The following is a 57,671-nucleotide window of genomic DNA, read 5'->3' as shown; positions in this document are numbered from 1 at the left end:
TGACCTTCTTCTATTATTCCGGGCATGGGCTGGAACGCCTCGGCAGACCGTTGATCACGCTGGCCGATTTCACCGATCCGGCCGCCGGCGGCGTGTTGCAGCGCTCATGCGAGGTCGCCGCCAATTTCATGCTCGGCATGGCCCCCTCGGCGAACAGGCCCGATATCGCCCGAACCCAGTTTTACTTCGTCGACGCCTGCCGCGAGACGGTCACGGACTTTCCCGGCCTGGCGAACCCGCCCGGTACGGTGTGGGATACACTGCCGGGCGTCGACGACCGCGCGACGCCGATGTTCATGGCTTCCTATCCGGGTTCCATAGCGATGACGATCGCCGGCAGGAAAACGGACTTTTGCGAGGCGCTGATCAAGTGCCTGGACAATGGTGCGGAGATAAACGACCTGAACGATCCGCAACAGCGCTGGCCGGTCAGCAGCTTCACCCTCAACACGGCGCTCAACAACCATTTCATGCAGAAGAAAACCGGTCAGTACGCGCCGGCGACCGGCACCACATTTAAGAATGTGACGCTGCGCTGGCTAAGCTCGCCGCCTCAGGTCGAGTTCCGTCTGATCATCCGCCCCGACGCGGCTGTCGGCGTCACCGGGCTTGCCTTGCAGCGGATGGGCGGCGGCTTCCAAAAGGATATTCCGCCCTCGGCGGCGGATCATCCCTACGCCGTCACCTCACAGGCCGGAATATTCCAGTTGACGGCCAAGGCCGGCGCCGGGTTCGCTGACGTCACCGAGATCCAGCTCATCAACCAGCAGAGGCCGAACTGGCCGATAAGCATGGCCGCAATCGTTCCGGCACCGGCAGCGCCCGCAGGTCCGCCGGCAGCCCCTCCAGCCGGTGGCGGGGCGGGAGGTTGAGATGAGTGGCAAGTTGACACTGTCCATACCCGAGAGCCTCGGCATCTCCGACGCCCGGGTTTCGATCCTGGACCACGATCTGAAGATTGTGGGAGAGACCACGCTCGCGCAACCCGCCGGGGGTATCGACCTCTCCCCTGGTTTCTATGCAGCCCGCGCGCTGCTGCCCGATGGTACATTCCTCGAAACGGCATTCCAGATGCCGGCCTCGGGCGACGACACCTCGGTCGTGCTTGCACAGGCCAGGGCTGGCTCGTACCCACCCATGGGCAGCAACAGCGCCTTCGCGCGCCTGAATGTGCCAGGCTACGAATCCGATGCAAACCTGCTGGAAAGCGTTGGGCTGGAAAGCGTTGGGCTCGAAAACATGGGGCTCGAAAGCCTCGAAAGCGCGCAGGAATCCACCCCGCGCGAGTTCGCGCTGATATCTGTCGACTTTGAGGGGCGGACTTTGGCCGAAGGGCAGAAGCTTGCGGTTGATGCCTCCGGCTGGGTCACGATCCCTGGCAGTTTCCAGCCCGGTTTTGTGCGGACGGCGGGCGACGACGGCCGTTACTTCTATCTGGCGGCTCCCGTTTCCGGTTCGGAAGGGGCGCAGATTTCCATCCCTGCCACGGCGCCACGCAATTTTGCGGTGAAGCTGCAGGACCCGGACGCCGATCTGTTCATCCGCTATCTCGAAGGCCGTCAGCTCGAGCAGCTTTCGCTGATTTCGGATTATTGGCGCAAGGCGAGAGATCTGCTCGCCGACAAGCATGAATTTCCGATCGCCGCCGCCGTCGGCGCCTATGTCATGATGCTGGTAGGTCCATCCAACGCGTACGAAACCGAAAACACGTCAAGCGGCAGCTGGCTTGATCGCTGGACTGAGACGCTTTATCGCGACGCAGGCTGGCTAGCCGACGGGCTGTGCATCAGGGCCGAGATGCTGGCGCGCTGGGGCAGGCATCGCGAAGCGCTCGACCTTCTCTATGAATTGCCGTCGCGCGGCCTGCCGTTATTCACGCCGGGATTGCGTTTTGCCCTCGACCGCCTCAGCGGCTACCGCAACGCCTCGGGAAAACATTTCGATCCGGCCGACGGCGAAAAGACAGGCGCGCTTCTCGACCGGCTCTACCGAACCGCAAGCAACGCGAATTTCGACCGGCCGGTTCTGAATTTCCGCGAGCCGGCCGAGGCTTGGGCAGGCAGGAAGTCGGCAATGCCGAAATAGGTTCAAACACATCGAAAGCGAGGGATGCCGTGGGTAAGCTTGAGGACCAACTGGCGCGGTTGCGCCGCTTCAACGCGTCGGTAAGGGCGGGCGACCCCAAGCTTGCCGAAGAGAGTGCCGATCTCGGGGTCGAGAACGAAGCATTGGAGATAGCGCGCGCCCCCGAGGACCTCGACCAGGCCGTCGAACTGGAAAGCATCGTCATGCGGCGCGAGCGGCCGGTTCTGGCAATCCACAACAATGTCACCAAGCTGGTCTTCATCGACAAGGCCGACAGCGAAATCTGGGAGGCGCGGCTGAAGAAGGCCAAGCCGCTGCTCGACAAAGCCATTCGCGCCGTCGGCCGGATCAATGTTCTGGGCGCGCCGTTCGAATGGGTGGGCACGGGATGGCTGGTGGCCGAGAATATTCTCGTTACCAATCGCCATGTCGCTCGAGAATTCGCCGTACGGAAGGGCGCGGGCTTTACGTTCAAACCGGGGGTCAGCGCTCCCATGGAGGCGACCACCGACTTTCTGGAAGAGATCGACAATCCTGACCAGCTCCTCTTCAAGCTCGTCAGGCCGCTCCATATCGAGGATGCGCCAGGCGTTGACGTCGCCTTCTTCGAGATTGAGGTAGCCTCCGGAAAGACCAGGCTTGCAAGCCCTATCGATCTGGCCACCAACATCCGGCAAACCGAGAATGTCGCGACCATCGGCTATCCCGCCTATGACAGCCGCATTCCCGAACCGGAGCTGATGGAGCGCATCTACGGCAAGACATACAACAAAAAGCGGCTCGCACCAGGCGGCGTGACCCGGGTGGAGCCGACGCGCATCTGGCATAATTGCACGACGCTCGGCGGCAATTCCGGTTCGCTGGTCTTCGATCTCGACGAGGGAAATGCGATCGGGCTGCATTTCAGCGGCAGCTTCCTCTCGACGAACTACGCGGTGCGCGCCGATGTGGTGAAAAGACTGCTGGACGACGTGCGGGCCGGCCGCGCGCCGCGACGCACAGAGGCGCCGTCTCGCGCCGTGACCCCGTCGCCCGCGCCGCAGCGCCGTTCTTCGACGGTCCTGCGCCAGAGCATCGGCGGCGGCAGCCTGTCCATCCCGCTGACACTGCGCATATCGGTGGAGCTCGATCAGGGCGGTTCGGTCGTGCCTGCGGTGGTCCGGGGCCTAGTGGCGGATAGCGGAGCCGACGACTCATACATAATCGACGACGGCACGGAATCGGTCGCCGACTATCGCGACCGCGGCGGCTACGACCCTGCTTTCCTCGGCGAGGAAAATAGCGTCGATATGCCGACAGTGATACGCGGCGCCGACGACATTCTCGATTTCCAGGAGGATGGCGTTTCCAAGACGGAGCTTCGCTACGAGCACTACTCCGTCATCATGAGCCGCAGCCGCCGCATGTGCTTTCTGAGCGCCTGCAACATCGACGGCAATCAGTCGAAGAAGAGCGCCCGCGTCGGCTGGAAATGGGATCCGCGCATTCCCAAAGAGCAGCAGATCATGAAGGAATGCTACGGCAACCCACCGAGGTTCAGCCGGGGGCATATGACACGGCGGGAAGATCCAGGCTGGGGTTCGCCGGAAATCGCCAAGCGCGGCAACGAAGATTCCATGCACGTCACCAATGTGACGCCGCAGATGCAGGCCTTCAACGCCCCGATATGGCTGGCGCTTGAGGACTATGCGCTGCAGCATGCCCGCGAAGACGCGATGAAGATTTCCGTCTTCACCGGAGCCTATTTCGCGAAGGCCGATCCGGTGATGTATGGCGTGCGCATTCCGCTTGCCTTCTGGAAGGTCATCGCCTTCATCCACGACGACACCCGCAAACTCTGCGCAACCGGCTACGAGATGGACCAGCAGCAAAGCCTGCAGCCGGAAGAGGAATTCGTTTTCGGGGCGTTCACGTCGCCCCAACTAGGCACGGCGACGCAGGTTTCCATTCGCACAATCGAGGCTCGCAGCGGCATCAACTTTGGCAAACTCGCTGCCGTGGATCCTTTGGCCGGCGATGAGGAAAGCGTATCTGCAGGCGGCGCGGCGTTGCCACTTCTTGCCATGGAGCAAATCCGGTTCCTTCGTTGACAGACGGCGACCATGGAAGAACTTGACTGACGCGTATTCTGCGGACCAGGCCAGGTCCGTAGATGCGTGCGCTAACGCCGATGGCGGTTCCTGGCGTGGAAGACATCGCCAGGAACTGGCCTCTCAAACCCGCCGTCTCGGCGCCATCAGAAACACCACCAGCACACAGCACAGCAGGCCGAGCGACGCCGGCAGTCCCTGATGTCCGGTCAGCTGCATTGCCAGCCCTGCGACGGGCGAGCCGACGATGCCGCCTATGCCCCACACGAATCCGAAGGCGGCATTGCCGGCGATCAAGGCCTGGCCGGTGAAACGCTCGCCGAGCTGGATCAGCGACAGCGTGTAGATGCCGAACGAGACCCCGCCCCAGACGAAGAAAAGCGGCCAGATCAGCCAATTGTTGAAGAGCAACGGCAACAGCAGGCAACCGGCCAGGCATGCCAGGACGCAGAACAGCATCATCCGCGTCGAGCCAAACCGTTCGGCCGCGCGCCCAAGCACGATCTGCAGCACGGCATTGCCGGCGATGAAACAGGTGATGAGCGACGCGATGTGCTCTTCGGCGCTGCCCAGTGCGGCGCCATAGACGGCGAACAGGGACAGCAGGACCTGCTCGAACGCGGCAGCGGTGAAAACCGCGAACAGAAGCAGCGGCGCCAGGGCGAAGAAGCCGCCGACTGATACCGCCTCGCCCTCACGCGGCATATCGGGCAGGCGCGGCGCCACCGCAAGCACGATCAGGCCGCAGACCAGGAAGGCCGCGCTGCCGATGATGAAGGGCGGCCACCCCTGCGTGCCGACCAGGCCGAGCGATAGCGGGCCAAGGCCGAAGCCTGCCGAAACGATCGATGAGTATAGGCCCATAATGCGGCCCCGGCGTGCGGCGGGCGTGATCGAGACCAGCCAGGTTTCACTGATCACGTAAAGCGGGTTGGCAAAGAAGCCGAGCAGGAAGCGCAGCGGCATCCAGGCCCAGACATCCTGCGTCCAGGCAATCGCGATCAGGGCGGCTGCTGCCAGGATCGAACACAGGACCGCGAAGCGCGCCGCCCCCACGCGCCGGACCAGCGCCGGCGTGAAAAGCGACGAGACAATGAAACCCAGTGGGGTCATCGCTGCCGAGATGCCGATCAAGCCCGGTGTCGTCCCTTGCCGTTCGAGGATGAAGCTGAGCAGCGGATAGGTCAGCCCCTGCGCCACGGCGAACACCGTGACGGTCGCGATGATGGCGGCCATCGCGGCCCAAGGGATGCGGCTCTCGCCCGGTGACGTCGCGTCTTCGGCGCTCATGCAACCTTCGAAGCAGGATCGGCAAACTTCGACAAGTGCAAATGCCGGCGAGGCGTCGTGGCACGCGCAAACGGGCGAGCCGGTATCATCCGCGGCATTCGGCTTACACCTGCCAGAAGCGTTTGACGATCTCTGCCTCGACCTGGCGTCTGGTCAGACCGATATCGTCGATCAGATGCGGATTGGCCTCCGCCATCTGCTTCAGGTCCCAGCGAAAGCGGATTCGTTCGCGCCAGGCCGCAATCATGCTACGCGGGCTCGTCAGGTGCCGGCGCGATGACCCCGCGGGTTTTCCCGGCCAGGCTGCCGGAGCAGATGCAAGGGTATCGTTCATGGCAACCTCCATTCGGTTCGAGGGGTCAAGAACCCTCGGTAGGAGGCTGAACTGTGCAGCATGTGGACGGCGCCGTAATTAAGCGCGGCCAAATAGTTCTCAAAAGTTCCAAACCGGTTATAGATGCGCGACTATGCAAGGATCGCGCTTTGCCTTTGGTCCGTTCGTGCTTGATCCGGGTGCGGGAACGCTCCTTCGGGACGATGTCCCCGTTGCCGCCGGTCATCGCGGACTGCAGCTGCTGGCGGCGCTGGTCGCCCGGCCCGGCGAGATTCTGGCCAAGGCCGAGTTGATGGATGCGGCATGGCCAGGCACGGCCGTCGAGGAAGGCAACCTCACGGTCCAGATCGCGCAGTTGCGCAAGCTGCTGGGTCCGGCTGCGAATGGCGGTGAATGGATATCGACGGTTCCGCGCGTCGGCTATCGCTTCACCGGCGCCATCGAACAGCTCGGCGATTCGAAGCGACAGGCTTTGCCGCTGCCCGCCAAACCATCGATAGCCGTGCTGCCCTTCGCCAATTTCAGCAACGACCCCGAGCAGGAAGCCTTCGCCGACGGGTTGACCGAAGACCTGATCACCGACCTGTCCCGGATCGGTGGCCTGTTCGTCATCGCGCGCAACTCGACCTTTGCCTACAAGGGCAAGGCGGCGGATGTGCGCGCAATCGCCGAAGACCTCGGCGTGCGCTATCTCTTGGAGGGCAGCGCCAGACGTGCCGCCGGACGCGTGCGCATCAACGCCCAGCTGGTCGACGCGCTGAGCGGCGAGCATCTGTGGGCGGACCGCTTCGATCGCGGCCTGGAAGATATCTTTGCCGTACAGGACGAGGTGACGGCCAAGATCGTCGAGGCGCTGCTCGGCCGGCTACGCACCCCGCTGCCGCGCAATCGGCCGAGAAACCTCGAGGCCTACGATCTGTGCGTGCGGGCGCGAAAGCTGATCGACGATTCACCGCAGACGGCGCGCGAAGCGCATCTGATGCTGACGCGCGCGGTTGCGCTCGATCCGGACTATGCCGAAGCCTATCGCTGGCTTGCGATGAACCACTGGATGGGATGGGTGCATTGGGGCGAACCCATCGAGCCTGCCCGCGGCCTCGCCCTGGACCTGGCGCGCAAGGCCGTGGCGATCGATCCCAACGATGCCGGCTGTCACTGGGTGCTGGGCAACCTGCTTGCCTATGAGCGCAGGTTCGACGAGGCGGACGCGGAATTTGCCAAGGCGTTCGAGCTCGACCCGAACGACGCCGACGCCTGGGCGACATTATCCGACATCACGACCCTGGCCGGGCAGGTGGAGGAGGGCCTCGAGCAGATCCGCAAAGCGTTCCGCCTGAACCCGTATCCGGCAAGCTGGTACTATCTGACGCTCGGCCAGGCGCAATATGCGGCGCGCGACTACGAAGCCGCGGTCGAGACGCTGCGCCGGGACGAGACCTATCGCACAAGCTCACGCCGCTTCCTGGCGGCAAGCCTTGCCCAGCTCGGCCAGTTCGACGAGGCGCGCGCCGAGGTCGCAATGTTCCTCGTTGCCAATCCGCATTTCACGACCCGCCACTGGGTCGAGACCGAGCCATTCCGCGACACTGCCACGCTCGAGCATTTCGTCGATGGCTTCCGCAAGGCCGGCCTTCCGGAGTGACGGACCGGCCCGCGCTCGATCGATGACGCTGCGCCCGGGATGATGCCCGGCACGGTCGGCTCAATCCTGGCCAATGTTTGCAAGTCGCGAAGTCGCTCGACCGATGTTGCTGTGATTGAGCGAAAGGCCTGGCGGCCAGGGGTGTTGTCTTTGCCGGAATTGGGGTTGCGGAAGAGGGCTGCGAACGCCGTGGCCGACGATGTATATTAGCGAGAACAAACGAAAGACGCGGTAGTCCTCAGAGACCTTGGTTGCTTGTAAACTTGTTAAAAATAGACCGATTTTAGGGCGAATCGACAATTAGCCGTATAAACGGGCCGCCAAACTCGCTCGTACAGTGTTTTTGGAAGTAAATTTGATTTTGACAACTTAGCAATCTGGACAGACTTCCTGATCTGTCGCACTATGCTTTCCGGACGCAATCTAGAACCAAGTGGCGGAGGACCCCCATGTTGTGTGGTGGATGGATGGCGCGTGCGCGGATTTTCGCGTGTGTTTTCGGCGGCAGCCTCGGTTCGATCGCGGCGCTGCCCGCGGCAGCCGAGATCCTCAATCCGCCTGTGTTGCAGGATGAACGCGCGGCAGTTGCCAAGCCTATCCTGACCGAGGAAGCCCCCGCGCCACTGCCCGGCAACACGGCGCCGGCGCGTGGCGACCGCCTGCTCGATCTCAAGATCCAGTATATCGACAACCAGATCTACAATCCGTCCACCGGCGGCTACGACAAGGTGCATCTGCGCGGCTACACCGGCAACGGCGTCGATCCCAGCGCGCCCTATGTCTCGCCGACGATCGAGGCGGTGCCTGGCGACACGGTGCGCATCACCCTCTTACCAGCTGCCGGCGGGGCCGCAGCCCGGCGATCCCGGCTGCATGCCCGGCGGTCAGATGCCCGACATTCCGCACTGCTTCAACGGCACCAATCTGCACACGCACGGGCTGTGGGTAAGCCCGACCGGCAACAGCGACAAYGTGCTGCTGTCGATCAATCCGCAGACCAAGTTCACCTACGAGTACAACATCCCGTCGGACCACCCCTCGGGCACCTTCTGGTATCACACGCACCGCCACGGCTCGACAGCGCTGCAGGTGTCCAGTGGCATGGCCGGCGCGCTGATCATTCGCGGCAACCGCTTCCCGACGCCAACGGCGCATGGCGATATCGACACGCTGATCCCGACCTCGGCAATCCCCGAACGCGTGCTGGTGATGCAGCAGATCCAGTATGCCTGCCGCGGACCTGCTGCCAAGCCCGGCGAACTCGGTCCGATCAAGCAGGATATCAACGGCCGCTATATCTGCGACCCCGGCGATGTCGGCGGCATCGAGGCCTACGACCAGTTCGGCCCCGGCACCTGGCCGGCTTCGGGACGCTACACCTCGCTCAATGGCAAGGTGTTCAATCCCAACGATGCGATGAAGGCGACACAGGGCCAGGTCGAGCGCTGGCGCATGATCCATGCCGGCGTGCGCGACACGATCAGCCTGCAGTTCTTCAAGGTGCTGGACGGCAAGCTGAAGCCGGGGGTGAAGACGCTGCTCAGGGCCGACACCACGGCGGCCTTCATCAAGGACACCTGCGATACCAAGCCCGTGCCTTATGAGCTGGTAGCGGCCGACGGGCTGACAATGGCGGCCGCGCATCCGACCAAGCTTGTGACACTCCAGCCCGGCTATCGCTTCGATGCACTGGTCGTCTTCCCGGAAGCCGGACGCTACTGCGTGATCGATTCCTCGGCGCCCAAATCGGGCGTGGTCAACGCGCTCGATGTCGGGCCGCAACTGCTCGGCCTGGTCGACGTCGCGCCAGGCAAGCCGGTCGACAATGTCGAGACCTACATCAACCAGAAGCTGATTGCGCTGGCCGAGGCCAATATGCCGGCTGACATCAAGGCGACGGTGATCGCCGATCTCAAGGACGGTACGAAGTTCACCAGCTTCACGCCGCATCCCGACGTTACCGACGAGGAAGTGAAGGGTAACGGCACGCAGGAGCTGACCTTCTTCATCGACACATCAGGGCCGGACGTGAAGTTCGAGGTTGGCAACACGCTCAACACGGCCGATGTGAAGCCTTACGACCCGACCCGCATCGATCGCTCGCTGCCGCTCGGCAAGGCGCAGGTGTGGACGCTGCAATCGCATTTCGTCAGCCATCCGTTCCATATCCACGTCAATCCGTTCCAGATCGTCTCGATCATCGATCCCAACGGCAAGGATGTCAGCGCGCCGGGTGCGATCGACGATGCTGGCGGCGCGCCTTACGATCCGCAATATCCCGGGCTGAAGGGCGTCTGGAAGGACACGCTGTGGATCAAGAGCCTGATCCCGCAATCGCTGCCCGCCGGCTTCTCCGGCATCTACACGATCACGCTGCGCACCCGCTACGAGCGCTATATCGGCGAGTACGTGCTCCACTGCCACATCCTCGACCATGAGGACCAGGGCATGATGCAGAACGTCGCCGTGGTGCTGCCCGATCAGGTGGGCGACACCACGCAGGACACCACGCAGAGCGGCGCCATGCAGATGCAGGGGATGAACGACCAGATGGAAGTGGGTAGTCACGATGCCCACAAGTAAGGCACAGACAATGCCTGAGGCGCCGTTCACCTGGATCGACGTGGAGGCGATCCTCACCGCAGCCGGAGGCAATGAGGGGCCAGGCAGCCTGACGGGACTGACGCTGCCGGACTTCCTGACGCTGCAGCTGCAAGGCATGCCGCTGATCGCGCCGCTCACCACGACGTGCTGCGGCACCAGCGACGCCAAAGGCCGCGGCGCGCGCTCGGCGCTGGTCCGCGGTCTGCGCGGACTGCCGCCTTTCGACGGCAAGCAGTTCCCTCGCCTGCCCTGGGGCGGCAAAGCGGTCGCCGATGACGACATCGACCGTATCGAAACCTGGATCGAGGAAGGCTGTCCTGGCGAGCTGATCGAAACGGTTGCGCTCGCGGGCGAAGTCAGCGTGGACACAGAAGCCCGCGTCGAAGTGAAGGGGCTTCCCGGTCCCGTCTTCGGCCCGGCGTCCGATCCGGCGGCGTGGCGCTACGCCAAAGGCGAATTGCGCCAACGCATGGATGTCGACGTGTTGAGCGATCCGCAAAAGGAGCGGCTGCGCTATGCCTTTCGCGAGCTCTACAAGCTCAACAAATGGGTCGGCGACAAGCGCAGCTACAACAATCTGGCGCTGATCCACCAGAACCACTGCCAGCATGGCTGGGAGCGCTTCCTGCCCTGGCACCGCGTCTATCTGTATGAGTTCGAACAGGCGCTGCAGGATTTCTGCCCCGATGTGACCATGCCGTGGTGGGATTTCCCGGCGTCCCGCTACACGCCGGAAGATCCGAAGAACGGCGCGATCCTTCCCGATGCCTTCAAAGGCTTTCTCACCGAGGGCTCCGCGCGCTTCCTGCGCGACAAGGGTTTCCCGGCCAAGATCGACACGCTGGTCGGGCAGCTCTGGGCCAACCCGACGCAAATCTACGACGCGGTCAGCAAGGCGTGCGGCAAGGACTATGTGGCGGGCGAAAATCGCAAGCGGCTGATCGATGCACTGCTCGACGCCAATTCGCTGTGGTATCCGCTGCGCTATTCCGGCCAGTTCGGCAAAGGCACGATCAACAGCGTCATCCACTACCACTACCCGGCGCAGGAGGACATTGACGAGATCCTGTCGCTGCGCACCTTCCGCGATTTCGGCGGCGGCAGCCTCTATGTCGACAGCTTCGGCTTCCTCGACCAGAACCCGCACAACACCATGCATATCTGGACCGGGGGCATGAACCCAGCCTTCAAGACCGACGCGCCAACCGACCGCAACAGCGCGGTGCGCGTTGCCGGCCGCAAGTTCCACCAGCGCGACGATCTCTATTCCGAGCCGCAGTTCGGCGACATGTTCTCGAACCTGACGGCGTCTTACGACCCGATCTTCTGGCCGGTGCATGCTAATATCGACCGGCTGTGGTGGCGCTGGCAGCAGGAGCATCCCGATGGCCTGCCGGCCGATCTCGATTCGGCGCTGACGCCGTGGAGCTACGCGGTGCGCGATACGCTCGACATGAACCGCTTCGGCTATGAATATGTGCGCGGCGGATGCCTGATGCCGGTCGGGCTGACCAGCCCGGTCGGACGCTTTGTCTCGGCGCCGATCGCGGTGCCGGAGGCGACCAAGGGCTTTCGCTCGGCGGAAGTGCGGCTGCATCGCGTGCCGCAGCTGCCGCGCTCCTGTTTCATCCGCGTCTTCCTCAACACGCCGGATGCAGATGCCTCGACGCCGCTCAACGTGCCGGGCTATGCCGGTTACGCCGCCGTGTTCGGCCATGGCGAATGCTATGGCGGCCCCGGCCATTGCGAGGTGCCGCCGGCGGAGAACCGCAAGTTCGATTTGCGCGAGCGCAGCATGAACACACCGCGTAACCACCGCATCGACGTGACGCGTGCCGCGCGACGGCTGATCGCGGCCGGCGCCAAGGACATCACCGTCAGCCTGGTGGTGATCGGCGCTTCCTACGAGGAAGACCGCGAGCTGCTGCGGCTCGACGGGGTCTCGCTCAACTTTCTCGACTGACCAGAGCGGTTCAGCGTCTCACGGACTCGCTGAACCGCCCTTAGTTTTTGTTTTTACGCAATTCCGGACGGAAAACCGCTCCACACTTTTCCTGGAATTGCTCCAGAGGCCGGCGCCGGCACAGGGGGAATCACATGGCCGACCCATCGATCTATCGCATCCACCCGGCGGTCGGCATCGCCCGGCTCGGCGACAGTCCCGAAGCCTTCTGCATCTCGCCGGAAAAGCCGGCACAGATGCCGATCGAATGCGACGCCAACGGCAATGCCGCCAAGGGCGATGCGCCGATCAAGCATTTCAAGGACAGTAAGGGCCGCATCAAGCGCCAGGCGGCGCGCTTCCAGATCTTCGCCTATGACGCAGACAATCCGGACGGCGTTGCACTGAAGATCGACGACCATGTCGAGGGCGGCGGCAACAGAGGCAAGCTGGTCGATATCCAGTGGCGGGTGCAACTCGCCAACAAGAAGGCGGCCTGGTTTACCTTCGACGGACTGCGCGGCGAAGCCGGCTACCCCGACGGCACACCGCTGCGCAACCCCGATGTCACCGATCCGATCGAGCGGCAGAAGCTGGTCATCGACGCCGGCCCGCAAGCCGTCGATTGCAAGAAGCGGCGCAAGGCGAGCTTCGGGCGAGCCACCAATCCGGCCTATGCCGTCACCTTCCCGCCGACCGGCATGGCGCCCAACGACATCGACACGCTGGGCGACATGATGACCGACGATGCCGGGCGACTGCTGGTGCTCGGCGGACACGGCAACAGCGGCTCGTTCCTCTCCGGCTTCGGCCATCCGCGCATCGAGACCTACGCCAACAGCGATGGCTGGTTCGACGATATTTCCGACGGGCCGGTGATGGCACGGCTGGTGATGATGGAAGAGCGCGTCCAGAAGCTGCGCTACATCGATGTCGAATATCCGGCCTGGGTTCTGGTCGGCTATCCGCGCTACGCGCCGGAAGTGCTCGACATGATCACGCTGGAAGACGTGGTCGAGGATATGTCGATCCGCGAATTCGGCTATCGCACCGATATGTACGGCACGGCAGGAACATTCAACGCGCCGCAGAAGATCGACCCGACCGACACCGGGGCCCTGCTGCACTGGAAGGCAGGACCGGTCGAGTGGAACCCTGCCTATCGTCCGTGGTTCTGGCGCGACATCTGGCCGATCATTTTCCGCGCCGACGAATTCTCCTATTTCGCCAACATCCTCCAGCAATCGAATTTTCCGCACAACCAGTCGAGCCGGGGCACGTTCGATCCCTACCGCCTGTGCATCCCGCCACGCGTCGCGCCGCGCGGGCTGGCGGCGAAAGAAGGCCTCGCCAGGGACGATCAGGCCAGCGGCCGCCTGCTCGAGGTGGCCGTCGAGCCGAGCCTGATGCTGCTCGACGCCACCCAGGCGCCGGGTGCGGCCAAGGATGCCGTGGTCGGCGAAGCCGGCGAGACGCTCAAGACGGCCGCAGCGGCTTTCGCAACTGCGGTCTGCCCGCCCGGCGATGGCGAAATGCCACGCACCTATGCCCAGCGCTGGCAAAAGATTTTCGTCGACAACGACAGGGTGGCCGATCCAGCCTATGCCGAGGCGCTCGGTGCTTTCGACGCCGCGGTCACGGGCGTGATCGAGCGCGTCGCAGCTTCTATCGCACCGCCACTGGAATCAATGCTCGAACTTGCGCGGTCTTCTTCACGGCAGGAGCCGGGCGAACCTGACCGCACTACCGATCCGGACGAACCGATCGAAGTAGCGCTGCGGCGGCTGGCGTTCGAGTATCGCTCCGGCCAACTGTTCGACCGCGCGCTTGCCGCCGCCGCCAAGGACGCCACCACCGATCCCGGCAGAGCCGCGCGGCAGTATCTGTTCGACTTGCTGCGTAAACCCGGCGAGGAAAACCTGTTCCAGCTTGAGGCCAATCCGGCGACGCGCACCTATCATTTGCCGCTGATGCCGCTGCTGGCCGGCGACAATCCTATCACCAACAAGACGGTCAGCAAATTCCTGCGGCTGACCGATACGCAACTGTTCCTGCTGCGGCAGTGGGCGGCGGGCATCTTCATCGACGAGGTCGACGCCGGTTTCGCGCCGGCAATCGACCCGTGGCAGCCCTACAAGGACTGGAATGTGCCGGGCGGACGCGGCCTCGACCAGGGCGTGCTGTCGAACGGACTTGGCGGCGCCTTCTGCCCGGGCGGCGAAGTGACCTGGATCATCCGCAATCCGGCAATCTGGCGCGAGCCGTACCGGATCAAGGCCGACCCCGAATGGTATACGTTCGCGCTGACCGCTGCGCAGGAGAACGCCAACAATTGGGACACCCCCCTAAGCGAAGAAGGCTACATCGCCTATGCCTCCGACCCGCTGTCGCTCACCAGCGATTTCGACATCGGTCTGCAGCCGGGCGATCTGACCAAGCTCAGCGGGCTACCATGGCAGGCCGATTTCAACGAATGCTCCACCCAGACCATCGACGTCACCTATGAGGAGTGGAACGTTCTCTACCCAGACAGCGTCGGCAACACGCTGATGGAGCGCGAACGGCGCGTCTGGGAGACGCTGTGGTGGCCGGCGCACCGGCCGATGCAGGTCTACTACCCCGCCCAGCCCAACCCTCAGTTCCGCAACTGGGCGCGCGGCATCCCGCAGACGCTCGCCGGCGACCTCAAAATGGTGACCGAATGGTCGAAGCTCGGCTTCATGGTCCGTAACCCAGGCGGCGGGCTCGATCAGCCCTCGCCCAGCATCAAATACATCTGCGTCGAAGATTCGGGAGAATGACGATGACCAATCCCTTTGTCGGCAACTGGACCTATCGCAGCTTTCTCAACGATCCCGATCTCAGCAAGGCGGCCAACGATCTGTTGTTCGGCGAAGGCACCCTGGCCATTGCCGAGCAGTCGCAGACCGACCTTTCGGGAACGATCGGCGGTCCCGGCTGGTCGCTCGATCTGCGCGGCAGCTTCGGCTACGGCTCGCCGATGCAGGTCCGCTTCCAGGGCAAGGGCGTGGTCGGCGGCGAGGAGTGGATCTACGACTATATAGGCTGGCTCGTTCCCGTCTGGCCGAACAGCACCGACCGGCTGGAAGTGCCGGCAATCGTCGGCTCGGTGGTGCGCACCATCCCGCATTCAGGCGATGGCGGCAGCACCAACCCGGCTGGGGTGGTGGCGTCCTTCTATGCCGTCAGAGCAAGCTGACTTCGTTGTCATCGGCGGCGGGCCGGCAGGTGCCGCGGCCGCGCTGACGCTGCGCCGTCGTGCGCCCGGACGGCGCGTGGTTCTGATTGAGGCCGGCCGACACGACCGGGCCAAACCAGGCGAGATCCTGCCGGCCGTGGCGCAGGGGCTGCTGCGCCAGCTCGGGGTCTGGGAACCGTTCCTTGCCGAGAATTTCGTAGAGAGCCGCGCGGTCGTTTCGGCTTGGGCCGGGGATGCGCCCGAAGAACGGCCCAGCATCTTCTCCGCCCAGGGCGCCGGCTGGCAGCTCGACCGGGCGCGGTTCGATCGGCTGCTGGTTGGGGCAGCAGCGGCGGCAGGCGTCGAGGTGCGACGTGGCTGCGCGGTGCGTTCGGCGACGCGTGACTGCCAGGGCTGGCGTCTCGAGCTCGCCGATGGGGACGTCCTCGCGGACGCCGTGATCTGGGCGACCGGCCGCAGCTGGACGCTGGCACGATCCTTCAGCGCGACGCTTCATGTGCATGCGCACCTTGCGGCCTACACACGCTTCTTCGACCGCGCACCGGGCGATTGCCGGATGGTCGTCGAGGCGCGCCCCGAAGGCTGGTGGTACAGCGCCGACCTGCCTGGCGGCAGCCGGGTGGTGGCGTGCTTGACCGATCCTGATTTGGGTAACGAACTGCGCGACCCGAAATACTGGTACGGCGCATTGTCGACAACACGATTGATCGCACCGCTGTTGCCCGACGGCGCGCGCGAAACCTCTGTCATGGTGAAGTCCGCGGGTACGGCCACGATCGAGCCGGCCGCCGGCGAGCGCTGGATTGCGGCGGGCGACTGCCTGTTTGCCGCCGATCCGCTGTCGTCGCGCGGCATGGTGCATGCGCTGCGCTCAGGCATCCTTGCTGCCTATGCCGCATCGGACATGATCGACGGACGCGACGAACTCGCACGCAAGCGATACGCGATGATCGCCGCGCAAGGCTTTGCCGACTACGTCCCGGCACTCGCCGCTCACTACGCCGCCGCGGCACGCTGGGACACCGCCTTCTGGCAACGCCGCCGGCCCGAAAGGCATGCGATGCCCGGCACGGTCAGAAGCCGGTCTGCATCAACCTTCTGAAAATCGAGAGCTTACCGAGCGGCGGCCCGCATCACTGGCTAGTGCGCCGTCGCCTTGGCGTAGCGGCCGGGCGACTGGCCGACATGGCGGCTGAAGGCGGTGCTGAAGGTGCTGGCCGAACCGTAGCCGACGCGCTCGGCGACGTCGGCGATGTCGACCTCCTGCCGGCGCAGCATGTCCTTGGCGAGCGCCATGCGCCAGGCCAGCAGATATTCCATCGGCGGCACGCCGACACTGCGGCTGAAGCGGTCGAAGAAGGCCGAGCGGGAGAGTGCTGCTTCCTTTGCCAGTTCCGCCATCGTCCAGGGACGCGCCGGGTCGGCATGCATCTGCCGGATGGCTTCGGCCAGCCGGACATCCCCCAGGCCACGCAGCAGTCCGGCCGGTGCATCCGGCGTTTGCGTCAGCCGCAAGGATTCGACCAGCAGGATCTCGATCAGCCGGGTCAGCACCAGCTCGCGCCCCGACTGGCGTTGGGCGGCCTCCTCGATCAACAGCTTCACCACGATCGACAGGCGCTCGACGCCGCGGACATGGACCTGGTCCGGCAACAGCGAAACCAGAAGGCCAGAATCCTCGCTGTCGAAGACGAAATAGCCACCGAGGATGCGTACATCAGGCGGACCATCCCGGTCGCCATGGCGCACTTCGCCTTCCGCAGAAAGAGCCGCGACATGCGGATCGATGATCTCGGGTATGACGGGCTCAAAACCCGTCATAGTGAAGCCCGGCGTCTTCGGCAGCAGGATGAAATCGCCGGCCTCCAGCGTCAGTGCCGGTTGCCCGTCGACAGCCAATCGGCACGCACCCTCGATCACGATGGCGAAGCTCGGATGGCCAAACTCGCCATAGCGGACACCCCAGCGGCCGGCGCCGCTGATGCCCTTTGTGAACACGGCCTGAGGCCGAAGCAGTTCAATGATTTCGGAAAGCGGATCGACCATTTTGAATGGACTTTTACAAACAAAGGGCCGACCGTCAATTGTCGATAGTCCTCGTTCCAACGTGCTCGCAGCAACGCTCCGGTGTCAGCGCTAGCTGTCGGAACCAAAGACGATCGCCTGCCGCCCCTCGGCGTTGCCTGCTTTCAGCCGGGTCAATGCGTTGGTTGCCTCGGCCAGCGTGACGCGCTGGACCTGGGCCTCGAAGGGCTGCGCCTCGTGCAGCTGGATCAGCTCGCGCATCTGCGCGCGTGTGCCGACGCTTGTCCCGGTTATCCAGACACCGCTTGCGGTCAGCCACTCCTGGCTGAGCGGCACCGGTTGCGAGACCATCGCCGCCGCGATGATCCGGCCTCGCGGACGGATTGCCGCAACCATGGCATCCCAGCTTGCCGGCGTCGGCGCAAAATTGATGCAGACATGCGCACGCAAATTTGCCGGCCAGTTGTTGGCCAACTCCGGCGAGGCAAGAAGCGTGTGCTCGGCGCCAAGCGAGGCTGCTAGACGAAGCTTGGCTTCATCCTTGTCGATGGCGACGACCACGGCGCCAAGCCGCCGGGCGATCTGGATGGCGTAGAGGCCCAAGCCGCCACAGCCAAAGACGGCACAAATCTCTCCAGCTTTGACCCCCGCCCGCTGCACGGCGCCAAAAGCAGTCAGGCCCGCGCACATCAGCGGCGCCAGCACCGCCGCATCGCCCTCCTCCGGCAAGCGCGCGGCAAAGCGTGCATCGGCAACGACATGTTCGGCGAAGGTGCCTGCAACATCGAAGCCGTGCGCGCGCTGGTGCTGGCAGAAAGACTCCATTTCGGCGTGGCATTCGTCGCAGTGGCCGCACGTGTCGTGCAGCCAGGCCACGCCGGCACGCTCGCCGAGGCGCCAGCCCGAAACACCGGCGCCGAGTTGAACCACCCTGCCCACGCCCTCATGGCCGAGAATTGTCGTCAGCTGCCCTGACGCCGGCCGTACGTGGCCCTGCCAGACATGCACATCGGTATGGCATATGCCGCTGGCTTCCAGGCGGACCAGTATTTCTCCTGGACCGGGTTTCGGCCGCGGCACGCTCATGATGCGCAGCGGCTGACCCACTGTCTCCAGCACGGCGGCCAGCATGCTCTCACTCATCTAGAGACCCAGCGCGCTTTTCACGGCCGGCAGGCCTGGCTGACCGTCAAAGGTCGAGACACCGTCCAGCCATTTCGTCAGCTTGTCGGGATTGCGCTTGATCATCTCGCGGGCGGCTTCGTCGGCGGACTTTCCCTCCCCCAGGATCATCCGCATGCCGTAGTTTTCGTAAGTGAGATCGAAGGCCAGATTGGCAAACAGCTTGGCGGCGTTGGGGCATTCCGTCGAAAAGCCCTTGCGGGCGATGGTGCGGACGGTGGCGCCGCCGAAATTCGGCCCGAACTCGATGTCTCCGCCCGACAAATAGGTAATCTTGTAGTCGAGATTCATCGGGTGCGGTTCCCAGCCGAGGAACACGACCCAGCCCTTGTCCGCCACTGAGTTTGCGACCTGCGTCAGCATTGCCGCCTCGCTGGACTCGATGATCTGCCACTCGCCGAGCCCATGGCGGTTGGCCGCCACCATGTCGAGCAGGGGCTTGTTCGAGCCCGCCTCGATGCCATAGATCTTGCTGCCGAATTTGTCGGCGTGCGCGGCAAGATCATCGAAGCTTTTGACGCCCTGATCCGCGACATATTGCGGAACGGCGAGCGTGTATTTGGCGCCCTCGAGGTTGATGCCCAGCACTTCGACCGATCCCTCATCGAAGTAGGATTTGTATTCCTCGTCCTGGACCGGCCGCCAGTTGCCGAGAAACACATCCATGTCGTTTTCCTTCAGCGCCGAATAGGCGACGCCGAGGCCGAGCAAGGTCTGCGAGGCGTCGTAGCCCAGCGCATCGAGGATGACCTCAGCGGTGGTGTTGGTGAGCGCAATGTCGGTCCAGCCGAGATCCGCCATGCGGACCTTCTGGCACTGCGCCGCATCGGCGGCCATGGCGGGTGATGCGATCAACCCGGAAAGCAAGGCAAGGATGACTGTCGTACGCATTCTTGGTTCCCCATTTTCTTGATGAGACGACTGCCAGCCAAAGCTATTGCGTCTGCGCTGTATGTCAATAAAGAAACTTGTATGAGCATACAAAAATCTAATTTGCTAGAAAGGGAAATGGCGACTCACGGCAAGCGAACCAGAATCGAGGACATACGGCGCGTCGAGCTGATCGCGGCCGCGCATCGCGTTTTCCTCGAGCATGGGCTGCAAGGCATGACCTCGGCCCGCATATGCCGCGAGGCCGGCATGTCGCCGGGCATTCTCGCCTACTATTTCAAGGGCAAGGACGAAGTCCTGTTCGGCATGGTGCGCTACAACAACCGCCTGCTGATGGAAGACGTCATCGCGCGGCTGACCGCAGCCCAGACCCATTGGGCGCGGCTGGAAGCGATCGTCGAGGGCAACTTTCCCGCGCAGGCTTTCACCCGCCCCATCGCCAGCGCCTGGATATCCGTCTGCGCCGAAGCCGGCGTGAACGAGCAATATGCGCGGCTCCAACGCGTGTTCCACCGACGGCTGCGCTCCAATTTGGCTTCGGTGTTTGGCGGGATGTTCGATGCCGCGCGCCTGCACGAGGCGAGCCTGATCATCGCTGCCCTGCTTGACGGACTTTGGCTGCGCAAGGCTGTCGCCGACGATATCGGACGCGACGAGGCCATCACCCTGGTATTCACTGGAATTCGTTCCTTGGTGAGCGGCAAGGAAGAGCGGCTTCTGCGTTCAGGCCGAGAGCCCAAGCGGGCGGCTGCCCGGCAACGGCGGCAATGAGCATCTGCCGCACCTTGGCGACAACGTCGCTAGCGCGGCAGGCACGCCGACCGAACTAGGCAGCAGCCGCACGCCGTGCCTGGCTCAGCGCCACCGCGTCAGGCCCGGCGGGAAAGCTGATCGCGGCTGACACATCGTGCGCGGCCTTCCAGACGATCTCGGCGACATCTTCGGGCACGGTGTGCGCCATCGGCCGGGTCATCTCCGCGAAGATTTCGCCGGCATAGGCGGCATAGGCCTCGGGAATGAAGCGCTCGATGTAGGATGCGGCGTCGCGTGAGAAAGCCGTCGTCGGCCCGTAGCCCGGCTGAACCATTTTCACGCGAATGCCGAAATGATTGAGCTCGTTGGCAAGCGAGGCGGTGAAGCCGTCAATGGCCGTCTTGCTGGCGGTGTAGATGGCAACCAGCGGCATCGGCGCCAGCACGGCGCTGGACGTGACATTGATGAGCGTGCCCGAACGGCGGGCGCGGAACTGTGGGATCACGGCCTGGGTCATGGCCATGACACCGAATGTGTTGGTCTCAAAAATCTGGCGGGCCGTGTCCATCGACGTCGCCTCGAAGGCGCCGAACATGCCGATGCCGGCATTGTTGACCAGCACATCGATCGGGCCGGCCGCTTCGACCGCTGCCTTGATGCTGTCGGCATTGGTGACGTCGAGCGGCACGATATGGATGCGGTCGGATTTGGGCAGCACATCCTCGCGCGGGGTCCGCATGGCGGCGACGACATTCCAGCCTTCAGCGTGAAAAAGCCTCGCGGTTGCGAGGCCGTAGCCCGACGAGGTTCCGGTGATGAAAACGGTCTTCATGGCTATCTCCTTCGTTGTGGATGATGCCAAGATACCGCGTCAAAACCGGACTATATATAATCAAAAGTCCACAAGTCGTTTGCATAAGTCCAAATCACGAGGCAGACCGTCGGCAACCGGCTCATGCCGCCCGTGCGCCACCGCGCCGCCCGGAAAGGCCTTCGAGCTCATCAGTTCGAGACGTGCCGCCGAGGCGGGAAAATTCCCCCTCGATGGCGCGCATCAAAGCGCGTCGTAAACGGCGTCGATCACACCCTTGCGGCGCGGGTCCATGTCGTCGAAACCGAGCATACGGTTGGTGACATAGCCGAAGCCGACACCGGCGGCAGGATCGGCAAAGCCGATGGCGCCGCCCCAGCCGCTGTGGCCGAACGTTTGCGGCGACGCGCGCCCGGCATAGGTTGGATCCTCCATCTGATAGCCGGCGGCGAAGGCTGTCGGCAATGCGAAGCTGTCGTCCATGCCGCGAATGCGAGGTCTGGCTGCTTCTTCGATTGCGGTAGGGCCGATCAGAGACTTGCCCTCCCAAACGCCGCCGGCCGCCATCATGCCGTAGATGCGTGCCAGTGCATGCGCCGTCGACTGGCCATTGCCGCCCGGCACTTCGGCGGCGCGCCAGGTGCGGTCGTTAGGCGCCGTTGCCCGGGGTGTCGGATTATTCGATGCGTGGGGAAAGGGCGAGGCGCGGACGAACTCGACCCAGTCCGAAGTCTTTGGACCTTCAATCATCTCGGCGGCCCTGAGGTCCTCGCTGGCCGGCAGACCGACATGAAAATCGGCGCCAAGCGGGCCTGCGATCTCTTCGGCGATGAAGCGGCCCATGCTTCGTCCGTCAACGCGGCGCAGCACTTCGCCGGCAAGGTGGCCGTAGGTAAGGGCGTGATAGATGCAGCGGCTGCCCGGCTCCCACAGGGGTGACATGGCGGCAAGCGCATCGACAAAGGGCGTCCATGCCAGCAGCCCAGCCTCGTCCATCGGCACGGCGAGACCGTTCAGCCCGGCCTGATGCGACATCACCTGATCGAGCGTGATGCGCTCCTTGCCGCCCGCCGCGAATTCCGGCCAGTAGCGCGCAACAGGGGCGGCATAATCGAGCTTGCCGCGCTCCACCAGCATGGCGATGGCCAAGGCCACAACGCCCTTGGTGCAGGACCAAACATTGACCAACGTGTCCTGCCGCCACGGACGAGTGCGCGCGGCATCGGCATGACCGCCCCACAGATCAACGACGGTCTTGCCATGGACCAAGACCGACACGCCGCCGCCATGCTCCAGCCCTTGGGCGAAACCCGTAGCAAACGCGTCGCGCACACCGGCAAAGCGTGGATCGCAGGCACCTTCGATGTTCATGCGCGACTTCTCATTCGGTTCCTCAACGCGATGCAGTGTCAGTGGCGGCCCCTGGATTGGCAACCAAGCTCTGGCGACCAGCACAGAGACATGGTGCCGCAGTCAGCCCTGAGGGCAGTGGCGTGCCGCCCCAAAAGGGCGTGCCGGCATAATAACGATTTGCCGCCGTGTTCCTGACGCGAAGCTCGATTGCAACCTTGCCCCGCGAGACAGGCAGAGCGAAGCGCGCTTCTCCCGCGATATGCCGGCCTATAAACGCGCCGTCGAGCCAAAGCTCCGCCGTTTCATGCAGGCTTGGCAGCAGCAGATGCCAGACGAGACCGTCGGCGAGGTCAGGCAGGCTTGTACGCCGGCGGTAGACCCCGGTGCCGGCGAAAGTGGCATGGCCTTGCGCTTCCCATCCGCGATCGACGGCAATCGGGATCGGCTCGCCGCCGTCGATCTCCAGCGTCCAGCCATCGGAAAGCACGATCGGCGCCGGCACATCCGCAGACGCGGCGACGCGACGCCCTCTAGCATCGACCGAGTTGTCAGATGCCAGGTCGCCATTCCGGATCGACAGACACACCAGACGCTGCACACCAACATCAAGGGTAAGCGTTCCGTCGACCATCGTGTATGGCGTGGCAGCTACTTCACCCGTCTCGGAATTCCAGAACGAGATGTCCGGCGTCGGCTCGGCGAGCCTGATGTTGAGCCGCCGCGCGGTCGCCTGATCGTTGAAAGCTGCCAGCCGCCAGCTGTCTCCGCAGCGCGAAACCGAGCTCCAGGAAGGGCCACCTTCGAAGCTGATATCGGGCAGCGGGCGCGGCTCGGCCGCGACAAGGCGCGCAATGTCTTGCTGTGTCGCATCCGGCAGATGCACCACACGCCCGCACGCAGCAAGGCTGGTCAAAAGCGCGGCGCAGGACGGCTCGTCGCCTTTCATTCTGGTCTTGTGCGGCAGCGGGCCGGTCGCCAGCAGCCGGCCGCCGCTTCGGACGAAAGCAGCGATGATCGCGGCCGTGTCAGCCGAGGTGAGCGTCGTCACCGCAGGCAGCACCAGCGTCTCGTAGCGGGGCTCCGCACCCAGCACCGTGTCAAGCATGCGCTCGTCCACAACGTCATAGCCGAGGCCCGCGCGCGCCAGCGCTTCGGCCCACCAGCCGAAATGGTCACCGCAGGCCGGCGCCGTCGCCTCTGCACGGATCGTCTCGAGCGGATAGAGAAGCGCCACCGGCCGCAGCGCTTCGCCATCCTCGAGAAAGGCCGAGAGCCGAGCCAGTTCGGCGAAGATCGCCGGGCAATCCTGCCACCACGGCTCGAAGTTGAAGGCCGGCGGAAAATCGAACCGGGCGCTGAGCAGTCCATCACCGTTGGCGCCATCGGTGACGTTATAGGCGTGCAGCAGGATCTGCCGTGCACCGAACAGAAGATGGCGGATCGCTTGCGCGCGGAAGCGCTCGGCTGTCAGACCCCATTGGCCGGCAAGGCCCGGCGCGCCGGTCTCCCGCCCGGTCGAATATTGTTCGATCATGCAGCGCCGGCGGCCATGCGCCCGCGCCACGCTGTCGCCAAGCTTGGCGGAAAGCTGCGGCGCATAGTCGGCTGCGTCGACCGCCGTCGTGCTGCGATAGGCGTCGATACCGAAATAGTCGACGCCCGGCATGCTGCGCGGATCGAATCCCTTGAGGCCGGCGTGCAGTCCCCATGCGCCGACATGGGTCAGAAGTTCGTGCCCGGTAAAGCCAACGCCGCGCTCGGCGGTCCAGCGCGACAGAGTTCCGAAAAAGGCTTCATGCATGCGCCTTCCATAGGCTTCGAAGAAGCCGGCCCGCAGCGCGGCCGTGTGCGGACCGACGTCGCGCAGCAGCGACAGCAATTGCATGGCGTCGGCGGGGTCGGCGGCGTCCCAGAGCAGGCTGTTGCCGAGATTGCCGTGGTGCTCGTCCCAAACGTGGAAGCCGGCATAGGGATGGTCGAAGAAGAAGCCGTCCGCCGCGCCACCGGCGGCGTCCAGCAGCGGCGCATAGACGGTGTCGGCGAAGCGTTGCGCCGCTTCCGGCAGGAGATAGTTGATGAGCCGGGAGGTCAGGCAGCGCGCCGATGCAAAGACGGTGACAGCGCTGCCAGCCGCAACGGCACCATCATGCTCGATCACGATGCGGCACGCGGCATCACCGGTTTGCTCGATGCTGATAGCGCCCGTCACAGGCCGTACGGCGCTTTCGGCCGCAATCGCCGACTGGTCGTCCGGGTGCGAGACGGCCAGCACAATCTGCCAGTTGCCCCAGCGCGGCACGCCGCCCTCGTAGCACCAGGTGCGGCCGGCCTCGCCGAGGAAATCGAGAAACGGCGAGTGGATGTTTGAAATCCTGAGTTCGGTGCGCGCGCCCTGCACGACCCCGCTCGTCCAGAACAGATGGCGCTCGCGCAGATGATCTGCACCATTGACGGTGCGCCCTCCGCCATGGCCCGACATCCAGCCATACTCGTCGTAGATGGTGACCCTGAGGCCCAGCCGCTGGGCCTCGACGGCCGCATCGCGATACGCATCCATATACGCAGGCGACAGATAGGATTCTATCGGTAGCGCGCGGCGCGCCTGGATCATCACCGTGCCGACGCCTTTTTCGCGGATATCCGCCAATTGCCGGCGAATTTCCGATGCGCTCGGAATGCGGTGCCAAAACCAGAAGACAGCCGGCCAAAAATCCGGCCCCGGCTTGCGAAACCATTCCGGCCCGTCAAGCAAGTTGCCGCTCACGGGGCCGGCGTCAGATGGAAGTCAAGCCGCGCGCCGGCCCCTGCCCCCGACAGATCCATGACGCGGCACCCGTCGTCGAGCACCGTCGCGATCTCCTGCCCATCGAGGCGCGCCGACACGAGACGCGCGGCCATGTCCGGCCCAAGCCGGAAGCTTGCACTGCCTGGGCAACCCTCCGGGAAACGGACCGAAAGAAGCCCTCGTTCCACGACGATCTGGCTGATGCGGCCCCTTTGGTCGGTGGAAAACAGCACAGTGCCTCTGGCTGAAAGCGTGAGCGTCCCCGCTTCGACGGTGACCACGACATCGCCGGCCGGGCTCGACAGCGGACCCAGCCGCACGGCTTCGCCGCTATTGGCCAACTCCCATCCGTGCCACGGGCCGACATCCATGACCTGGCTCACTCCGAGCAGCGGCAGCATGGCGCCCCAGGTGTAGAAAGGATCGGCATCGCCTTGATCGACGATCTCCCCGGTCTCGGCATTGTAGTTCTCACCGCAAAGCCGCGAGGTCGTCCAGGACTGTTCGAACATGGCAAGGCTTTTGCGCGCAAGTTCGGCTGCCTCGAGCTCGAATCCATAACGGCGCAGGCCTTGCCAGACGAAATAGTTGACATTGCCCCAGATGCGCCCTCGCCAATAGACGTTTTCCTTGTAGGCGGGATCGTTGCGCGAGGCATTGGGCAGAACGAACTGCCCGCCGAATGTCACGGGATCGGCGAGGTGCTCGAGAAGCCGGGCTGCCTGCGCCTCGCTGGCTGCGCCGCACAGCAGCGGATAGAAACTTGTCGGACCGACGCTGGAGACGAAGCCGCCGTTGCGCTGCCGGTTGGCGAACAGCCCGCGCGCCTCGTCCCACAATTCGGCTTGGATTTTGTCGCGCGTGTCCTGCGCGAGCGTCTCGAAGCTTGCGGCATCGTCGACGTGGCCGAGTTCGCGGGCAATCCTTCCCAGCATTTCGGTGTCGAGCGCCAGCGCGCAGTTGAGCCCGACGTCAAACGTCGAAAGCGAGCGTGTGACGGGATCGTAGACCGCCTCATCATGCGTCGCAGAATTGTCCATGCCGGTTTCGTTGCGCGCGCCGAAAGCCGTGCCCTTGTAGAGGGCGTCGCCAACGTCCGAGGTGCCGCAGGAAACCAGCCCGCGCCCATCCGGATCGCGGCTGGCTCGCCACCACCGGTTGTTCCGCAGCAATGGGCCGTAGGCATTTTCGAGCAACGACCGGTCCCGGCTGCGCAGATACATCGTCCACGCGATAAAGGCGCTGTGCGGCGCCTGGCTACGGTCGACCCAGGAATCGCGCGAGGTCAGCAGGCAGGCGAAATTGCCCTGCGGGGTTGCGCTGGCCATGGCGACGTCGAAATTTTCACGTGCCAGCGACGGATCGAAAAGACCGGCCATCAGTGCCGCAAACGTCTGGTCGTTGAGCCAGACGGCGAAGCCGCCCAGATTCCAGATGCGGCTGATCGCAGTGTAAGGGCGGGCGTTGATGCGGTCGTAAAGCGTGTTCCAGCCGATCACGTCGCGCACCGCGTCGAGCGCGCCCTCGTTGCGCCCGGTGTGAAGCGGCGCGACGGGTGCCGCGTCTTCCACCAGCGCTCCTTTCGCTGTCTTCACCGCAAGCGCGCGGCTGTCAGCCACCGCCGCGGCAAACCGGGCTTGCGGCATCATTTCGAGATTGAAGCGCAGCGCGATCACCTTTGCGGAATTCGAACGGCTCGAGAGATCGAAATAACCGTTGGCGTCCATGTCGGCGACCAGGGCTTCGACGCTGTCGTGACCGGTCACCTGAACCGGCGCGTCGCGCGAAACCAGCGACACGTATCGCTGTCCGACGGCCAGGGTCGCGGCGCCGTCGTCATGGCTGTAGGTGACCTCTTCCCCATTCTCAGCCGACAGGCAAATCACGACCCAGTAGCGCAGACCCCATTCCTGCTTTTCACGCACCGACCAGCTTCCCTCGATGCAGAAAGGATCGCGTTTTGCGTAGGAGAATTCGAGCCGCGTGCCGCCATGCGTGGTCTCGAAATCGATGGCCTCGCCATGGAGGCCGTGGCGTCCGAAGCGAATTTCGGCGGGCGGGCGGATGGTTGTCGCCTTGCGCGCCCCCGACGAGAACAGCACTGGCGTGATGCGTGCGCCGAGCGGCAGAAACACCATCTCGCCCGGCCGTTCCGACCACGTGTTCCAGGCACTTTTGGTGGGCACATTGGCGTTTTTGAGCATGTGACATTTCCGTTGGATCGATGATGAGCGGAGTGGTTGGCGGCGAGCGAATTAGAGATCACTTGACAATTAAGCCATCTCGAAGTTTGTTTGTACACTAACAAAAATGGGAGAAGAACATGCAACAGACACGACGCAGTTTTCTGACGATCATGGGCGCTGCCGCAGCGGCCGGTTTGGCTCGGCCGAGGCTGGCACGGGCCGCGACCAGCATAACGGTTCTGAACTGGCAGGGCTACGGCACCGACGAGGCCTGGGCGGTGAAGGCCTTCACCGAAAAAACCGGAATTGAGGTGGTGCACGACTATTTCAGCTCGGAAGCGGAAATGCTGACCAAGCTGAGAACCAATCCCGGCGTCTACGACGTTGTGCTGATCAACAGCGCGCGTTCCCAACAGGCGGCCGGCGAGGATCTGCTTACGGAGATCGACTTCAGCAAGCTCCAGAACGCCGGCGGCCTGTCGCCTGAGCTGCGCAATCATCCGAACCTCAACACTGCCGGCAAGGTCTATGGTGTGCCTTGGGTCTGGGGTATCACCGCGCTCGCCACCCGAGAAGGCGATGCAAAGCCCGACAGCTACGCGGCGCTCTCAGATCCGTCGCATAAAGGCCGCGTGGCGCTCTTCGACGATGCCGTAACTGGGATCGCCATCGGCGCGCTGCTGTCCGGTCAGGATATGAACAACCCCACCGACCTCGCCGCCGTCACTGAGAAGCTCAAGGCGTTCAAGCCGAACGTCAAGCTTTTGTGGTCGAGCGAGGACCAGTGGAACAAGTCTTTCGCGGCCAAGGAATTCGACCTTTCCGTCTATTGGTCCGGGGCATCCGTCCGCTCCAGGCGCATCAGCAAGCTGCCGGTCGAATTTGTGGTGCCCAAGGAAGGCGGGATCGGCTGGCTGGACAGCCTGTCGGTTCCGGCGACCAGCACCAAGCAAGACGCGGGATTCGCCTTTATCGACTACATGATCGACCCGGGATTCTATGTCGAGTGGGCGACCAAGGTCGGTGCCCCCGCTTCGGCCAACTCCGCGGCCATGGAAAAGCTTCCCGCGGACGACCTGAATAGGCTTATCCACAAGCCTGAGTACCTCAAGACCATGACGCTGCAGTCGGCGCTGCCGGACGATCGGCGAGAGGCGTTCAACAACATATGGCAAGAGGTCAAGGCATTCTATGCCGCTTGATCCTGCCAGTTCCACCCAACTGCGCGAGCCTGGCGGCTCGCGCAGGCCATTGCCGCCATGGGCGTCGACGGCTGCGTTGCTGGTGCCTACCTATGGCTGGCTGACGTTGGCGGTGTTCCTGCCGCTCTGCACCATGTTCGCGTTCAGTTTCCTGACCGCGACGCCGATGGGCAAGGCCCCGATCGTCTTCACCTTCAAGCAATACCGGGCCTTTGTCGATCAACCCTATCTGCTCGGCGTTGCCTGGCAATCCCTGCTGATGGGATTCTGGACGACGTTTTTCTGCGCGGTGTTGGGCTTCTTTGCCGCCCTGGCGCTGGTGCGCGCCACCGAGGGCAAGGTGCGCGAGACCCTGCTGATCCTGGTGCTGCTGCCGTTCTGGACGAACGGTCTCGTGCGCGTGTTTTCCTGGACCATGGTGCTGCGCGAAGGCGGCTTTCTCGACTATGCGATCCATTCGGTCTGGCCCGGCGCCGGGTCGGTCGGATTCCTCTACACGCGGCAGGCTGTCGTGGTCGGCCTGGTGCATGGCTATCTGCCCTACATGATCCTGACCTGCTACATCGCGCTGGTTACCATCGACAACACCATCGTCGAAGCCGCCAGCAGCCTTGGCGCGCGCTGGTGGACGATCCTTTGGAAGATCCTGCTGCCTATGGCCGCGCCTGGCCTGATCTCAGGATCGGTCCTGATCTTCGTACCGGTAATCGGCTCGTTCATGGAACCGAGAATCCTGGGCGGCCGCGTCGGCGTTACCATGGGCACGGTGATCGAGGACCAGTTCACGCAAGCCTTCAACTGGCCGCTCGGCGCCGCGCTGTCCTTCACCATGCTTGCCGTCGTCCTCGGCATCTTCGCCACCTTCTCCGGCGTGCTGCGCCGCGGCACGGCCTTGTGAGGATGCCAAGATGAAGATCGCCGCCCGCTTCTACATCGCCGCCATCCTCGCCTTCCTCTATCTGCCGATCCTGGTGATGATGGCGATGGGGTTCAACGAATCCCCACTCTACGAACTGCCTTTCAGCTTCTCGACCCGCTGGTATCAGGCGCTTGCCGGCAACGCCCCGCTCGTCAATTCCGGCATCAACAGCATCTGGATCGCCGTCGCCACGTCGATCATCGCCACGGTGCTCGGCACGATGGCTTCCGTCGCGCTGTCGCGGCGAACCTTTCGCGGCAAAACGCTGCTTCAGCTGATGCTGCTGCCACCGATCGCCATTCCCTGGCTGATCACCGGCACGGCGATGCTGGTGTTCTTCTTCTACAGCGGCATCGGCCGCGGCCTGCACGCGCTGCTGATCGGCCATGTCGCGCTCGCCATCCCCTATGTGGTGCTGGTCGTCGGCACGGGTTTCCAGACCGTGCGCGCCGATCTCGAGGAAGCGGCGATGAGCCTCGGTTCGACGCCGGTACACGCCTTCTTTTCGATTACCTTGCCGCTGCTTTATCCGAGCATCCTGGGTGCTGCGCTGTTTGCCTTCGCCGTCTCGCTCGACCAGTTCGTCATCTCGTACTTCCTTGCCACGCCCGGATTCTCGACCCTGCCGGTGCAGATCTATTCGGCAATCCGCAAGGGTTTCACCCCGGAGATCAACGCCATCTCGACCATCCTTTTGGTCGGCTCGATGGCGGTCATCGTGATCTTCGCCCTGTTCGCAAAGCCGGGAGGCGTCAGTGACAAACGTTGAAGTCCGTTCGATCGCCAAGAATTACGGCTCGGTTCCCGTCCTCACCGACATTTCCACGGACTTCACGCAAGGGTCCTTCACCAGCCTGCTCGGACCATCCGGGTCAGGCAAAACCACGCTGCTGCGCATCATCGCCGGGTTCATCATCCCGGACCAGGGCAATGTCGCGATCGGCGGAAACGATGTCACGCGCATACCGGTCTGGGCGCGCAACATCGGCATGGTGTTCCAGTCCTACGCGCTGTTTCCGCATATGACGGTGAACGAAAACGTGGCGTTCGGGCTGGCGCGCCGTGGCATCAAGGGCGAGGAGTCGCGCAAGCAGGTCGAGCGCGCACTCGAGCTTGTGCGCCTGCCCGGCTTCGGCGATCGCAAACCCAAGCAATTGTCCGGCGGCCAGCAGCAGCGTGTCGCGCTGGCCAGGGCGATCGTCACCAAGCCGAGCGTGCTTCTGCTGGATGAGCCGCTTTCCGCGCTCGACCGCCGATTGCGGCAGGAGATGCAGGTGGAACTGATCCGCATCCAGAAAGAAAGCGGCCTGACCACCATCTTCGTCACCCACGATCAGGAAGAGGCGCTGACACTGTCGGACAAGGTGGCGATCCTGGACCGCGGCCGCATCGTGCAGATCGGCGCGCCGACGGAGGTCTACGAGCGGCCCAAGACCCGTTTCGCGGCGGAATTTCTGGGCGACACGAACTTCCTCACCGGCACGGTCGTTGCAGGCGGCATCAGGCTTGCCAACGGATCGACCGTGGCCGTCGACGCACCGCTGCCTGCTACGGGAAGCGAAGCGACTGTCGCGGTGCGGCCGGAAAAGATCGTCATCAGGGACGCGGCACGTGGTGGCAAAGACACCGATCGCAGCAACCGCGTCAGCGCAACGATATCGTCATCGGTCTATGCGGGAACGGCACTGACCTACGAGGCGGCCTTCGACGGGCTCAGCTTCAAGATCTTCGCCCAGAACAGCGACGCAAGGCCGCATTCGGTTGGCGATGTTGTGGAACTGACATGGTCGCCTTTGCACACTGTTCCGCTGGAGGCGGTGGCGTGACGGAAACAGCCTTACGCATCGGGCCTAATGCCGTTCATCTGTGCATCGACATGCAGCGCCTGTTCGCTGAAAAAACGGAATGGCATACACCGACGCTGGCCGACATTGTGCCCAACATCGCCAGGATCATCGAGGCCAAGCCCGGCCGCACGATCTTCGCGCGCTTCACCGTGCCTGAAACGTCCGACGCGGCCGAAGGCAACTGGCGGAGCTACTACCAACACTGGTCGGGAATAGTGCAGGCATCGTCGAGCGATCCCGCCCTGGTCGAGGTGATCGAGCCGCTTGCCGTGTTGGCGCGCCAGGCAGAAACTCTGGACAAACCGACCTATTCAATGTTCGGCGTCAGTGGGCTGGCGGACCGGCTCGCCGCGCGCAATGTCGATACTCTGGTCATCACCGGCGTGGAGACGGATGTCTGCGTGCTCGCGACGGTCTTCGACGCCATCGACAGAGGATACAGGATAATCGTTGTGAAGGATGCCGTGACCAGTGGGTCGCTGGAATCCCACAAGGCGACCATAGACCTTCTGTTGCCGCGAATGCCGCAGCAGATCGCCCTTGCCAGCACCGCCACGCTGCTCGCGAACTGGACGGATTAACTGGGAAGCTGCGCCGGTCGCCCACCGGCGTTGCCAGCCTGACGAAGCCGCCCGCGGACGAGGCGCTCGGTCTATTCGCGAAGAGCTCGTCCCATGGCGGCGTAGACAGGAGCGCTGAGATATTCCCATGCCGACCTCGCCCCGGTCTCGATCATGACCTGCGTGCTCATTCCCGCCTGCAACGCTACCGGCGTTGCCTTCAAGGACTGAGGTGTCAGGACGATGCGAGCCGCATAAAATGCCTGACCGGTCCGTGGATCCACCAGCCGGTCTGCTGAAAGGGTGCGAACATCACCGTTCATGGGCTGCTGATACCGCCTGCCCACCGCACTGAGCCAGATGGTCGCGTGCAACCCCACTTTCACCTGGTCGACGTCGAGCGGGTCGACGTTGGCAATCACGACGAAGTTGTCCCCAAGGGGCACGATATCCATCAGTGGATCGCCCGCTGCTATCACCCCGCCAATGGTGTGAATCTTGAGCCCCACTATGGTGCCTCCGATGGGGGCGCGGATCTCGGTTCGTGTCTTCACGTCATCGGCAGCGGCTATTCGTTGAGCGGATTCATATATCTTGGCGCGTACCACCCCAAGCTCAGCGACAATGTCGGCTGCCGTGGATGCGCTAAGTTCAGCAACCTTGAATTTCGTCTCCTCCATTTTTTGCCTGGCAACGCCAATTGACGCGATATAGCCGCTGAGGTCGCCTCCCACATCCGCCTTTTCAGTCTCCAAATCGGTCAGGCGCGTCCTTACCACCAACTTCTTTTCATACAGGGCGCGAACATCGCCCAGCTGTTCCTCGATCAACTCCAGTTTCCGGGTCGCCGCAGCCACCTGCCCTTCATAGCCTTCTATCTCCTTCTGCAGGCTCCCGGTCGTTTGCTGCAGCAGGGAAAGTCGCTCTCGAAGCAGGGTCTGACGTGTTCGAAAGACACTCTCCTGGCCGGAAACAGCTTCGGCCGCACCGGGCTCCTTCAACTCTGACGAAATTTCGATTGAGTCCTTGCCGTCTCTCTCGGCGATCAACCGTGCCTCGGTGGCTTTCGCCTCGTACCATTGCGCCTTGATTTCGTTCGCAGCGGCCGTCGAAGCAGTGCTCTGCAGCCGTACCAGAATCTGATTTGGCGATACGCGATCGCCCTCCTGAATCAGTATCTCGGATACGATCCCGCCCTCGAGATGCTGCACGGTCTTTACGTTTGAGGCTGCCTCCACCAACCCGTTGGCCAGAACGGCGCCCTGGATCGGAGCAGCAACAAGCCACATGCCGGTCAGGGTCGAAAAAATGGCGATTATCGCGAAACCGAGAACAATGAAGCTCTTGCCAAAAGGCGCAGGTTCGTCTCCGGGTTGTTTGGCGCCAACGGCGAGCGGGACTGTCACTTTACGCTCCGCAACTCAGGTTTTGCGGGGCGAACCGGGCGTTCCGTAGGATCGGAGAGCTCAGGCGTTCGGCCGCCCAGGATCAGGGTCCGGTCGACCAATCCGGCAAGACGGTTGGTTTGTCCCGACATGGTAATGATTACCGAGCATCCAGACTCCTTCATGACTTTCACGGCCGCTTCAAGCGCCCTTCTCGATGAGCTGTCAAAATTGGCGAAGGGCTCGTCCAGAACGATAAGTCTCGGTGCGCGAAACAGCGCCCTTGCAAGCGCAATTCGTTTCCGTTCGCTGCCGGACAGTCCGACCGTGTCGTCAAGCACTGTGTCATAGCCCTGGCTCAAGCGAAGGATGACCTGATGAATTCCCGCTATTTTTGCCGCGGAAACCACATCGTCGATGGAGCTTTGTTGAAACCGGGCGATATTCTGCGCGACGGTTCCCTCGAACAGTTCAACCTGCTGTGGCAAATACCCAATGGACTCGGCTCTGATATAATCCGGAAGCCGGGTGACGTTCATGTCTCCCAGGCGGATCTGTCCGGTTCGTGGCTTCAGCAGGCCTATCAGGAGGCGGGAGAACGTTGTCTTGCCGGTGGCTGCGCGCCCGATGACCAGCAGCAACTCGCCTGGCGCCAGCGAAAGCGACAGTCTCCTGAATACGTCTTCTCGCGATCCCGCGTGCCTGAACGTAACGTCATCAAGAATCAACGTGCCGCGCGGAGTTCCGGGCAGCAACGACGGGTCCTCGTCCGACGGCTTGGCCAGGTCCGCCTTGATCTTTGCGTATCCTTCCCGCGCTTCCCTGAGGCCCCTGAGTTCTCCAACCGCCTTGTCCACCATCCTGTAGGCAAAATTGGCGATGAGTCGGGCTGCAAATATCCCGCCGAGCGACGCCTGGTCTTGCAGGAACAGCCATATGCCGGAGGCCAGCAGAATAATGTAGAGGCTACGGTTCAGTACCCGGATCGCAGCATCGAGGCTCGATCCGCGGGCATTAAGCCGATCTCGCTGCAAGAAGCCATCCACTCGGTTCCTGCCCCAGCGACCAGCAATCGCGTCGGCCATTGCGAACGCGCTGACAACGTCTCTGTGTCTGTCCGCCGAGACCAACACCTCTTTTGCCTGCTTGACGGCATCACGTTCAGCCTGGCGGGGCTCTCGTGTGAAATTCTCTTTCAACAGGCTCAAGCCAATCAGCAAAACTGTGGCTGCTACTGCGATCAGAAAGAGAACCGGATGGATGAAGTACACACACAACAGGAAAATCGGCGCCCAAACCACGTCCAGCCAGGCAGATAGCCCGCGCTCAACAAAGCCCGCGACTTTCTCGATGCTGGCCAGCAGCGGCGGATTGGCGACGCCTGACGTCAATCCGGCTTTCACGGACTGGCTGGTCAACTGATGCTCGATCCATACGCTCCAACGCGAAAGCATGCGGCGGCGAATGGTTTCCAGTGCGACGCCGGCTACCAGGGCGAGCAAGGCAGCCAAGGTCAGAATAACAAGGGTTTCCACGCTGCGGCTGGAAATGACCCGGTCGAATATTTGTATGAGATAGAGCGGTCCGGCAAAACGCAAAACATTGATAAACACGCTGAATACCACCAGCGCCGCAAGGCCGGGTATCGACTTTCTCCACATTTCGCTGAGGGGGCCGCTATACCGACGCCTGCCTCGTGTGTTCATCGCGGCACCGTCTTTCACGCACGTCCGAGGGGAGAGTACTGATCGGCATGCTCATTGAAGAGTCCAGAGAAATTCATGATCACCGCATCAATGTCGTCATGAGCATCCAACGGCGGCGCCTCAAGCGCGTTTTGCAGAGGCCGATCTTGGTGATCGGCTGCCTCAAACATCGACCAAGTTTCGTTCAGCAGGGTGGACATCCGGGCGGCCGGCAGCGGAGGGCAGCCAAGTGCCTGCACGATGCCGCCGAGCGACGCCTTGAGGGCACCCCGGCTTTTTGCCAGCACTGCTGCCTCTATTAGTTCCGCGGGCGCCTGCATGGACATGAATGTTGGGACAGCACCCTGGGAAGGTCGCTCAGGCAGAGTGACCAAAATGCTTCCGAACGGACTGGGCCACATCACCGGGCTGCCATTGGCATTTACGTCTCCCAGCTCGGCAACAATCAACTCGCGCGCGACCTTTGCCAGGAAGTCAATCCGGAGTTGGTGAGAATGGACTCGACCCACGCCGGCCGGCATGGCTGCCTCCGACGATGCCGCAATGCGTCGCAGGTACGGGTTGTTGCTCTGTCCATTGGACAGCTTTTCTGCGGCGCAGGCTCTCAGCACAGGACCGAGCGCGCCGTCCTGCAGATCCCACGGGGAATAGCAATGCAGCCCGGTAGCTTCCTCAGCCTCTCTCACCCCAAGCGGCGAGCGGCCAATTCTACCGCTGATGGCCAGCACCTTGTGGCCGGCAGCGCGCAAAGTATCGACGCCATATTTCGCACCCATCGCGTCGTAGGAAGCGAATATCGTGCCAAGAGCCATGCTGCGAAACGATTCCGCCAGAATTAGCTCGGACGTTTCCTTCTGCTGCAGCCCGTCGGCAATCTCGATGACAGCAACGTCGCATCCGTTTTCGGCTGCGTGGTTCAGCAGCCGGAAAGCGCCCTTTTCGATCAGTTCCACCGGGGCAAGATAGGTGGTTGCAAACCCGGCGTCGGTGAAATCAAGAACGATGTCAGCGCCCGCATCCCGTACGATCCAGGTGTCGCCGCCGGACCCGGTTCCGGTAATCTTCAGGGCGGCCACCTTCAGCCCCGCTCGTTTGAAACCTCTCACCAACGATGTCGCCGTCAATGTCTTTCCCGCGTTCATCGATGTTCCGAGCGACAGAACAATCGGCAGAGACGGGCGAAGGTCGTCCGAGCTGACCTTGTAATCCCAAACATTCAGCCGGCGACCGAATTTGTCGCCAATCAGCCCGAGAGGGGTAATCTTCGTTGGCGCAAGCATGCGATCGTGCCTGGAGAGTTCACACGCAGCGATGCCTCCCCCCGCCACCAGGTCACATGGCCCGAGATCGGGGCCTATGACGGCTTCGAACTGGTCCGGTGCGTATCTGTTTCCATAGCAGATGATTATCTCATCGCCGGGAAACATGATCGCCTTTCTCCCGTTGATCAGCTCCAATCTGCTGTGATTGCCGAGTTTGTCGACCCGGGCCAGGACAAGATCGCCTGCAACCGGCTGCAACGATCCTGTGATCAACGTTCGCATGTGCGAGGCCGCGACCCGGCGAGTGGCAAACGCGCGCTTGGCTTTCTTCATGCGCCCGCGCTGAATTCTACAAACAGACATGACACCCCACCCCAACGCTAGTTTTTTTATTAAAGTTTTACTTATTTATATTTCCAGCGCACCCCTGAGCTCTGTTCATTTTTTTGTTGCGTTAATTATTAGCTAACCATAATATAACTGAGGGTTGCACGCAAGTGATCGGATTGGGGACCGATCAAAGGGCAAACAGGGAGTTGAGTTCCGGGGGCAAAATGTATGGTTATGGTATGCCCAATTGAAGAGTTGGCGCCGTTTGAGATTGCCAGTTTCAAGACGCTATCCGGCCTAAACGTGTACAACGCGAATACAGCTGTTAAACTAACGCTGAATTTGGGGCCACTGGCTACTGCCCGCATATCCAGTTTTTCTTCCGAAGCTCGCTCAGTGCTTTCCGGACTGTTTCCGGAGTGTGAACAGGATGCCTTGGTGCCCTCGTATCTGGCGGATGCGATCCTGGCCGCGGATCTTGAGCTTCGCCGCGCGATGAATTTCTATTCGTTTCCAACCGTGGCCACGCTCGTGAGCGATCCGTCCGAGAGCAATCCCGTGATCGTCTGGGAGTCGGACGACCCGCAGATGTCGCGCGCGGCGGCGGCGGCTGTCGTTGAAGCGGTCGGCGAGGCAGCGCGAGACGAGGATGCGGCATCGAAGTATTCCCTCGCCCGGGACTTGAACCTGGAAAGAGCAAAGAAGCGGCGTCTTTCAAATTCGACCGCGGTGCTGGTCGCTGCGGCCAAGAGGAATCGCATTCCGTTCGAGTTTGTCGCCCGCAACCACCTTCGTCTCGGCCAAGGCAAGCACCAAAAGCAGCTCTTCTCCACAATATCCGGTTCGACATCGTTCGCGTCGGCGAAGGTGGCCCTGGATAAGAGGCTGGGCAACAGGCTCTTGGCGCAGGCCGGCTTGCATGTGCCTCGCCAGCTCACGGTTCGCAGCAAATCCGAGGCGGTCGCCGCCGCCAAGCAGCTGGGCAAATCAGTGGTGGTGAAACCCGCCCAAGGCAATCAGGGGCGCGGCGTTTCAGTCAAGCTGCGGGGACGCCGCGCTGTTGAAGCCGCGTTCGACATAGCGTGCCAGGTGGCTCAGTCCGACCGGTATGGCGTGTTGGTGGAAGAGTTCATCGCCGGCCCGGAGTATCGAGCGACGGTCGTTGATTTTCGTATCGTGGCGGCAGTCCTTTGTTGTCCGCCCCAGGTTACCGGCGACGGCGAAAAAACGCTGCGCCAGTTGATCGATGATTTGAATCGGGAACCCGACAGGGACGGCAGGCGTCTGTCGCGCCTGGAAATCGACGACGACCTGCTTAGACACCTGTCCTTGCACCGTCTTACGATGGAAACTGTTCCCATTGCCGGGCAGCAGGTGGTTCTGCGAGCGAATGGCCACCTTGCACGCGGCGGCGTACCGATCGACGTTACAAACTCCGTCCATCCGGACAATCATAAGCTGTGCGAACGCATCGCCAGGGTCATTGGGCTCAGTATTGCCGGGTTGGATCTGATCATGCCCGACATTGCGCAATCTCACAAAGACGTCGGGTGCACTGTCATCGAGGTGAACGCACGACCAGGGATCGAGTTTCATCTTTGGCCGCGGGCCGGCACGGCAAGGGATGTGAGTGAGATAATCCTGGCCAATATGTATGAGGATCCGGCTTCATCGGAAGTTGCCACGGTGCTCGTCCTTGGTGACCGGCATACCAGCATGGTGGCTAAGGCAATCGAGCATCGGTTCATGGCAGAGGGGCGGAGGATCGGCCTCCTGTCGAAGAAAGGCGCCTACATCAACACCGCACCGCAAGAATTCAGCCAGCGGGCAACCCCGCAAATGCTGGCCAGGGATCCTTCATTGGAAGCGCTGGTTTATGCCGTTTCTCCAGCAAGAGTCTCGGAGCACGGTCTTGGCCTGGGCGCTTGCCACGCCGTGTCGGTGACGGCGACCGACGTCGAGAATTGCGAGATTCTCAAAAACCTGGCCAAAGCAGTGTTGAGCGGCGGTAACCGCGGCTATTTTATCGTCGACAATGAAGATTTGGTATCCCGCCAGGCGTTGTCGGCGCTGCCCGTTGAAAGATTGATTTTGACAAGCGCCGAGACCGGGCTTGGCCCTGACTTGCGGCGACACCTGCAACGCGGCGGATTGGCTCTATCGATGCGTTGGAGTATCGACGGATCCGGAGCCAAGATGACGCTGGCGTCGGGATCTGGCGATCTCGTCATGGAACCTGCCACGTTTGCCTCGCGACCACCGCAACTCAAGGCTGCCATGCATGCAATGGCAATTTCGTATCTGGCAAAACGGGATGCATGGTTCGACCAGATGGCGTCGCCACCTTCGAATCCAACTTACGCGAATGGAGTTCAACAGCAGGCAGGAGTTTCTCTGCTGAGGTAAAAGGGAGTAGCGTTCATGGATACTGTTTTAGCAACCACGACACCGACTGTTTCGCAAGGCGACGCAGCAGCGCTCGTTGCCTTGACCTTGCAACGCACCAAGAACAAGGCGGGGCAGCCTCGAACCCGCGTAAGGATGTCTTACAAGACATTCAAGCGCTTGACCGGGCGGCGCATCGGTGGTGCGAAGTTTGTGAGGGAATTCACCGAAGAGATGATGAACCTGGGTTGGCTAATGGTCCGCATGCCGTCGTCCTATGGCTTCGTGCGCGCAGCCTCCCTGGACAAATGGCCGCTGACAAAATCGAATGTGGTCGCGAAGGAACTCAAGTTGATCGGTGAGGGATCGCTCGCGGAAGTGCTGGACAAGGCACGGCGGGAGCTTGGTGAGTCGACTGACGTCAGCAGCGCATCGAGCGCCCTCAACGGGGCGACCCGGAAGAAGAGAGACAAGACCGAGGCCCAATAGGCACGAATTGATGGAAAGCGATAGCTAGTATCCTCAGGGCAGCGGTTACTGCTTTGCGCATGGGTATGACGGCGAACGCGGTGACCTCTACAGGGGAGTAAATATGGCGACTGGCTCTGTTTACGTCTGGGAGCCATGTGACTCGGACTTTACCGGCGGCCGCGTTCATCTGGCCGAGGTCGAATTGCCCTATCTCTCCCAGCGCACTGGAAGGCACGGCCTGCGTGGGCGCTACGTAGACGTCATCAGCCATCCAGGCATGGAGGAGGATTGGCCGACAGGCCAGATGGGCGAAGTGTCGCCCGACGAAGACGGCAATTTTTCTTTCAAACCGTCTGGCGGCGCGGTTTGCGGCGGGTTGGAAAGCCGTGAGGGCGCTGCGCGCTTTGGCCAAGTCAACGTCTACTACCACGTCTCCTTGATGAGCCAGCGCATCAACGATGTGCTTCGTTTACTTGGAGTGAGCCCGCTGCCGAAAGTCAGGGCGATCGTCAATGCACGTCGGTCGAAGCAACGGCCGGGCAGTGCTGACGACACCGGCAGGGGGGCGCCGGTCAAAGGGGCCAGATATCGCTACCCGGCAAGAATGGAAAATCTCGACGATTTTTCAATTCCCCTCTGCGGAGAGCTGCTTTTTGGACCGGGGCATGGGGTGACCGAGGAAGGGTGGCTGCCGCGAATTTCAGGCAGCGCCTATCTCTGCGACCCATCCCATGACGCCGGCATGATATACCAGGCATTCGGGCTTCACGTCGTGCGTCATACGGCTGATGTGCAGGCAGACAGGTTGCGTGCACCGCGTGCCGCGTTCAGCAGACCGGGCGCCCTTGAATATGCCGTGAGCACATACCTGGCGGCCTCCATGCTATCGAGCCCCCACGTGTCGTGCTGGCATGCTCGTCACGATGCCGAGTTTGTGCCTGCGGACAGCCTTGCCAATGATGCCCGCATTGACGATGACGACATGCAGCCGCAGGAGGCGCTGGTCGCACAAGCCGTCGCGGGGGCGATGTGGGATCTGCACAAGGCATTTCTCGGGCACGAATTTGCCTGCATGGAGTTGGTTGTTGGTGCCCTTTTGCAGCTTGGGCGACTTTCCGACAGCCCATTCGCCCCTTCCCGGGTCAGAACCAGGGCGATCAGATCATCCCCACGCAGCTTTGCCTCGTGCCTGCTTCATGCGGACCGCGTGAGGTCCGGCGGCCTTTACGAGAGGCTGATCCGGGAAACCTTCGAGAAGCGCGGCATAGGCTTTAGTTCGCCTGCGACCGACATGCTGCTTGCGCCGTCGGTTCCGCCCCTCCCTCATCGCCTCAGCGGCTCTGAAGACGTTCAGCACCACGTTGCCAAAATTCGCGAAAAGTTTTCAGAAGTCATAATCCCTGATGATGGCGATCTCATCGATCCGGACCAGCTTGAACTGTTCCTCTCATCGTCCGCCACCGCCCCGTACCATCTCGCCGCGGTCGGGGACGTCATGACGGGAATGCGGATGCGCCATCGCATCCGCAGGTTCGGCCCGGACTATCCCCTCGCCTGGGTCAAGCCGATCTTCAGGCACTGTGCCTTGATAACCGGCAATCTTGAAGCACCGTTCGCCTCCACGTCCGAGCGGCTGGAGACCACTCGGAAATACTCATACAAGGTCGACCCCAAATCGGCTCCGGTCTTGCGCCGTGGCGGCTTCGCGGCCATGACCATTGCGAACAATCACATTCGGGACTGCGGCCCAGGCGGCGTAATCGAGACGCTGGACACGCTGGAGCGTCATCATATCAAACCTTACGGTGGCGGCAGGAACCAGAACTCGGCCCACGATCCGGCGATTTTTGACGGCGTGGATATCCGTATCGGACTGCTCGGATATTACTGGAACGACCGAACGGCGGCTCGTGACGACCTCCCAGGCTCCGCCCAGGATCTTCCCGAACTCGTCGAGCGAGACCTCGCACGGCTACGGCCGCTGGTCGATCGGATCGCCGTGATGGTGCACTGGGGCGATATTACATACCAGCGCCATCCCGCCGAGCAAGACCGCGTAAAAGCACAGCATTTTATCGATATGGGCGCTGACGCGGTCATCGGTCATCATCCGCATATCCTCCAGTCTATCGAAATCTACAAAGATCGGCCGATACTATACAGTGTCGGCAATTTTGCCTTTGGATCAGGAAACAGCAAGGGCGAGTCTATCTTGCCTTGCTTCTACTTTGGCGCTCGGAGGATAGATTTGGACATATACCCCGTCTACGTTCAAAACAGAGATCCGCGCCTCGACTACCAGCCCAAAATAATGGGAGGGGCGGCTGGCCGGGCGACGATCGATCGGCTGCTCGATTTGTCGCCTGGACTGGGCGGTGCAATAGCCGCTGTCCAGGACAGATGCCTCAAATTGTCTATCCCCTCGCGCTGAGGGTCATCCCTTCGACAAGCACCAGGTCCCTGGGACTGAAACGAAGTCTTTACCGCCTGGCCGGTTTTGATTTGTTTAGAAGTCTCTAATGGAATATGGCATCATGCGGATTGTCCATAGGGAGCGCCCGATGCGATTTCTGATCCGTCTGTTGGCTGCTGCGGTGGTGGGCTGCAGCCTGATGTATTCGGGCCCGGTGCTTGCCTGGAAGGTGGGCAAGGGCACGACGACAGCAACCATCAACGGGACGACGCTGACAGTCTATACCTACCACCCCTCGAACTGCAGCAATCCCTCGATCCTGTTCGTCTTCCATGGGCTGAGCCGAACGGCGTCTTCCTACAGGGATTATGCGCAGCCTCTCGCCGATCGAAATTGCATGATCGTCATGGCGCCGCTTTTTGACTTGGCAAGGTTCCCAAGCTGGAGCTACCAGCGTGGCGGAATCGTCAACAGCGGCGCCATTCAGCCGCGGGATGGATGGACTGTCTGGTACGTGAAGGGCCTGGTGAAATGGGCGAGGTCGCGAGAGGGGTTGCCGAATGCGCAGTACTACCTTTTCGGGCACTCCGCCGGCGGCCAATTCACGTCTCGTGTTGCGGCATTCGCCCTGGCCGACGCGAAAAGATTGGTGGTTGCCAATCCATCCTCATACGTTCTGCCCTCGCTGGCGGAAGCCGTAGCCTATGGGCTCGGCTGCGTCTCCTCTGGGTGCGTCTATACGCCGGATCAAGCCACCCAGGAGATGAAAGCTTATCTGGCCTTGCCGCTGACGGTCTATCTTGGAGAAGACGATACAGGCGATGCCGAGTTGAACGAAAGCGCGGCCGCCATGCGCCAGGGCGCGACACGCCTGGAACGGGGGCAGTACACATACGATTTGGCGCAAGCTGTCGCGACCGCAAACGGGTGGCCCTTTAACTGGCGTCTTATCATCTTGCCGGGCGTCGGGCATTCGGCAAGCGATATGTTGCGCTCGGATCAGGCAGCGGCCGCATTCGGACTCAAATAGCGAAATTTTGCGGTCCTGTAGCTCGGCAAGCTGTAGATGCCTCGAGGATATCCGGCGTTCAGCCCGCGCCTGGTACGAGCAACCGCCCGCCCCAACATGATGAGCAAGATAGCCCAGCCCGAGCCGCGTATACAAAGTCTGCGCAGCCTGCGGCGGTCTGCAATTTCAGTTAGGAACTTCTAATTTAGTAAAGTGCAAACTCAGCTCGATCTAGACTGCTTATCTGCGAGGGCATCTCAATGCGAAAGCTGAAGGACCTGCTGCTCGATAGGCGGGGAAACATTGCTGTGGCAGCGGCCTTGGTGGCGCTCCCGCTGTGCTTGGTGCTGGGCGTGAGCATCGACATTACCAATGCCGTCACCTTCAAATCCAGGCTGCAGGAACTGGCTGATTCAGCGGCTTTGGCAGCTATAGAGAGCGAGGGGAAAGACGAGGAAGCTGTTCTGGCCGCCAAGAACCTTGCGCTTGGCAACGGCTCTTTGGACGTCGGCGCGGTGGTTGAAGTCGACCTTACAACGCCCACTCCCGTGTCGCGGGAGGCAGCCGTTGAAATCGCCGCCGCAATGCCGACGCAGTTTATGAACCTTGCCGGCATTCGGACGATCAGCCTTCACGTCACGGCAAAGGCACGAAAGGCCCCCCCGGAATATTGCATCTATGCTCTCGATCCAGACTCAACCGGAGCGCTGAGTGTGACCGGCTTGGGAAAGATGTCGGTGCCGAACTGCGGCATCCAGGTAAATTCTTCCAGCCCCAAAGCACTGAGACACGTTGGGGCCGGGAAAATCGCCGCGACAAAAATCTCGGTAGTCGGCAATTACCAAGGCGGCGGATACAGCGTTCCCCCGAAGACGAACCAGCCCTCCCTCGCCGACCCACTCGTCAGCACACCGGAACCGGTCCCGCCGATCGGTTGCGATTACAACAATCAGATGCTCTCGGATGTCACCATTCCGGCCGGGCGGGTGTTCTGCGGAAGCATCGACTTTGGTGGAAAAGTTGTGCTCTCCCCAGGCGTTCATTACTTTCACAATGCGATAGTCGGCATCGCCAACAATGCGAAAATAACAGGCAAGGAAGTCACCATATTCGTCGATTCCAAATCCAGCATCATACAGGCAGGCGGGAACGGCGCCATGGACCTCTCCGCGCCCACGAGCGGCATTTATACTGGCATTGCAATCTTCGGATCGCGCACGGCCTTGACAGCATTGCCAACCATATCGCTTGCAACAAACAAGAATTACTCGATAAATGGGACAATATACTCACCAATGCATCGCCTTAAGATGAAAGGGACCTACGATAAAAAATTGGCTACCGGCCTAGGTTGGATTGTTGCTTGGCAATTCTCATACAATGGAGATTCGAGCGTCAACCTGGACGGCTATAGCGGCACTCCGCCAAAGGGTCTCGGAGACGCCGCTATCGTTCTGCTACAATAAAGGGAGACGATACCGGCTTCGTGCCTTTGTAGACGGCCCGTCCGATGACGGCGGGGGAGCACCTCTCCCGCCGCGTTGGCTTATTTTGCCGAGAGGTCCTGCGCCGCCCTCTCGATGATCCTGGCCACAGCCTTGGGCTGCGAGACGTAGACCGCGTGGCTGGCTGCGACCGCGGTGACCTGCGACTTGGCACGATTGCCTTCAAGTTGCAGACTCCCACTCCGCGCTTCGGCAGAATCTACGAAGAAAACCGGCCCTCTTGGTGAGAGCCGGCCAGTCGACAGGTCGTCAGGATGAAAGGCCTGGACGATCAATAGTCCCAGAAGGACGGCACCCAGCGAAAGGCGTCGCCGGAGATCGCCACCCGGCCAATGGACGGGAATGGCATATGAGTGGCCACCAGCAGCTCACCAGTCGCCGCCATCTCCCGCAAAAGCCGGATCCGAACGCGGACCGCCTCCTCAGGGTCGTGTTCGAAACCATTGTGCCAGTCGGGGTGGTCGAACCCGACCGGGAAGACTATGTCGCCAGCGAACGTCAGCCCCTCATCGCCGGATGATACGCGAACCACGCTGTGCCCGGGGGTGTGGCCTCCAGTGCGACGGACGATCACACCCGGCGTCACCTCATGCTCTTCCTCGAACGGGCGCAAATGGCTGCGGTAGTCGTTCAAGAACCGCTTGGCGGCCGATCGAAGCACATCCGGCACCGGCGAGGGCATATCGGTGTGGGAGAAATCGGGCGCTGCCCAGAACTTGACTTCGGCGGCGGCCACGTGGATTTGCAGGTCCGGACGCAGCCGGTCCTTTACCCCGTCGACGAGCAACCCGCCAACGTGATCCATGTGCATGTGTGTAAGCACCACGTCAGTCACGGACCCGAGGTCGATACCGGCGGCTTCCAGTCGACGGACCAACTGCCCGGCCCGCGGAAAGCCCGGAAATTCCGTCCCCAACCCGGCGTCGACGAGGATGGTCCGGCCACCGCTGCGCACCACGACGACATTCAGCGCCCAGTCGAACGCATCCGGGCCGAGGAATATGTCCTTGAACCACGCCGCCCGGACGGCCGGGTCGACATTGGTGGACATCGTCTCGGTTGGCAGAGGCAGCACCCCATCGCTGATGATCAGCACCTCAATGTCGCCGATCCGCAGCGCATAGCGCGATGGGACCAACTCGTCGGGCCTCGGTCTTTCGACATGTGCGGTGTTGTTTGAGCTCATGTTTGTCTCCTGCTGCCAGTGGCTTTGGACCGATCAGGTCCGCCCGACCGATAATGACGCCACGGTCGATTTCGTTATTAAGGATATTGTACATCCTTGTGGATATCAATTATCCTTAATTGCCGAACTGTAAAGCCCTTCCGGCATAAGGGACAGACATAAGGCTTATGTCGAAACAACAGCAAATGCGATGGACATCCCGAAACGTCTGGGGCCACTTTTACCAATAAAATCAACTGCTATTGTGGGTCAGCAAGACGTAGCGGCGCGCCCCCCTGTCGCCAGCGAATGAAGCAAAGGCCATGATGACAGCCTTGTCGGTCGTCAGGTGTCCTGCCCATCGGGCTAGCCAGGAACGATGAGACTTGCGCCACAACATCGGCTTGTTCAAGGTAGGAACAACGGCGGACCTGGCTGTCTTTGCTCGCCGATTTGACCGGAAGGTTACAGCACGATGCCACTCATGAATCGACGATTGGGCGCCAAGACTCTGGCGCGCCCGGCACGACGTCTCGGAGATCTGAAGGCGATGTTTGTCCTGATTGCCAGGCCGCTCGTGTTTGTGATCGCCCTTTTGTTGGCTGGTCAGGCACAGGCGCAGGCGCCGGCACCCGTCCCGCCTGAAAGGGTCAAACAGCTGTTCGAGCTTCTTGACGATCCGTCGGTGAAGGTCTGGGTGGCCGAACAACGAAATCAGGACGCCGGATCAACGGGAGCGCCTGCCGAGGCAGCTGCTTCGCCGACCGACGCACCGTCCGACGCCGTGGCCGCACCAGGTCCGATGAATACGATGGCGTCCTCGACGCTCGATCGGATCAAGCATCATATCGAAAAAATCGTGCGGACTTTGCCCACGCTGCCAGGCCAGTTCGCCCGCGTCCGGGCCAATACTATGGACGATATGTCCAGCAGGGGGCCTGTCGGCATATTGGTGCTGATTGCGATCTTCATCGCCGCCGGGCTGGCACTCACTTGGGCAATATACAAGCTCACCCGTCCATTTCGCCTCTGGGTCATCGCGCAGCCGAAAGATACGCCCATCGGGCGGACCAAGAAGATCGGCGGTCGCACGCTTTATTCCAGCATGATGATCGGCTCGTTCGCGCTGGGCAGCGCCGGCGCGTTCATGCTGTTCGACTGGCCAATGCTCATCCGCGAGATCGTGCTGACATTTCTGATGGCTGCGGTCTTTACGTGGGCTGTGCGCATATACGTCATGGCCCTGCTCGTCCCTTCCTTTATGGAGGTCGAGCACGCCGTCGAGGTTCGCGCCCTGCCGATCACCAACGAAGCGGCTGACCATTGGTCCTATTGGCTGCCCCGGATCGTCGGCGTTTTCGCCTTCTTCGCCGCCGCGTTTGTCCTTTTGCCGGGTCTCGGCATCGACCAGGACGGAATGATGGTCCTGTCGGTGGGCGCCGATTTCATACTGCTGTTGCTCTTTCTGCTAGCCGTTTGGCGTCGGCCAAGAATACTGCGAGACGATGCGCGCCACAGCGGTCATACGGCAGTGACATGGTTGTTGACGGCTTATTTCGTCGTTCTGTTCCTCGAGCGCATCGCCGGCCTTTACACCTTCTTCTGGTTTACCTTCGCCGCATTCTTCCTGCCCCTGGCAATCGTGCTGACGGAGCGCGGGGTCAATTTCGTTCTGCGGCCGGGTTCGGAAGATGCTGGCCGACCGACTGTCCCGGCGGTCACGATCGCTGTTATCGATCGCGGTATCAGGATGATTTTTATCCTGGCGGCGGCTTACTTTCTCGCGCGTGTCCTGGGCCTGAACATGCAATCCATGCGCGACAGCGATACGACCACCACGCTCATATTGCGCGGCTTGATCAATGTCGTGGTCATTGCGCTTGCAGCCGATTTCGGCTGGTCGATCATCAAGGCCTTGATCGAACGAAAGCTGGGAATCGAAGCACCGCACCCTGTGATCAGCGAGGAGGAAGTCCCGATCCTCGATCCGCAGCAGGCGCGGCTGCACACGCTGTTGCCGATCCTGCAGAACATTCTGCTCGCATCGATCATCGTGATGGCGGTGCTGATGATGCTGGCGTCGCTGGGTATCCAGATCGGCCCGCTGATCGCCGGCGCCGGCGTCGTCGGCGTCGCGGTGGGCTTTGGCGCACAAACCATCGTCAAGGACATCATTTCGGGCGTGTTTTTTCTGCTCGATGACGCGTTTCGTGTCGGCGAATATATTTCCTCGGGCAATTACAAGGGTACCGTGGAAAGCTTTTCGCTGCGCTCGGTGAAGCTGCGCCACCATCGTGGTCCGCTGTTCACCATACCTTTCGGTGAACTCGGCGCAGTCCAGAACCAGAGCCGTGACTGGGTTATCGACAAGTTCAACATCACCGTCGGCTATGACACCGATATCGACTTCGCGCGCAAGCTTATCAAGCGAATCGGCCTCGAACTGGCGGAAGATCCCGAGTTCAAAAACTGGGTGCTCGACCCGATCAAGATGCAGGGCGTACAGGAGTTCGGCGAGTACGGCATCGTCTTGAGGGTCAAGGCCATGACCAGACCCGGAGGCGCCTTCGGCATGAAACGCAAATTCTATGTGCGCCTGCGCCAGGTCTTCAAAGAGCAGGGAATCGAACTGCCATTTCCGACTGTCCACGTCCAAGGGCTGCAGAACTCACATGAGGCGGAGAATGCGCCGTTGGAGATCACGCCCGAGTTGCAAATGGCCGTCGCGCAGTCGCACACCAATCGGCGCAGAAAAAAAGCCGGCACAACGGAATAGGAAAGCTCTGACACCCCCGGTCACCGCGCGGGCTTTCCACTTGGGCGCCTTCAGCTTGAGGGTCTCAAACCGTGGAAACAGGCATATGTGGTTGGCAGCGCTCAACCAGAGTGTCGCTCCCACTTGAAGGTCCTCGGGATTGGGCTGAAGCTTACGTGCCAATGACAGCCGTCAACCAGGAGTTGCCGATATCCGCAGGGAAATATGCACCCAGAAATAGTCGGTCTACCAGCGGAAAAGTGGTTGTAAGAGAGCCTTGTAGCCCTTTTCGTAAGCCTTCCCGTTTGCCATGTGCGAGGTCGGATAGAGTCGGCCTGAACTCGTAGTCGGGCATTTTTTGTGCTATTTTTGCTACATTCGGCAAATTTATGGCCTGAACCCAACGTTTTAGTGGCCACTAAAATGTAATTTGTAGACAATCGTGCTTGGGTTGTAGCGCTTGGAATAAGGTGCAGGGGGAAACGTTGGGGCGGGGTAAAATGAATTCGACAACTATTTCGGCCATATGCAAGCGGCTTGGCCTGCTGACGACGGTTGCCATATTGAGCTGCGGGAATGCCCACGCGCTCACTCTCAAAGAAGCGATGGCAGTCGCAGTGGAGTCCAATCCCGAGATTGGCCAGGCCATCGAAAACCGCGAAGCAATCGAATTCGAACTGCGCCAGGCGAAGGGGCTTTATCTTCCCAGCGTTGACCTGGAAGCGTCCGCGGGGGCTCGGCGCCTCGACAATCCGGACAGGCGCTCTCTTTCCATCGAGAACGACACGCTCTATCCAGCTGAAACCGATCTCACGGTTACGCAGACCCTCTACGACAGCGGTGCAAGGCGTGCCGAACTAAACCGCCAGGCCTCGCGCGTCGACGGCGCCTCGTTCCGGGTTCTGGAACGGTCCGAATTCATCGGGCTCTCGGTTGTCCAGGATTATCTCGAAGCCATGTTGCAGGCCTCGATCGTCGCCGAGGCGAAGAAGAACCTCGGATTCCATCAGGGAATTCTCGGCGACATCCGGCAAGGCATTGCCGGCGGCGCGCTGAACGAGGCCGATCGTCAGCAGGCTGAGGAGCGGCTGTTCGCCGCCAAGGCCCGTGTGCAGGAAGCCACCGAGGAACTAGAGGCAGCAAAGATCCGGTTCTTCAAGACTGTCGGAAAGCCGCTGACCAGTGCATCGAGGCCGGGCGATGTGTCCGCCGCGCTGCCGAGATCGCTTGATGAAGCAATCGGGTTGGCAAGACAGAACAATCCGCGCGTGCATATGGCCAACAGCGATATCGACGCCGCGGCCTCCCTCGTGGATGCCGCACGGGCAAAATTCGGGCCCTCGATCACCGCCGAAGGTGTCGCCCGGGCAGGATCCGACATCGATGGCAGTGACGGCGACACGAGCGACCTTCAGGCAAGGGTCGTGCTGCGCTGGAACCTTTATCGCGGCGGCATCGACAAGGCCAACGAGCAGGAACAAATCCGCCGCACCAGCGAGCAGCGCCTTGTCCTGCACCAGGTCCTGCGCGAGATCGAGGAAGCCGTCCGTACGTCATGGGATCGCCGCTTCCGGCAGGCCGACCTGGCCAAGACGCTGAAGCTTCAGGCCGCCGCCAACGAAAGGCTGGTCGCGTCCTATCGCGAGCAGTTCAAGGTCGGACAGCGCTCGCTGCTCGACGTGCTCGATGCGCAGAACACCAGGTTCAACACAGCGACGCTCGCCGACACCGCGTCCTACGCATCACTGTTCGCCCAGTACCGGCTGTTGGCGGCAACCGGACAGTTGCTGAACACCATGGGCCTTCATCCGGCCAAGCAGGCAACCGCCTACGCCAAGGCCGAGTTCAATGCACCGGAAACGGCCGACACCGAAACCTATGCACGCACGCCGTCGGAGCAAAAGAACGATCTGCCTTTTGACATCCTCGCGCCAGTAAGGAAGAAATAGGAAGGCCAAGGTCGAACGATAGTCCTGCGGGCGGATCGTGAACCCACAACCTAAAATCCTGTCCCCAAAGGAGGCCTTCAAGGCCTGCTTTTCAGCTGTTGCCGGCTACCTGGGCAGGCCGAGCGCCGAGACCGTGCTGTTTGCCGGCGTGCCGCTGTCGGATACCCAGATCGATATCGACGCCGTTCGGCATCTTGCCGAACGCATCGGTCTTGAAATCACGGAGTTCAGCCATCGCGACTTTCTTCGCGGACGCATCGACCTCCCCGCCATCCTGTTTCGCGTCAGCCAATTGCCGGTGGCGCTGCTTGCCGAGACAGCGGACGGTGGATTTACCACCGCTCCCCAGGAGGACGGCCGCACAACAATCAGCAAAGCGGAACTTGCCGGAAGCTTCATAAGCGGCGGCGTTTCCTTCTCGATAACCTATGCCAATGCAGTCGAGGGGATGAGCGTCGGCTCGGCGGCCAAGATTGAGCGGCGACATTGGTTGACGGGAACGATGGGGCCATTCTGGCGCACCTATTCGAAGGTCATTCTGTCGGCGGTATTCATCAATCTGTTGGCCCTTGCCTCGCCGATCTTCACCATGAATGTCTACGACAGAATCCTGCCAAACAAGGCGATATCGACGCTTTGGGTGCTGTCGATCGGCATCGGCGCGGTCATTCTGTTCGACCTGCTGTTGAAAACTGCCAGAGCGTCGCTGATCGACTATGCCGGGCGCAAGGCCGACCTTCGCATCTCCTACATGCTGTTCGAGAAAGTGCTGAACTCGTCCTTGTCGGCACGGCCCAGCTCAACCGGCGAATATGCAAATCGGGTGACGCAGTACGAGTTCGTGCGCGAGTTTTTCACGTCGAACACCATCAGCGTGTTCATCGACACAGCATTCGTCTTCGTCTTTCTTCTTGTCATCTATGCGATAGGCGGCTGGCTGGTCATCATACCGGCCATTGCCTTTGTCGCCTCCGTGATCGTCGGGCTGATCACACAACGGCGTATCGGCAAACGGGTTGCTGCTTCCATGAACGAGGCTTCGCAACGCCAGGCCCTGCTGGTGGAGTCCATCTCCACGCTGGAGACGATCAAGTCGCTGCGGGCAGAGGCGTACCTTCTGCGAAAGTGGGCAGAGCACTCCAAGAACGCATCCAACACGTCCGAAAAGATAAAGCAGCTGTCGGCTGCCGCCGGCAACATAACGCAGGCCATCCAGCAGCTGGTAACCGTCGCCCTGATCGTGGCCGGCGCCTATGCCTTTTCGGAAGGACATGTCTCCACCGGCGCCATCATCGGCACCGTCATGCTGGCAGGCCGGGCGGTGGCCCCGCTCGGGCAGATCGCTATCACCTTGTCCAGACTTCGTCAGGCAATGCTCTCCTTGCGAATTGTCAACTCGATCATGGCGCAGCCGGAGGATCGGCCGGACACGGTTGGTTTCGTCAACCGCCCCATTCGCAATGGCGCGATGGCGTTCAGGAATGTCGGCTTTGTCTATCCGGGTTCCGAAAACGAAGTTCTGACCGGCGTGAATTTCTCGGTGAAGCCCGGTGAGCGGATCGGTATCATCGGCCGCATAGGCTCGGGAAAGACGACCATGGGGCGGCTGATCGGCAGGCTCTTCCTGCCGACCTCCGGCGAGCTGCTGCTGGACGGGATCGACATCCGCCAATACCACCCATCGGAGGTTCGCGCGGCGGTCGGTATCGTCGCGCAGGCCAACGATCTGTTTTCGGGCACCATCAAGGAAAACCTCCTGATGGCGTGTCCGGAGGCCACCGATGAACAGATCGTCGAAGCGGCCAAGGCTGCTGGCGTCGACGATTTCGTCTCCCGCCATCCGCGCGGCTACGACATGAATGTCGGCGAGCGCGGCACCAATCTCTCGGGCGGCCAGAGGCAGACAATGGCAATTGCCCGCCTGTTGCTGACCAAGCCGAAAATCGTCTTCCTGGACGAGCCGTCCGGCTCGATGGATCTGGCTTCCGAGCGCCAGCTGATCAAGCAGCTCAAAGTGGCCTTCGATCGCAGCACGACACTGATCGTTTCAACGCACCGCTACAGCATGCTAGAGTTGGCCGACCGCCTGATTGTCATCGAGCAGGGCAAGATCGTTGCCGATGGACCGAAAGACCAAGTGATACAAGCGCTGCAGAGAACGAGCGCCTGACAGAACAGACTTGTTGAGTGCATTCAATACGTTGGGGCGTTGGAAATGCTTGCCAGGGAAGACCGTCCGCCGCTTTTCGCGTCGGCGTCGATATTCATCATCGGAGCGCTTTTTGCGAGTTCGGTCGCTTGGGCGTCCTTTGCCGAGGTCGATGAAATCGCACGCGGCGACGGCAAGATCATACCGGCGTCGAAGACCCAGATCATCCAGGCCAGCGAGCCGGGCGTCGTTCAGGAAATTGCCGTGACGATCGGGCAGGTCGTCAAGAAGAACGACCTCATCATTCGCCTCGACAACACCTTCAACACGTCCAGCCTTGGCGAGCAGCAGGCCAAGGCGCGGGCGCTGCAGACGCGCATTGCACGGCTCAAATTCGAACAGACCGGCAAACTCGAGGGCGCGTTTCCCTGTCCGCCGGAGATCCAGAAGGTGGCGCCGGAAATCTGCGACAACGAGCAGAAGCTGCTCGTCGCGCGGCGCGACAATTTCGAAGTCAAGCTGTCGGTTCTCAAGTCGCGCCTCGATCAGCGCGAGAAGGAACTGGACGAGGCCAACGCCAACGCCGATCGCCTCACCAAGAATCTGGCCGTCAGCGACCAGGAGGCGAAGCTGGTCGAAGCGATGGTCAAGAAAGGCCTGATGGCGCGAACCGAGCAACTGCGCGTCGAACGCGAGCAGACCGAGCTCAACGGCCAGCTGGCACTTGCCGGAGAAACCATCAAGAAAGCCATGTCGGCCATCACCGAAGCCAAGCTTCAGGTCGACGAACTCGGCCTGCAATTGCAACAGGAAGCGCTCAGCGATCTGACAGAGGCGCTGGCCGACCTCTCGGTGGTGGATGAGACGATACGCGGTGCCACCGACAAGGTGGCGCGCACCGACATCCGTTCGCCTGTCGACGGTATCGTCAACACGCTCGATATCAACACCGTCGGCGCCTTCGTCCAGCCCGGCGCAGTGGTCGCGGGCATCGTGCCGACCTCCGAGACCCTGCTGGTCGAAGCGCGGGTTTCGCCGCGAGACGTCGCTTTCATCCGGCCGGGCCAGGATGCACTGATCAAGGTGACTGCCTATGACTTCTCGATCTTCGGCGGCATCGAAGGCAAGGTCTCGAACATCACCGCCGACAGCCTTGTCGACCAGAAGACCGGCGAGCCCTACTATCAGGTTCGCGTCGCCACCGACAAATCAACGCTGACACGCGACGGCAAGACCTATTCGATCATCCCCGGCATGATCTGTTCGGTCGACATCAAGACCGGACGCAAGACGATCCTCACCTACCTGATGAAGCCGATCAACAAGGCGCGTGAGGAGGCGATGAGTGAGCGGTAGCTTGATCTCCCCTCCTGCCGATCGCGACCGGCTGCTGCCACCGCTGGCGGCAGAGGATTTCGGACTGGAGTTCCGGGTTGTGGCGCGCGGCGGCACGCGCCGCGGTATTCGCCTGGAGCGGGCGTTCTGGACCTCGCTGAAGCAAATGGCCGAAAACCGCAGATGCACGATCGGCATGCTGATCGAAGAGATCGCCGAGAGTCACGCCAACACCGGAAACCTGACATCGGCAATCCGCGTGGCCTGCATGCGTGGACTGGCCGACGAGAACCTCACCCTGCAAAGGCTGGCGTCGATCAAGACCATCAACGCCATTCTGGTCGCCTGTCCCTCGCCGGCCTTTGCCCTGTCATCGTCGAAGAAGATCCTGACGTTCAATGCGCCGTTCCAGCAACTGGTACGTCGTCAATTGCCGGTGGCGCCGAACGAGGACGCGCGCCACGACCTCAAGCTGGCGCTGGACCTCAATGTCGCCGACATATTCGCCAGGCTCGATGCCAATGGCGAGACCCCGGTCTCCACCGGTTTCGTCATCGGCGCCGGCGATCGCCGCTACCGGGGTCAACTGAACGCGGTGCGGGCGCCGGTGGTCGAGCCGGAACTGCTGATGGCGTTCGTCTTCGGCGGCTAGAACGTTTCACCGGTTCACGGAAGCGGCGAGCCGCTCTGTCCCTTTGTTTTTCGCAATCCCCAAGGGAAAGCGCTACGCGCTTTTCCCGGGCGCAGAAGACACCCTGAAGGCATACTTACTGCTGCAGACCTTCGCCCGGCGCGACCGTCGAAAGGCCGCCCTTGATGTCGGCGATTTGCGCAGAGCCGGTCTTTGCGCCATGGATCCACGCGCGGTCGGTGCTGAACGAATACAGCGGCACGTAGCTCGGCAGATCGCTGTCGCGCGAAACGACATTGCTCAGGCTGTCGAGAATGAAAACGCCGCTGCCGGTGCTGACCGACAGCACGGCATGAAAGAAACCGCGCTTGCGATCCTGCAGGACAACCAGCGACATGCTCTGAGCCGGGATGCCTGCATGCAACAGCGCAGCCATCTTCAGGATGGCGAAATCCTCGCAGTCCCCTGCCCGCCGCTCGAGGATTTCCGAGGGTTTGGCCCAGTAGTCGAGCTTGCCGTAAACCACGCTGTCCTTCTTGTAGGCGATCGCACGGTTTATACTTGAGTTGACGAAGGACAACTTGTCGATGAAGCGCTTGTCCCGGGCTGCCTCGACGATCCCGGCGAAGATGCTGTTGTTGCGCTCGCATGCGCTGGCCGCGGTGCACTCGACAATAGCCTTGTAGACGGGCGCCCAGCGCGCCGAAACCGGGAAATTGCGCATCGACAGGGCAACCGAACCGAAGACGCCGGGAATGATCGCCGCCGTCTGGATCGGGTCGATCCCGGCGTCGTCCTGCGCGATCGAAGGATCACCCTTTTCATGAACGGCAACAGGACCATAGCTGCCGAAAATCATGCCGATCCTGTAGGCCGAAACAGGCTGCCAAGGTTGCGGCCGCAGCAGTGAAACGCCGCCGAGACTGGGCGGGGTTTCGACCGCCGCCAGCAGCGCGTCGGTGCGGCCTACGTCAGCTGCGATGGCGCTCGCGGATGATGGCTGCGGCAGGCTTGCGATGCCGATTGCCAGCAGGAGCAGCTTGAGCCCGGTGATTCCCGCGGCAGATTTTTCTTTTTTCATAACGCCCACCTTTGACTGTGGACGCTACCCATCTTGTCTCAAATTACTGGAAAGGAAGGTGGATAAGTTTCTCGCAAACGAGAACATCTATTTCGTGTAAAATTTTATTCAAATTTATACTTCTGCTTACCAACCTAGCAGGACCGGCGGATATCAAACGCAGCGCGACTCAGGCAATGTATATCAGGTTATATGTTAGGTGTTTACCACACGTAAAAAATGCTGAAATGGGCATACCAGAATATATTAAAGTGATTGCGGGATAGTTGCAAAGCAGGGGCCGTCACTGTCTCTTTCCGGGAAATACCGGAGGGGTTTGGTTATGGCGAACAGTAACGAATTGGACACCGTCTCGAATTCTTGGGATGAGCACTCTGCTCCTCATGAACATGGCGGCTCGCCGGCGCAGGCAGGGATCCAGGTGGCGCAGGCCGCGCAGCCGGCGCCTGCCGAGCCCGTACCGGTCGATGTCGGCAGCGGTGCGCCCGTCAAACAGGATGCACCTGCCGAGGCGAAGGCCCCGGCTGCAGCTGCGCCGCACGAATACGTGGCCGACGCCAGCAACGTGGTAAAGCTTCCCGCCAACGTCTCGATCGACAACATCAAGGTCGACGGCCACAACCTCGTGCTCGAACAGGCCGATGGCTCGGTGATCGTGATCAAGGATGGCGCGCTCAACGTGCCGACCTTCATCATCGGTGACGTCGAGGTGCCGCGCGTTGCCTTGCTGGCAGCGCTTGAGGCAAGTCATGTCGATGTCGCCTTCGGTGCCGATGGTTCGATATCGGCCGGCCCGGGCGGTTCGAACCCAAGTGCAGGCGCAGATTTCTCGGTTCCCCCCGGCGGCATCGGCGACGGGTTTGACCTGTCGGCCCTGTTGCCCCCGACAGCTCTTCAATTTGGGCTTCTGGATCGGCGCGAACTCTTTCCGTCTGTCGTCGACAGGCCGGTTTCAGTGGTGGCCACATCATTGCTCACCCCGGACCAGGCGGCCAGCGAAACCGGCATCGACGGCGGCCCTTCACAATCACCCGGCAGCGACGCGCCGAGCAATGCTGAAACCTCCGGCATCGGAACGATCAGCATCAACGCACCGGATGGTATCGGGTCGATCGTCATCAACGGCGTCACCGTTACCGGCGTCGGCCAGCAGATTCCGGGCGATTTCGGGTACCTGACGATCGTCACTTACAATCCGAGCACGGGTGCTATCGAATACAATTACACGGTGACCGAATCGGTCACCCATCCCCTTCAGGGGGACGGGTTCAATCCCAACGACACGGTTCCGGACAATTTCAGCATCACAGTTACGGATGTCGACGGCGATTCGGCCAGTACTACCTTTGCCGTCGCCATCATCGACGACGTGCCTACGGCGGTTGCCGACATCGACAGCATCGCCGCCGGCCAGTTTGGCCCCGCGACAGGCAATGTGCTTGTCGGCGGTACGGACGCGGCCGACGCGAACACCACCGACGGGGTTGCCGACACCAAGGGCGCCGACGGCGCAACCGTGGTCGGCGTCGCCGCCGGCAACACCAATGCCGCCCTCGACAATGCCGCGACGCTCGGCGTCCAGATCCAGGGCACCTACGGCAAGCTGACGCTGGCCGCCGACGGCACCTACACCTATACCCGTGATGCCGGCTCGGCCGGCGGTCATGACGACGTCTTCACCTACACCATCAAGGACGGCGACGGCGACACCTCGCACACCACGCTGACGATTTCGATCGGCAACTCGACGCCGGAGATCACGGACCTGACGCCGGAGGCCAGTGGCGGCGACGTCATCGTCAACGAAGCGGCATTGAATGTCGGGACGCCGGGCGGACCAGGGTCCGATCCGGCAAGCACGGCCGAGACCGGCGCCGGCACCTTCACCATCTCCTCGCCCGACGGCATCGCCTCGCTGGCGATCGACGGCCACGCCTTCATCACCAATGGCACGTTCACCGCAGGCTCCTTCACGACCGCGCTCGGCAACACACTCAATGTGACGGCTTACAATGCCGCCACCGGCGAGGTGAGCTACACCTACACGCTTCTCGACAACGAGGAGCACGCCGCGGGCCAAAACACCAACAGCCTTTTCGAGAACTTCACCGTCACGCTGACCGACCAGGATCTGCAGAGCACGAACGCCACGCTCTCCGTCAATATCGTCGACGATGTGCCGACAGCGGTCAATGACGGCCCGTACGCGGTCGTCGAGGACGGCGCAGGTGCGGCCAACACGCCGCCGACCAGCACGGTCTCGGGCGATGTGCTTGCCAACGACGTCTCGGGCGCCGATACGCCCAAGAGCTTCGTGGCCTGGTCGGGTGGCGATGCGGCGGCGATCACCGCGCTCAGCACCTACGGCACGCTGACGCAGAACGCCAACGGCACGTGGTCCTATGTGCTCGACAACAGC

The 57,671-nt window shown here is 61.9% G+C and carries 39 protein-coding genes and 1 pseudogene (1 of these 40 running past the window's edge); 26 read left to right on the top strand and 14 right to left on the bottom strand.

What is annotated here, in order from left to right; translation table 11 throughout:
* The 3 genes in view from AC1DZ8_RS20790 to AC1DZ8_RS20780 are tightly spaced (at most 29 nt apart) and all read left to right on the top strand, a layout consistent with a single transcriptional unit that may run on beyond the window.
* A protein-coding gene (locus AC1DZ8_RS20790; RefSeq protein WP_477302056.1) for a caspase family protein crosses the window boundary here: on the top strand, window positions 1–872 show its 3' portion. It extends 391 nt beyond the left edge of the window; only the last 872 of its 1,263 coding nucleotides appear in the window; its start codon lies beyond the left edge, outside the window; its stop codon occupies window positions 870–872.
* Between the two features lies 1 nt (window position 873).
* Window positions 874–2,085: a hypothetical protein gene (locus tag AC1DZ8_RS20785; protein ID WP_477302054.1), complete on the top strand. Its 1,212-nt coding sequence runs from the start codon at window positions 874–876 to the stop codon at window positions 2,083–2,085.
* Window positions 2,086–2,114: 29 nt separating this feature from the next.
* Entirely contained in the window at window positions 2,115–4,175 is a 2,061-nt protein-coding gene (locus tag AC1DZ8_RS20780; RefSeq protein WP_477302052.1) for a DNA/RNA non-specific endonuclease, read from the top strand.
* Window positions 4,176–4,298: 123 nt separating this feature from the next.
* Here the strand turns inward: AC1DZ8_RS20780 and AC1DZ8_RS20775 are convergent, their stop codons facing one another.
* Both AC1DZ8_RS20775 and AC1DZ8_RS20770 read right to left on the bottom strand, forming a co-directional pair.
* The gene (locus tag AC1DZ8_RS20775; RefSeq protein WP_477302050.1) at window positions 4,299–5,465 is read right to left on the bottom strand and encodes an MFS transporter; all 1,167 of its coding nucleotides are present in this window, start codon (window positions 5,463–5,465) and stop codon (window positions 4,299–4,301) included.
* A 103-nt stretch (window positions 5,466–5,568) separates the two neighbouring features.
* Entirely contained in the window at window positions 5,569–5,799 is a 231-nt protein-coding gene (locus tag AC1DZ8_RS20770) for a DUF1127 domain-containing protein (RefSeq protein ID WP_477302048.1), read from the bottom strand.
* A 133-nt stretch (window positions 5,800–5,932) separates the two neighbouring features.
* Here AC1DZ8_RS20770 and AC1DZ8_RS20765 point away from each other — a divergent pair, with 133 nt between their 5' ends.
* The 6 genes and pseudogenes from AC1DZ8_RS20765 to AC1DZ8_RS20740 all read left to right on the top strand — a co-directional run bounded on the left by AC1DZ8_RS20765 (window position 5,933) and on the right by AC1DZ8_RS20740 (window position 16,309).
* Entirely contained in the window at window positions 5,933–7,441 is a 1,509-nt protein-coding gene (locus AC1DZ8_RS20765) for a winged helix-turn-helix domain-containing tetratricopeptide repeat protein (RefSeq protein WP_477302046.1), read from the top strand.
* Between the two features lie 467 nt (window positions 7,442–7,908).
* Window positions 7,909–10,005 (top strand): annotated as a pseudogene (locus AC1DZ8_RS20760) (multicopper oxidase family protein).
* A 29-nt stretch (window positions 10,006–10,034) separates the two neighbouring features.
* The gene (locus AC1DZ8_RS20755) at window positions 10,035–12,008 is read left to right on the top strand and encodes a tyrosinase family protein (protein ID WP_477302042.1); all 1,974 of its coding nucleotides are present in this window, start codon (window positions 10,035–10,037) and stop codon (window positions 12,006–12,008) included.
* A gap of 134 nt (window positions 12,009–12,142) precedes the next feature.
* Window positions 12,143–14,788, top strand: coding sequence for a LodA/GoxA family CTQ-dependent oxidase (locus tag AC1DZ8_RS20750; protein WP_477401552.1), 2,646 nt, complete (start codon window positions 12,143–12,145; stop codon window positions 14,786–14,788).
* A gap of 2 nt (window positions 14,789–14,790) precedes the next feature.
* Window positions 14,791–15,207 (top strand): hypothetical protein, encoded by a 417-nt coding sequence (locus tag AC1DZ8_RS20745; RefSeq protein WP_477302038.1) that lies wholly within the window; start codon window positions 14,791–14,793, stop codon window positions 15,205–15,207.
* A complete protein-coding gene (locus AC1DZ8_RS20740) occupies window positions 15,188–16,309 on the top strand; it encodes an NAD(P)/FAD-dependent oxidoreductase (RefSeq protein WP_477302036.1) in 1,122 nt (373 codons plus the stop codon). Before AC1DZ8_RS20745 ends, AC1DZ8_RS20740 begins: the two co-directional genes overlap by 20 nt.
* A 38-nt stretch (window positions 16,310–16,347) precedes the next feature.
* On the opposite strand, the gene AC1DZ8_RS20735 is transcribed toward AC1DZ8_RS20740, so the two are convergent.
* The 3 genes from AC1DZ8_RS20735 to choX form a co-directional block, all read right to left on the bottom strand.
* On the bottom strand, window positions 16,348–17,253 hold the full coding sequence (locus AC1DZ8_RS20735) for an AraC family transcriptional regulator (protein ID WP_477302034.1): 906 nt from the start codon (window positions 17,251–17,253) through the stop codon (window positions 16,348–16,350).
* A 90-nt stretch (window positions 17,254–17,343) separates the two neighbouring features.
* The gene (locus tag AC1DZ8_RS20730) at window positions 17,344–18,375 is read right to left on the bottom strand and encodes an alcohol dehydrogenase catalytic domain-containing protein (RefSeq protein ID WP_477302032.1); all 1,032 of its coding nucleotides are present in this window, start codon (window positions 18,373–18,375) and stop codon (window positions 17,344–17,346) included.
* Window positions 18,376–19,305 (bottom strand): choline ABC transporter substrate-binding protein, encoded by a 930-nt coding sequence (gene choX, locus AC1DZ8_RS20725; protein WP_477302030.1) that lies wholly within the window; start codon window positions 19,303–19,305, stop codon window positions 18,376–18,378.
* A 21-nt stretch (window positions 19,306–19,326) separates the two neighbouring features.
* On the opposite strand from choX, the gene betI reads away from it, so the two are divergent.
* Window positions 19,327–20,076, top strand: coding sequence for a transcriptional regulator BetI (betI, locus tag AC1DZ8_RS20720; protein ID WP_477302028.1), 750 nt, complete (start codon window positions 19,327–19,329; stop codon window positions 20,074–20,076).
* A gap of 55 nt (window positions 20,077–20,131) precedes the next feature.
* Here the strand turns inward: betI and AC1DZ8_RS20715 are convergent, their stop codons facing one another.
* From AC1DZ8_RS20715 to AC1DZ8_RS20700, 4 genes are all read right to left on the bottom strand, one after another.
* Window positions 20,132–20,890, bottom strand: a complete 759-nt coding sequence (locus AC1DZ8_RS20715; RefSeq protein WP_477302026.1) for an SDR family oxidoreductase — start codon at window positions 20,888–20,890, stop codon at window positions 20,132–20,134.
* A gap of 222 nt (window positions 20,891–21,112) precedes the next feature.
* Window positions 21,113–22,240, bottom strand: a complete 1,128-nt coding sequence (locus tag AC1DZ8_RS20710) for a serine hydrolase domain-containing protein (protein WP_477302025.1) — start codon at window positions 22,238–22,240, stop codon at window positions 21,113–21,115.
* 22 nt (window positions 22,241–22,262) lie between these two features.
* Window positions 22,263–24,869, bottom strand: coding sequence for a carbohydrate-binding protein (locus AC1DZ8_RS20705; protein ID WP_477302023.1), 2,607 nt, complete (start codon window positions 24,867–24,869; stop codon window positions 22,263–22,265).
* Window positions 24,870–24,982: 113 nt separating this feature from the next.
* Window positions 24,983–27,211, bottom strand: a complete 2,229-nt coding sequence (locus AC1DZ8_RS20700) for an MGH1-like glycoside hydrolase domain-containing protein (RefSeq protein ID WP_477302021.1) — start codon at window positions 27,209–27,211, stop codon at window positions 24,983–24,985.
* Window positions 27,212–27,363: 152 nt separating this feature from the next.
* On the opposite strand from AC1DZ8_RS20700, the gene AC1DZ8_RS20695 reads away from it, so the two are divergent.
* Genes AC1DZ8_RS20695 through AC1DZ8_RS20675 form a run of 5 tightly spaced genes read left to right on the top strand, consistent with a single transcriptional unit; the run spans window position 27,364 to window position 31,742 of the window.
* Entirely contained in the window at window positions 27,364–28,395 is a 1,032-nt protein-coding gene (locus AC1DZ8_RS20695) for an ABC transporter substrate-binding protein (RefSeq protein ID WP_477302406.1), read from the top strand.
* Window positions 28,385–29,293 (top strand): ABC transporter permease, encoded by a 909-nt coding sequence (locus AC1DZ8_RS20690; RefSeq protein ID WP_477302019.1) that lies wholly within the window; start codon window positions 28,385–28,387, stop codon window positions 29,291–29,293. Before AC1DZ8_RS20695 ends, AC1DZ8_RS20690 begins: the two co-directional genes overlap by 11 nt.
* A gap of 10 nt (window positions 29,294–29,303) precedes the next feature.
* On the top strand, window positions 29,304–30,083 hold the full coding sequence (locus AC1DZ8_RS20685; protein ID WP_181061074.1) for an ABC transporter permease: 780 nt from the start codon (window positions 29,304–29,306) through the stop codon (window positions 30,081–30,083).
* Window positions 30,070–31,140 carry an ABC transporter ATP-binding protein gene (locus AC1DZ8_RS20680; protein ID WP_477302016.1) on the top strand — a complete coding sequence of 357 codons (1,071 nt, stop codon included), beginning with the start codon at window positions 30,070–30,072 and terminating at the stop codon, window positions 31,138–31,140. The genes AC1DZ8_RS20685 and AC1DZ8_RS20680 overlap by 14 nt, the downstream gene beginning before the upstream one ends.
* Window positions 31,098–31,742, top strand: coding sequence for a cysteine hydrolase family protein (locus AC1DZ8_RS20675; protein WP_477302014.1), 645 nt, complete (start codon window positions 31,098–31,100; stop codon window positions 31,740–31,742). The genes AC1DZ8_RS20680 and AC1DZ8_RS20675 overlap by 43 nt, the downstream gene beginning before the upstream one ends.
* 71 nt (window positions 31,743–31,813) lie before the next feature.
* On the opposite strand, the gene AC1DZ8_RS20670 is transcribed toward AC1DZ8_RS20675, so the two are convergent.
* Genes AC1DZ8_RS20670 through AC1DZ8_RS20660 form a run of 3 tightly spaced genes read right to left on the bottom strand, consistent with a single transcriptional unit; the run spans window position 31,814 to window position 36,407 of the window.
* The gene (locus AC1DZ8_RS20670) at window positions 31,814–33,127 is read right to left on the bottom strand and encodes an HlyD family type I secretion periplasmic adaptor subunit (RefSeq protein WP_477302012.1); all 1,314 of its coding nucleotides are present in this window, start codon (window positions 33,125–33,127) and stop codon (window positions 31,814–31,816) included.
* Window positions 33,124–34,830 carry a type I secretion system permease/ATPase gene (locus AC1DZ8_RS20665; RefSeq protein ID WP_477302010.1) on the bottom strand — a complete coding sequence of 569 codons (1,707 nt, stop codon included), beginning with the start codon at window positions 34,828–34,830 and terminating at the stop codon, window positions 33,124–33,126. Before AC1DZ8_RS20665 ends, AC1DZ8_RS20670 begins: the two co-directional genes overlap by 4 nt.
* Window positions 34,827–36,407: a hypothetical protein gene (locus AC1DZ8_RS20660; RefSeq protein WP_477302008.1), complete on the bottom strand. Its 1,581-nt coding sequence runs from the start codon at window positions 36,405–36,407 to the stop codon at window positions 34,827–34,829. Before AC1DZ8_RS20660 ends, AC1DZ8_RS20665 begins: the two co-directional genes overlap by 4 nt.
* 252 nt (window positions 36,408–36,659) lie before the next feature.
* Here AC1DZ8_RS20660 and AC1DZ8_RS20655 point away from each other — a divergent pair, with 252 nt between their 5' ends.
* The 5 genes from AC1DZ8_RS20655 to AC1DZ8_RS20635 all read left to right on the top strand — a co-directional run bounded on the left by AC1DZ8_RS20655 (window position 36,660) and on the right by AC1DZ8_RS20635 (window position 44,148).
* Complete coding sequence (locus AC1DZ8_RS20655; protein WP_477302006.1) at window positions 36,660–38,810, top strand: ATP-grasp domain-containing protein; 2,151 nt, start codon at window positions 36,660–36,662, stop codon at window positions 38,808–38,810.
* Window positions 38,811–38,825: 15 nt separating this feature from the next.
* On the top strand, window positions 38,826–39,278 hold the full coding sequence (locus AC1DZ8_RS20650; RefSeq protein WP_477302004.1) for a hypothetical protein: 453 nt from the start codon (window positions 38,826–38,828) through the stop codon (window positions 39,276–39,278).
* A gap of 103 nt (window positions 39,279–39,381) precedes the next feature.
* Window positions 39,382–41,691, top strand: a complete 2,310-nt coding sequence (locus AC1DZ8_RS20645; protein ID WP_477302002.1) for a CapA family protein — start codon at window positions 39,382–39,384, stop codon at window positions 41,689–41,691.
* Between the two features lie 130 nt (window positions 41,692–41,821).
* Window positions 41,822–42,703 (top strand): alpha/beta hydrolase, encoded by an 882-nt coding sequence (locus AC1DZ8_RS20640; protein WP_477302000.1) that lies wholly within the window; start codon window positions 41,822–41,824, stop codon window positions 42,701–42,703.
* A 239-nt stretch (window positions 42,704–42,942) separates the two neighbouring features.
* Window positions 42,943–44,148 carry a TadE/TadG family type IV pilus assembly protein gene (locus tag AC1DZ8_RS20635; RefSeq protein ID WP_477301998.1) on the top strand — a complete coding sequence of 402 codons (1,206 nt, stop codon included), beginning with the start codon at window positions 42,943–42,945 and terminating at the stop codon, window positions 44,146–44,148.
* A gap of 310 nt (window positions 44,149–44,458) precedes the next feature.
* On the opposite strand, the gene AC1DZ8_RS20630 is transcribed toward AC1DZ8_RS20635, so the two are convergent.
* Window positions 44,459–45,373 carry an MBL fold metallo-hydrolase gene (locus AC1DZ8_RS20630; protein ID WP_477301996.1) on the bottom strand — a complete coding sequence of 305 codons (915 nt, stop codon included), beginning with the start codon at window positions 45,371–45,373 and terminating at the stop codon, window positions 44,459–44,461.
* A gap of 463 nt (window positions 45,374–45,836) precedes the next feature.
* Between AC1DZ8_RS20630 and AC1DZ8_RS20625 the strand changes: the two genes are divergently transcribed.
* The 5 genes from AC1DZ8_RS20625 to AC1DZ8_RS20605 all read left to right on the top strand — a co-directional run bounded on the left by AC1DZ8_RS20625 (window position 45,837) and on the right by AC1DZ8_RS20605 (window position 54,192).
* Window positions 45,837–48,128 (top strand): mechanosensitive ion channel family protein, encoded by a 2,292-nt coding sequence (locus tag AC1DZ8_RS20625; RefSeq protein ID WP_477301994.1) that lies wholly within the window; start codon window positions 45,837–45,839, stop codon window positions 48,126–48,128.
* A 479-nt stretch (window positions 48,129–48,607) separates the two neighbouring features.
* Window positions 48,608–50,056, top strand: coding sequence for a TolC family outer membrane protein (locus tag AC1DZ8_RS20620; RefSeq protein ID WP_477301992.1), 1,449 nt, complete (start codon window positions 48,608–48,610; stop codon window positions 50,054–50,056).
* A gap of 37 nt (window positions 50,057–50,093) precedes the next feature.
* Window positions 50,094–52,226, top strand: a complete 2,133-nt coding sequence (locus AC1DZ8_RS20615; protein ID WP_477401544.1) for a type I secretion system permease/ATPase — start codon at window positions 50,094–50,096, stop codon at window positions 52,224–52,226.
* A gap of 45 nt (window positions 52,227–52,271) precedes the next feature.
* Entirely contained in the window at window positions 52,272–53,561 is a 1,290-nt protein-coding gene (locus tag AC1DZ8_RS20610) for an HlyD family type I secretion periplasmic adaptor subunit (protein WP_477301988.1), read from the top strand.
* Window positions 53,551–54,192 carry a ribbon-helix-helix domain-containing protein gene (locus AC1DZ8_RS20605; RefSeq protein WP_477301986.1) on the top strand — a complete coding sequence of 214 codons (642 nt, stop codon included), beginning with the start codon at window positions 53,551–53,553 and terminating at the stop codon, window positions 54,190–54,192. Before AC1DZ8_RS20610 ends, AC1DZ8_RS20605 begins: the two co-directional genes overlap by 11 nt.
* Window positions 54,193–54,307: 115 nt before the next feature.
* Here AC1DZ8_RS20605 and AC1DZ8_RS20600 read toward each other — a convergent pair whose 3' ends face one another.
* Window positions 54,308–55,252 (bottom strand): transglutaminase-like cysteine peptidase, encoded by a 945-nt coding sequence (locus tag AC1DZ8_RS20600; RefSeq protein WP_477301984.1) that lies wholly within the window; start codon window positions 55,250–55,252, stop codon window positions 54,308–54,310.
* Between the two features lie 322 nt (window positions 55,253–55,574).
* On the opposite strand from AC1DZ8_RS20600, the gene AC1DZ8_RS20595 reads away from it, so the two are divergent.
* The coding region (locus AC1DZ8_RS20595) for an Ig-like domain-containing protein (protein WP_477401541.1) at window positions 55,575–57,671 on the top strand (2,097 nt) is incomplete at its 3' end.

It is taken from the genome of Mesorhizobium sp. P2_F7, from assembly GCF_056403695.1.
Note: the sequence above shows the minus strand (reverse complement) of the source record. Positions and strands in the feature narration are given on the sequence as shown.

Coding starts and splice junctions, on each gene's coding strand:
- AC1DZ8_RS20740 (WP_477302036.1), top strand. CDS start 15,188: ATGCCGTCAGAGCAAGCTGACTTCGTTGTCATCGGCGGCGGGCCGGCA.
- AC1DZ8_RS20620 (WP_477301992.1), top strand. CDS start 48,608: ATGAATTCGACAACTATTTCGGCCATATGCAAGCGGCTTGGCCTGCTG.
- AC1DZ8_RS20745 (WP_477302038.1), top strand. CDS start 14,791: ATGACCAATCCCTTTGTCGGCAACTGGACCTATCGCAGCTTTCTCAAC.
- AC1DZ8_RS20600 (WP_477301984.1), bottom strand. CDS start 55,252: ATGAAAAAAGAAAAATCTGCCGCGGGAATCACCGGGCTCAAGCTGCTC.
- AC1DZ8_RS20690 (WP_477302019.1), top strand. CDS start 28,385: ATGCCGCTTGATCCTGCCAGTTCCACCCAACTGCGCGAGCCTGGCGGC.
- betI (WP_477302028.1), top strand. CDS start 19,327: ATGAGACGACTGCCAGCCAAAGCTATTGCGTCTGCGCTGTATGTCAAT.
- AC1DZ8_RS20675 (WP_477302014.1), top strand. CDS start 31,098: ATGGTCGCCTTTGCACACTGTTCCGCTGGAGGCGGTGGCGTGACGGAA.
- AC1DZ8_RS20610 (WP_477301988.1), top strand. CDS start 52,272: ATGCTTGCCAGGGAAGACCGTCCGCCGCTTTTCGCGTCGGCGTCGATA.
- AC1DZ8_RS20750 (WP_477401552.1), top strand. CDS start 12,143: ATGGCCGACCCATCGATCTATCGCATCCACCCGGCGGTCGGCATCGCC.
- AC1DZ8_RS20775 (WP_477302050.1), bottom strand. CDS start 5,465: ATGAGCGCCGAAGACGCGACGTCACCGGGCGAGAGCCGCATCCCTTGG.
- AC1DZ8_RS20735 (WP_477302034.1), bottom strand. CDS start 17,253: ATGGTCGATCCGCTTTCCGAAATCATTGAACTGCTTCGGCCTCAGGCC.
- AC1DZ8_RS20685 (WP_181061074.1), top strand. CDS start 29,304: ATGAAGATCGCCGCCCGCTTCTACATCGCCGCCATCCTCGCCTTCCTC.
- AC1DZ8_RS20700 (WP_477302021.1), bottom strand. CDS start 27,211: ATGCTCAAAAACGCCAATGTGCCCACCAAAAGTGCCTGGAACACGTGG.
- AC1DZ8_RS20660 (WP_477302008.1), bottom strand. CDS start 36,407: ATGAAGAAAGCCAAGCGCGCGTTTGCCACTCGCCGGGTCGCGGCCTCG.
- AC1DZ8_RS20715 (WP_477302026.1), bottom strand. CDS start 20,890: ATGAAGACCGTTTTCATCACCGGAACCTCGTCGGGCTACGGCCTCGCA.
- AC1DZ8_RS20635 (WP_477301998.1), top strand. CDS start 42,943: ATGCGAAAGCTGAAGGACCTGCTGCTCGATAGGCGGGGAAACATTGCT.
- AC1DZ8_RS20645 (WP_477302002.1), top strand. CDS start 39,382: ATGGCGACTGGCTCTGTTTACGTCTGGGAGCCATGTGACTCGGACTTT.
- AC1DZ8_RS20695 (WP_477302406.1), top strand. CDS start 27,364: ATGGGCGCTGCCGCAGCGGCCGGTTTGGCTCGGCCGAGGCTGGCACGG.
- choX (WP_477302030.1), bottom strand. CDS start 19,305: ATGCGTACGACAGTCATCCTTGCCTTGCTTTCCGGGTTGATCGCATCA.
- AC1DZ8_RS20770 (WP_477302048.1), bottom strand. CDS start 5,799: ATGAACGATACCCTTGCATCTGCTCCGGCAGCCTGGCCGGGAAAACCC.
- AC1DZ8_RS20785 (WP_477302054.1), top strand. CDS start 874: ATGAGTGGCAAGTTGACACTGTCCATACCCGAGAGCCTCGGCATCTCC.
- AC1DZ8_RS20630 (WP_477301996.1), bottom strand. CDS start 45,373: ATGAGCTCAAACAACACCGCACATGTCGAAAGACCGAGGCCCGACGAG.
- AC1DZ8_RS20710 (WP_477302025.1), bottom strand. CDS start 22,240: ATGAACATCGAAGGTGCCTGCGATCCACGCTTTGCCGGTGTGCGCGAC.
- AC1DZ8_RS20650 (WP_477302004.1), top strand. CDS start 38,826: ATGGATACTGTTTTAGCAACCACGACACCGACTGTTTCGCAAGGCGAC.
- AC1DZ8_RS20765 (WP_477302046.1), top strand. CDS start 5,933: ATGCAAGGATCGCGCTTTGCCTTTGGTCCGTTCGTGCTTGATCCGGGT.
- AC1DZ8_RS20625 (WP_477301994.1), top strand. CDS start 45,837: ATGAATCGACGATTGGGCGCCAAGACTCTGGCGCGCCCGGCACGACGT.
- AC1DZ8_RS20755 (WP_477302042.1), top strand. CDS start 10,035: ATGCCTGAGGCGCCGTTCACCTGGATCGACGTGGAGGCGATCCTCACC.
- AC1DZ8_RS20730 (WP_477302032.1), bottom strand. CDS start 18,375: ATGAGTGAGAGCATGCTGGCCGCCGTGCTGGAGACAGTGGGTCAGCCG.
- AC1DZ8_RS20640 (WP_477302000.1), top strand. CDS start 41,822: ATGCGATTTCTGATCCGTCTGTTGGCTGCTGCGGTGGTGGGCTGCAGC.